The 53,875-nt window shown below is 71.5% G+C and carries 56 protein-coding genes (2 of these 56 running past the window's edge); 33 read left to right on the top strand and 23 right to left on the bottom strand.

Annotation, left to right across the window (positions count from 1 at the left end; translation table 11 throughout):
• A protein-coding gene (locus ACESM1_RS09955; RefSeq protein ID WP_372619666.1) for an asparaginase crosses the window boundary here: on the top strand, positions 1-672 show its 3' portion. The gene continues 444 nt to the left of window position 1, outside the view; only the last 672 of its 1,116 coding nucleotides appear in the window; its start codon lies off the left edge, out of view; it ends in the stop codon at positions 670-672.
• Positions 673-703: 31 nt separating this feature from the next.
• Here the strand turns inward: ACESM1_RS09955 and cydC are convergent, their stop codons facing one another.
• The gene (cydC, locus tag ACESM1_RS09950; RefSeq protein WP_372619664.1) at positions 704-2,359 is read right to left on the bottom strand and encodes a thiol reductant ABC exporter subunit CydC; all 1,656 of its coding nucleotides are present in this window, start codon (positions 2,357-2,359) and stop codon (positions 704-706) included.
• Between the two features lie 20 nt (positions 2,360-2,379).
• Positions 2,380-4,059, bottom strand: coding sequence for a thiol reductant ABC exporter subunit CydD (cydD, locus tag ACESM1_RS09945; protein WP_372619662.1), 1,680 nt, complete (start codon positions 4,057-4,059; stop codon positions 2,380-2,382).
• A 133-nt stretch (positions 4,060-4,192) separates the two neighbouring features.
• On the opposite strand from cydD, the gene ACESM1_RS09940 reads away from it, so the two are divergent.
• The 3 genes from ACESM1_RS09940 to ACESM1_RS09930 are packed head-to-tail and all read left to right on the top strand — an operon-like array spanning position 4,193 to position 6,791.
• Positions 4,193-5,119, top strand: coding sequence for a polysaccharide deacetylase family protein (locus ACESM1_RS09940; protein ID WP_372619661.1), 927 nt, complete (start codon positions 4,193-4,195; stop codon positions 5,117-5,119).
• Positions 5,116-5,679: a lipocalin family protein gene (locus ACESM1_RS09935; protein WP_372619659.1), complete on the top strand. Its 564-nt coding sequence runs from the start codon at positions 5,116-5,118 to the stop codon at positions 5,677-5,679. Before ACESM1_RS09940 ends, ACESM1_RS09935 begins: the two co-directional genes overlap by 4 nt.
• On the top strand, positions 5,676-6,791 hold the full coding sequence (locus ACESM1_RS09930) for a site-2 protease family protein (protein WP_372619657.1): 1,116 nt from the start codon (positions 5,676-5,678) through the stop codon (positions 6,789-6,791). Before ACESM1_RS09935 ends, ACESM1_RS09930 begins: the two co-directional genes overlap by 4 nt.
• Before the next feature lie 176 nt (positions 6,792-6,967).
• Here the strand turns inward: ACESM1_RS09930 and ACESM1_RS09925 are convergent, their stop codons facing one another.
• Genes ACESM1_RS09925 through ACESM1_RS09910 form a run of 4 tightly spaced genes read right to left on the bottom strand, consistent with a single transcriptional unit; the run spans position 6,968 to position 11,459 of the window.
• Positions 6,968-8,455, bottom strand: coding sequence for a helicase HerA domain-containing protein (locus ACESM1_RS09925; protein ID WP_372619655.1), 1,488 nt, complete (start codon positions 8,453-8,455; stop codon positions 6,968-6,970).
• Positions 8,456-8,503: 48 nt separating this feature from the next.
• A complete protein-coding gene (locus ACESM1_RS09920; protein WP_372619654.1) occupies positions 8,504-9,340 on the bottom strand; it encodes a GNAT family N-acetyltransferase in 837 nt (278 codons plus the stop codon).
• On the bottom strand, positions 9,340-10,095 hold the full coding sequence (locus tag ACESM1_RS09915) for an SDR family NAD(P)-dependent oxidoreductase (RefSeq protein WP_372619653.1): 756 nt from the start codon (positions 10,093-10,095) through the stop codon (positions 9,340-9,342). Before ACESM1_RS09915 ends, ACESM1_RS09920 begins: the two co-directional genes overlap by 1 nt.
• Entirely contained in the window at positions 10,092-11,459 is a 1,368-nt protein-coding gene (locus tag ACESM1_RS09910; RefSeq protein WP_372619651.1) for a formimidoylglutamate deiminase, read from the bottom strand. The genes ACESM1_RS09915 and ACESM1_RS09910 overlap by 4 nt, the downstream gene beginning before the upstream one ends.
• A gap of 45 nt (positions 11,460-11,504) precedes the next feature.
• Between ACESM1_RS09910 and hutU the strand changes: the two genes are divergently transcribed.
• Complete coding sequence (gene hutU / locus ACESM1_RS09905; protein ID WP_372619650.1) at positions 11,505-13,184, top strand: urocanate hydratase; 1,680 nt, start codon at positions 11,505-11,507, stop codon at positions 13,182-13,184.
• A 9-nt stretch (positions 13,185-13,193) separates the two neighbouring features.
• On the opposite strand, the gene ACESM1_RS09900 is transcribed toward hutU, so the two are convergent.
• Complete coding sequence (locus ACESM1_RS09900) at positions 13,194-13,868, bottom strand: hypothetical protein (RefSeq protein ID WP_372619649.1); 675 nt, start codon at positions 13,866-13,868, stop codon at positions 13,194-13,196.
• 157 nt (positions 13,869-14,025) lie between these two features.
• Here ACESM1_RS09900 and hutH point away from each other — a divergent pair, with 157 nt between their 5' ends.
• The 3 genes from hutH to ACESM1_RS09885 are packed head-to-tail and all read left to right on the top strand — an operon-like array spanning position 14,026 to position 17,170.
• Complete coding sequence (hutH, locus tag ACESM1_RS09895; RefSeq protein WP_372619815.1) at positions 14,026-15,531, top strand: histidine ammonia-lyase; 1,506 nt, start codon at positions 14,026-14,028, stop codon at positions 15,529-15,531.
• Positions 15,528-16,757 carry an imidazolonepropionase gene (hutI, locus tag ACESM1_RS09890; RefSeq protein WP_411278364.1) on the top strand — a complete coding sequence of 410 codons (1,230 nt, stop codon included), beginning with the start codon at positions 15,528-15,530 and terminating at the stop codon, positions 16,755-16,757. The genes hutH and hutI overlap by 4 nt, the downstream gene beginning before the upstream one ends.
• Positions 16,754-17,170, top strand: coding sequence for a PaaI family thioesterase (locus tag ACESM1_RS09885; protein WP_372619647.1), 417 nt, complete (start codon positions 16,754-16,756; stop codon positions 17,168-17,170). Before hutI ends, ACESM1_RS09885 begins: the two co-directional genes overlap by 4 nt.
• 8 nt (positions 17,171-17,178) lie before the next feature.
• Here ACESM1_RS09885 and ACESM1_RS09880 read toward each other — a convergent pair whose 3' ends face one another.
• Complete coding sequence (locus ACESM1_RS09880) at positions 17,179-17,643, bottom strand: PilZ domain-containing protein (protein ID WP_372619646.1); 465 nt, start codon at positions 17,641-17,643, stop codon at positions 17,179-17,181.
• Between the two features lie 220 nt (positions 17,644-17,863).
• Between ACESM1_RS09880 and ACESM1_RS09875 the strand changes: the two genes are divergently transcribed.
• The gene (locus tag ACESM1_RS09875) at positions 17,864-18,553 is read left to right on the top strand and encodes a CBS domain-containing protein (RefSeq protein WP_372619644.1); all 690 of its coding nucleotides are present in this window, start codon (positions 17,864-17,866) and stop codon (positions 18,551-18,553) included.
• A 368-nt stretch (positions 18,554-18,921) separates the two neighbouring features.
• Positions 18,922-19,104 carry a hypothetical protein gene (locus tag ACESM1_RS09870; protein ID WP_372619643.1) on the top strand — a complete coding sequence of 61 codons (183 nt, stop codon included), beginning with the start codon at positions 18,922-18,924 and terminating at the stop codon, positions 19,102-19,104.
• Here ACESM1_RS09870 and ACESM1_RS09865 read toward each other — a convergent pair whose 3' ends face one another.
• Positions 19,105-20,004: a DMT family transporter gene (locus tag ACESM1_RS09865; protein WP_372619642.1), complete on the bottom strand. Its 900-nt coding sequence runs from the start codon at positions 20,002-20,004 to the stop codon at positions 19,105-19,107. It lies immediately after the preceding gene.
• Positions 20,005-20,055: 51 nt separating this feature from the next.
• Entirely contained in the window at positions 20,056-20,568 is a 513-nt protein-coding gene (locus tag ACESM1_RS09860; protein WP_372619641.1) for a cysteine dioxygenase, read from the bottom strand.
• A gap of 264 nt (positions 20,569-20,832) precedes the next feature.
• Here ACESM1_RS09860 and dctP point away from each other — a divergent pair, with 264 nt between their 5' ends.
• Genes dctP through ACESM1_RS09845 form a run of 3 tightly spaced genes read left to right on the top strand, consistent with a single transcriptional unit; the run spans position 20,833 to position 23,742 of the window.
• Positions 20,833-21,870 (top strand): TRAP transporter substrate-binding protein DctP, encoded by a 1,038-nt coding sequence (gene dctP, locus ACESM1_RS09855; protein WP_372619639.1) that lies wholly within the window; start codon positions 20,833-20,835, stop codon positions 21,868-21,870.
• Between the two features lie 53 nt (positions 21,871-21,923).
• Positions 21,924-22,442 carry a TRAP transporter small permease gene (locus ACESM1_RS09850; RefSeq protein WP_372619638.1) on the top strand — a complete coding sequence of 173 codons (519 nt, stop codon included), beginning with the start codon at positions 21,924-21,926 and terminating at the stop codon, positions 22,440-22,442.
• 4 nt (positions 22,443-22,446) lie between these two features.
• Positions 22,447-23,742: a TRAP transporter large permease gene (locus ACESM1_RS09845; protein WP_372619636.1), complete on the top strand. Its 1,296-nt coding sequence runs from the start codon at positions 22,447-22,449 to the stop codon at positions 23,740-23,742.
• Positions 23,743-23,757: 15 nt separating this feature from the next.
• Here the strand turns inward: ACESM1_RS09845 and ACESM1_RS09840 are convergent, their stop codons facing one another.
• Positions 23,758-24,960 (bottom strand): MFS transporter, encoded by a 1,203-nt coding sequence (locus tag ACESM1_RS09840; RefSeq protein WP_372619635.1) that lies wholly within the window; start codon positions 24,958-24,960, stop codon positions 23,758-23,760.
• Between the two features lie 139 nt (positions 24,961-25,099).
• Here ACESM1_RS09840 and ACESM1_RS09835 point away from each other — a divergent pair, with 139 nt between their 5' ends.
• On the top strand, positions 25,100-25,504 hold the full coding sequence (locus ACESM1_RS09835; protein WP_372619634.1) for an HPF/RaiA family ribosome-associated protein: 405 nt from the start codon (positions 25,100-25,102) through the stop codon (positions 25,502-25,504).
• 268 nt (positions 25,505-25,772) lie between these two features.
• Here the strand turns inward: ACESM1_RS09835 and ACESM1_RS09830 are convergent, their stop codons facing one another.
• On the bottom strand, positions 25,773-27,242 hold the full coding sequence (locus ACESM1_RS09830) for a sulfatase-like hydrolase/transferase (RefSeq protein WP_372619633.1): 1,470 nt from the start codon (positions 27,240-27,242) through the stop codon (positions 25,773-25,775).
• A 105-nt stretch (positions 27,243-27,347) separates the two neighbouring features.
• Between ACESM1_RS09830 and ACESM1_RS09825 the strand changes: the two genes are divergently transcribed.
• The 6 genes from ACESM1_RS09825 to ACESM1_RS09800 all read left to right on the top strand — a co-directional run bounded on the left by ACESM1_RS09825 (position 27,348) and on the right by ACESM1_RS09800 (position 32,212).
• On the top strand, positions 27,348-28,298 hold the full coding sequence (locus ACESM1_RS09825) for an SPFH domain-containing protein (RefSeq protein WP_372619631.1): 951 nt from the start codon (positions 27,348-27,350) through the stop codon (positions 28,296-28,298).
• On the top strand, positions 28,283-28,723 hold the full coding sequence (locus ACESM1_RS09820) for an NfeD family protein (RefSeq protein WP_372619630.1): 441 nt from the start codon (positions 28,283-28,285) through the stop codon (positions 28,721-28,723). The genes ACESM1_RS09825 and ACESM1_RS09820 overlap by 16 nt, the downstream gene beginning before the upstream one ends.
• 33 nt (positions 28,724-28,756) lie before the next feature.
• Positions 28,757-29,161: an NfeD family protein gene (locus ACESM1_RS09815; protein WP_372619628.1), complete on the top strand. Its 405-nt coding sequence runs from the start codon at positions 28,757-28,759 to the stop codon at positions 29,159-29,161.
• Between the two features lie 77 nt (positions 29,162-29,238).
• Positions 29,239-30,228 (top strand): Bug family tripartite tricarboxylate transporter substrate binding protein, encoded by a 990-nt coding sequence (locus ACESM1_RS09810; RefSeq protein ID WP_372619627.1) that lies wholly within the window; start codon positions 29,239-29,241, stop codon positions 30,226-30,228.
• Positions 30,229-30,246: 18 nt separating this feature from the next.
• Entirely contained in the window at positions 30,247-30,711 is a 465-nt protein-coding gene (locus tag ACESM1_RS09805; protein WP_372619625.1) for a tripartite tricarboxylate transporter TctB family protein, read from the top strand.
• Positions 30,712-30,718: 7 nt separating this feature from the next.
• Positions 30,719-32,212, top strand: a complete 1,494-nt coding sequence (locus ACESM1_RS09800; protein ID WP_372619623.1) for a tripartite tricarboxylate transporter permease — start codon at positions 30,719-30,721, stop codon at positions 32,210-32,212.
• Positions 32,213-32,218: 6 nt separating this feature from the next.
• On the opposite strand, the gene ACESM1_RS09795 is transcribed toward ACESM1_RS09800, so the two are convergent.
• On the bottom strand, positions 32,219-33,181 hold the full coding sequence (locus tag ACESM1_RS09795) for a Bug family tripartite tricarboxylate transporter substrate binding protein (RefSeq protein ID WP_372619621.1): 963 nt from the start codon (positions 33,179-33,181) through the stop codon (positions 32,219-32,221).
• Between the two features lie 79 nt (positions 33,182-33,260).
• Between ACESM1_RS09795 and ACESM1_RS09790 the strand changes: the two genes are divergently transcribed.
• Complete coding sequence (locus ACESM1_RS09790; protein ID WP_372619619.1) at positions 33,261-33,704, top strand: MaoC/PaaZ C-terminal domain-containing protein; 444 nt, start codon at positions 33,261-33,263, stop codon at positions 33,702-33,704.
• A gap of 10 nt (positions 33,705-33,714) precedes the next feature.
• Positions 33,715-34,065 (top strand): TfoX/Sxy family protein, encoded by a 351-nt coding sequence (locus ACESM1_RS09785; RefSeq protein WP_372619617.1) that lies wholly within the window; start codon positions 33,715-33,717, stop codon positions 34,063-34,065.
• A 76-nt stretch (positions 34,066-34,141) separates the two neighbouring features.
• On the opposite strand, the gene fusA is transcribed toward ACESM1_RS09785, so the two are convergent.
• Entirely contained in the window at positions 34,142-36,223 is a 2,082-nt protein-coding gene (gene fusA / locus ACESM1_RS09780) for an elongation factor G (RefSeq protein WP_372619616.1), read from the bottom strand.
• Positions 36,224-36,412: 189 nt separating this feature from the next.
• Positions 36,413-36,967, bottom strand: coding sequence for an NAD(P)H:quinone oxidoreductase (gene wrbA / locus ACESM1_RS09775; RefSeq protein WP_372619615.1), 555 nt, complete (start codon positions 36,965-36,967; stop codon positions 36,413-36,415).
• A 117-nt stretch (positions 36,968-37,084) separates the two neighbouring features.
• Here wrbA and ACESM1_RS09770 point away from each other — a divergent pair, with 117 nt between their 5' ends.
• From ACESM1_RS09770 to ACESM1_RS09760, 3 genes are all read left to right on the top strand, one after another.
• Entirely contained in the window at positions 37,085-38,443 is a 1,359-nt protein-coding gene (locus ACESM1_RS09770) for a DUF1800 family protein (protein WP_372619614.1), read from the top strand.
• Positions 38,440-39,660: a DUF1501 domain-containing protein gene (locus ACESM1_RS09765; protein WP_372619612.1), complete on the top strand. Its 1,221-nt coding sequence runs from the start codon at positions 38,440-38,442 to the stop codon at positions 39,658-39,660. Before ACESM1_RS09770 ends, ACESM1_RS09765 begins: the two co-directional genes overlap by 4 nt.
• Positions 39,661-39,724: 64 nt before the next feature.
• Entirely contained in the window at positions 39,725-40,060 is a 336-nt protein-coding gene (locus ACESM1_RS09760; RefSeq protein ID WP_372619611.1) for a hypothetical protein, read from the top strand.
• A gap of 13 nt (positions 40,061-40,073) precedes the next feature.
• Here ACESM1_RS09760 and ACESM1_RS09755 read toward each other — a convergent pair whose 3' ends face one another.
• On the bottom strand, positions 40,074-41,096 hold the full coding sequence (locus ACESM1_RS09755; RefSeq protein WP_372619609.1) for a hypothetical protein: 1,023 nt from the start codon (positions 41,094-41,096) through the stop codon (positions 40,074-40,076).
• Positions 41,097-41,221: 125 nt separating this feature from the next.
• Between ACESM1_RS09755 and queA the strand changes: the two genes are divergently transcribed.
• From queA to ACESM1_RS09725, 6 genes are read left to right on the top strand one after another with little or no spacing between them, the layout of a single operon-like run.
• Positions 41,222-42,331, top strand: coding sequence for a tRNA preQ1(34) S-adenosylmethionine ribosyltransferase-isomerase QueA (gene queA / locus ACESM1_RS09750; protein WP_372619607.1), 1,110 nt, complete (start codon positions 41,222-41,224; stop codon positions 42,329-42,331).
• Positions 42,328-43,458, top strand: a complete 1,131-nt coding sequence (gene tgt, locus ACESM1_RS09745) for a tRNA guanosine(34) transglycosylase Tgt (RefSeq protein ID WP_372619605.1) — start codon at positions 42,328-42,330, stop codon at positions 43,456-43,458. Before queA ends, tgt begins: the two co-directional genes overlap by 4 nt.
• Positions 43,455-43,922 (top strand): preQ(1) synthase, encoded by a 468-nt coding sequence (gene queF, locus ACESM1_RS09740; protein WP_372619603.1) that lies wholly within the window; start codon positions 43,455-43,457, stop codon positions 43,920-43,922. The genes tgt and queF overlap by 4 nt, the downstream gene beginning before the upstream one ends.
• Complete coding sequence (gene queG / locus ACESM1_RS09735) at positions 43,894-44,937, top strand: tRNA epoxyqueuosine(34) reductase QueG (protein WP_372619601.1); 1,044 nt, start codon at positions 43,894-43,896, stop codon at positions 44,935-44,937. The genes queF and queG overlap by 29 nt, the downstream gene beginning before the upstream one ends.
• Positions 44,934-45,632, top strand: a complete 699-nt coding sequence (gene queC, locus ACESM1_RS09730; RefSeq protein WP_372619599.1) for a 7-cyano-7-deazaguanine synthase QueC — start codon at positions 44,934-44,936, stop codon at positions 45,630-45,632. The genes queG and queC overlap by 4 nt, the downstream gene beginning before the upstream one ends.
• Positions 45,629-46,177 carry a VUT family protein gene (locus tag ACESM1_RS09725; protein WP_372619597.1) on the top strand — a complete coding sequence of 183 codons (549 nt, stop codon included), beginning with the start codon at positions 45,629-45,631 and terminating at the stop codon, positions 46,175-46,177. Before queC ends, ACESM1_RS09725 begins: the two co-directional genes overlap by 4 nt.
• A 52-nt stretch (positions 46,178-46,229) precedes the next feature.
• Here ACESM1_RS09725 and ACESM1_RS09720 read toward each other — a convergent pair whose 3' ends face one another.
• From ACESM1_RS09720 to ACESM1_RS09710, 3 genes are all read right to left on the bottom strand, one after another.
• The gene (locus ACESM1_RS09720; protein ID WP_372619596.1) at positions 46,230-47,198 is read right to left on the bottom strand and encodes a Bug family tripartite tricarboxylate transporter substrate binding protein; all 969 of its coding nucleotides are present in this window, start codon (positions 47,196-47,198) and stop codon (positions 46,230-46,232) included.
• Between the two features lie 67 nt (positions 47,199-47,265).
• A complete protein-coding gene (locus ACESM1_RS09715; RefSeq protein WP_372619594.1) occupies positions 47,266-47,847 on the bottom strand; it encodes an NAD(P)H-dependent oxidoreductase in 582 nt (193 codons plus the stop codon).
• On the bottom strand, positions 47,847-48,284 hold the full coding sequence (locus tag ACESM1_RS09710; protein WP_372619592.1) for a cupin domain-containing protein: 438 nt from the start codon (positions 48,282-48,284) through the stop codon (positions 47,847-47,849). The genes ACESM1_RS09715 and ACESM1_RS09710 overlap by 1 nt, the downstream gene beginning before the upstream one ends.
• A gap of 67 nt (positions 48,285-48,351) precedes the next feature.
• Between ACESM1_RS09710 and ACESM1_RS09705 the strand changes: the two genes are divergently transcribed.
• Positions 48,352-48,921, top strand: coding sequence for an NAD(P)H-dependent oxidoreductase (locus ACESM1_RS09705; RefSeq protein ID WP_372619591.1), 570 nt, complete (start codon positions 48,352-48,354; stop codon positions 48,919-48,921).
• Between the two features lies 1 nt (position 48,922).
• Here ACESM1_RS09705 and ACESM1_RS09700 read toward each other — a convergent pair whose 3' ends face one another.
• Genes ACESM1_RS09700 through ACESM1_RS09685 form a run of 4 tightly spaced genes read right to left on the bottom strand, consistent with a single transcriptional unit; the run spans position 48,923 to position 53,009 of the window.
• A complete protein-coding gene (locus ACESM1_RS09700; RefSeq protein WP_372619589.1) occupies positions 48,923-50,278 on the bottom strand; it encodes a cytosine deaminase in 1,356 nt (451 codons plus the stop codon).
• Positions 50,275-51,135 carry an ABC transporter permease gene (locus tag ACESM1_RS09695; protein ID WP_372619587.1) on the bottom strand — a complete coding sequence of 287 codons (861 nt, stop codon included), beginning with the start codon at positions 51,133-51,135 and terminating at the stop codon, positions 50,275-50,277. The genes ACESM1_RS09700 and ACESM1_RS09695 overlap by 4 nt, the downstream gene beginning before the upstream one ends.
• A 13-nt stretch (positions 51,136-51,148) precedes the next feature.
• Complete coding sequence (locus ACESM1_RS09690; RefSeq protein WP_372619586.1) at positions 51,149-51,943, bottom strand: ABC transporter ATP-binding protein; 795 nt, start codon at positions 51,941-51,943, stop codon at positions 51,149-51,151.
• A 34-nt stretch (positions 51,944-51,977) separates the two neighbouring features.
• The gene (locus tag ACESM1_RS09685; RefSeq protein ID WP_372619584.1) at positions 51,978-53,009 is read right to left on the bottom strand and encodes an ABC transporter substrate-binding protein; all 1,032 of its coding nucleotides are present in this window, start codon (positions 53,007-53,009) and stop codon (positions 51,978-51,980) included.
• A 253-nt stretch (positions 53,010-53,262) separates the two neighbouring features.
• On the opposite strand from ACESM1_RS09685, the gene ACESM1_RS09680 reads away from it, so the two are divergent.
• Positions 53,263-53,875: the 5' portion of an ABC transporter ATP-binding protein gene (locus ACESM1_RS09680; RefSeq protein WP_372619583.1), read on the top strand. It continues 470 nt past the right edge of the window; only the first 613 of its 1,083 coding nucleotides appear in the window; its start codon is at positions 53,263-53,265; the stop codon falls past the right edge of the window.

Below are 53,875 nucleotides of genomic sequence, written 5' to 3'. Positions count from 1 at the left end.
AAGCATCTCGGCGCTCGGCTGGACTACGCCAACCCCGACCATCCGGCGCAGAAGCTGTACCGGGACGTGCTCTCGGAGTTCACCGGGCTCGATGCCCACCGGCTGCCCTACGGCGTGGACCATTGCGGCTTGCCCGCGCTGGCGCTGCCGATCTCGGCGATGGCGAAGGCGATGGCCCGGCTCGGCGCCGGCCAGGCCGTCTCGCCGGAGCGCCGCGCCGCGGTGCGGCGCGTGCTGAACGCCATGGCGAGCAACCCCGACCATCTCTCGGCCAAGGATTCGCCGCTCGCCCGGCTGATCCGCTACACCGACGGCAACGTCATCGCGAAGACCGGCGCCGAGGGCTACCTGGTGGCCTGCGTGCGCGACAAGGCGCTCGGCATCGCCATCAAGGTGGCCGATGGCGACAACAGCGGCCGCGCGCGGATGGGCGTGCTGGCCCGTATCCTCGGCCGCATCCACGCCATGCCGACCGAGGAGGCTGAGCTGATGATCGCCGCGGTCGAGCCGGCAATCGCCGACGGCAATGGCCGCGAGGTCGGGCGTGTCGAGATCGTCGTGCAGCGCCCGCAGCCGACGCAGCCCACCCGGGCAAGCCTCGGCTTCTGGCTTTCCGAAGTGCCGGGCGCCAGTGCGCTGGACTACTTCATGCCGGCCGAAACCCGCCGCTGAGTTGCGGGCCGGCCGCAACGGCCGGCCCGTATCACCCCATCGCCGTCAGCGCCTTTCCGGCGACGAGGCGCAGGATGCGTGTCGGCCGCTCCACCCCGATCAGGCGGTGGACGATCAGGATCACGCTGCGCCCGGCGGTCGCATCGCCGAGCGTCTCAAGGAAGGCGCGCTCGGTGTCCGGGTCGAGGCCGGCGGCCGGCTCGTCCAAGATCAGCACCGGCGCCTCGGACAGCAGCGCGCGCGCCAGCGCCAGCCGTCGCACTTGGCCGCCGGAGAAGCGCGCGCCGGCCTCGCCGCAGCGCGTGGCGAGCCCTTCCGGCAGGCTGCGCACCAGCTCGCCGATCCCCGCCGCATCCAGCGCGCGCCACAGCGCCGCCTCCTCCGCCTCCGGGCGGGCGAGACGCAGATTGGCCTCGATGCTGTCGTCGAACAGCCGCGCATCCTGGGTCAGGCAGGCGATGCGCGTGCGCACCTCGTCGGCCGCCAGCGTCGCGATGTCCACGCCGCCGAGCAGCACCCGCCCGGTCTGCGGCGCGGCGAGCTTCAGCAGCAGCGACGCCAGGGTGGACTTGCCCGCACCCGACTGCCCGAGCAGCGCGATCCGCGCGCCTTCGGGCACCTCCAGGTCGAGCCCGTCGAACACCGGCGGCCGCTCCGGGCTCCAGCTGAAATGCACCGCCTCCACGCGGATGGCGTGACCGGCCGGCATCGGGGCGGGCGATTCCGGCTCGGCGACCGGCGGCGTGGCATCCGCGGCTTCGAACAGGCGCCGCGCGCTGGCGCCGGCAGCGGCCAGGGCGGCGCCGGCCCGCGGCATCAGCCCCAGCGCCTCGGCCGCGGCGGTCGCCAGGAACAGCCCGAGCACCGCGCCGGCCACACCCTCCTGCCCGATCGCCAGGCCCCAGCCGATGGCGACGAGCATCGCGGCCTGCGTCAGGATCATGCCCGCCGCGCCGCCCCAGGCACCGCGCCGCGCGAGCAGGCGCTGTGCGGCGGAGAGCGTCGCGCCTTCCTCCGCGACGCGCTGCGCGGCAATGCGCTCGGCGCCGGCGGAGAGCGTGTCCTCGATGCCGGTGAGCGGATCCACCGCCGCCGCGCGAAGGCTGCCCTGCGCCGCGGCGACACGCCGCCCGGCCTCGGCGGCGCCGGGGGCAAGCCACGGGGGCAGCAGCAGCGCCAGGGCGAGCGGCGCCGCGACCAGGAGCGCCAGCGGCGGGGAGACGGCGCCGAGCACCAGCGCGATCGCCAGCACCACCGCGATGGCCGCCACCGCCGGCACCAGCGCACCGAGATAGACGCGGTCCAGCGCATCGATATCGGAGACCAGCCGCCCGAGCAGGTCACCGGTCCGGCGGAAGCCGACGCCCGCCGGCAGCCGTTCCGCCAGGCGGCGGAAGAACCACACCCGCGTGTCGGACAGGGCGCGGAAGGCGGCGGCGTGGCTCACCAGCCGGTCGAGATAGCGCGCGACAGGGCGCAGCAGCGCGACGGGCCAGATCCAGGCGAGCGCCACCGCCGCGCCGGCGAACAGCGCCGCACCGCTGAGGCCGTTCGCCACGCCGCGCCCGGCGACGGCCATCAGCGCCACCCCGACTAGCACCGCCAGGGTCGCCATCGCCGCGCCGGCCACCAGCCAGCCCATCCGGCCGCGCCACAGACCGAGCACGCGGAGCAGGTCGCGGGTCATGCGCGGGCGCTCCCCCATGGTCACTCGCCCGCCATCCGCGCGCCCACGGCACGGCCATGCTCGATCTCCAGCACCCGCCCGAGCACGCGCTGCGCGGCGCGGGAATGCGTGGCGATGATCGCCGTGCGCCCGGTGCAGAGGCGCCGCAGGCTCTCCAGCACCTCCGATTCCGTGCCGGGATCGAGATGCGCGGTCGGCTCGTCCAACAGCACCAGCGGCGCGTCACGCAGGAAGGCGCGCGCCACCGCGACACGCTGCGCCTGGCCGCCGGAAAGGCCGAAGCCGCCCTCGCCCACCAGCGTATCCAGCCCCTGCGACAGCCCGCGCGCGAAAGCCATGACCTGCGCCGCCTCGGCGGCCGCCTCCACCTCGGCATCGGCCGCCTCGGGGCGCGCCATGCGGATGTTCTCGCGCAGCGTGCCGCGGAACAGATGCGCCCGCTGGCCGACATAGGAGGACAGCCGCCTGAGCTCGGCCGGCGCCAGCACCGTGGCATCCTGGCCGTTCAGCGCGATGCGGCCCGAATCAGGGCGGCGGAAGCCCATCAGCAGCCGCAGCACGGAGGATTTTCCCGCCCCGGAGGTGCCGGACAGCACCAGCGTCTCGCCCGGCATGACCCGGAAGGTGAGGCCGTCCAGCGCCGGCGGCCGCGTCGGGTCGTAGGTCAGCCGCACATCCTGGAAGGTGACCACCAGCCGGCGGGGGATCTCCTCAAGCCGGAAACCGGGTGGGCCTTCCGGCTCGGCGAGCAGCGGCGCGAGCTCGGCTGCCGCACCGCGGGCCGAGAGCTTCTCGTGATAGGCCTGGGAGAAGCTGCGCAGCGGCGCGAAGAAGGCCGGCACCAGCAGCAGGGTGAAGATCGCCGCCACCGGATCGGGATGCGCCGCCCCCAGCACCGCGCCGTGGCGGATGGCGAGCAGGGCGATCGCGCCCGCCGCCAGCACCTCGAGCGAGGCGGAGGACAGGAATGCCACCCGCAGCACCTTCATCGTCCGCTCGCGCAGCTCCGCCGCGGCGGTGCCCAGCGCCTGCGCCTCGGCCTCCTGCCGGCGGAACAGCACCAGCGTGGGCAGGCCGCGCATGCGGTCGAGGAAGCGGCCGGAAAGCCGGCCCAGAGCATCGAACTGGCGCCGGCTGGCCTGCGCCGCACCGATGCCGGTCGCCGCCATCGCCACCGGCATCAGCAGCCCGGCCACGGCCAGGATCGCGCCACTGGTCGGGTCGGCCCAGGCCGCCGCGGCGGCGACCAGCGCCGGCCCGGCGATCGCCAGCACCGCGGCGGGCAGCCAGCGCGTGAGGAAGCCCTCCAGCGCCTCGATCCGATCCACCACCAGCGCCGCCCGCTCGCCGACCGGCCGGGGGTCGGAGGGGCCGTCGGCCAGCAGGCGGTCGAACACGGCGGCGCGCAGCCGCGCCTTCGCGGCTTCGCCGGTCGCGACCAGCGCGCGCTCCTGCGCCACGCCGAGCCCGGCCGAGAGCGCCACCAGCGCCGCGGCGGCACCGAGTTCCGTCCAACCGGCCGAGCCGAAGCCGAGCAGGGACGCGATCAGCATGGCAATCAGCAGCGCCTGCGCGATGCCCACCGCCACTTGGCCAAGCCCTAGGGCGACCGGCAGCGCCAGCCGCGCGCGTGCCCGCTTCGCTTCACGCCGGAGGAGTTCCTCCGCGGCGCGGTCCGTGTCGTTCGCAGCCCGTGACATGCCCGGACGACCATAAGACAGCACCGCGGCGCGGTCATCCCATCGCGTCAACATCACCTGACAGGCGTGGCGGGCTTGCCGGTTGCCACCATGGCGCCAAGCTGACGAAACGAGCCGCCCGCCGAGGATCCCGATGCTGCCCACCCACGGACGCTACGACTACACCGCCTGGCGCGGCCGGCAGGCCTATGCCTGGCCCAACGGAACCCGGCTCGCGGTCTATCTCGGCGTGAACCTGGAGCACTTCGCCTTCGGCGAGGGGCTGGGCGCGGAGCTCGCACCCGGTGGCCCCCAGCCGGACGTGCTCAACTTCGCCTGGCGCGACTATGGAAACCGGGTCGGTGCCTGGCGGTTGCTCGACCTGATGGATGAGCTCGCCCTGCCCGCGACCGTGCTGCTGAACAGCGCCATGTACGAGTACGCGCCGGAGCTGGTCGCTGCGCATCGCGCCCGTGGCGATGAGATCGCCGGCCATGGCCGCACCAATTCCGAGCGCCAGTCGGTGCTGCCGGAGCCGGAGGAGCGCAAGCTGATCGCCGAATCGACCGCCGCCATCGCCCGGCACGAGGGCAAGGCGCCGCGCGGCTGGCTCTCGCCCTGGATCGCGGAGAGCCTTGCCACGCCCGACCTGCTGGCCGAGGCCGGCTACGCCTATACGCTGAACTGGTGCGCCGATGATGCGCCGGTCTGGATGCGCACGCGCGGCGGCAAGCTGCTCGCCGTGCCCTACCCGCAGGAGGTCAACGACATCCCCGCCATCGTCGCCCGCAAGGAATCGGCCGAGACCTTCGCCCGGATGGTGGTGGATGATTTCGAGGAAAGGCTGCGCCAGGTGCGCGGCGACGGGCAGCCGCAGGTGATGGGCATTGCGCTGCACCCCTACATCGTCGGCCAGCCGCACCGGCTGCGGGCACTGCGCCGCGCGCTGGCGGTGATCGCGCAGGCGCGCGAGGAGATCTGGATCACCACCGCCGGCGCGGTGTTCGAGCATGTCGCGGCGCTGCCGGCCGGAGTGGTGCCCGGCTGTCCGCGCGCCGCCGCCGGGGGACGCCCGGCATGAAGCGGCTCCTGCTTCTGGCCGCGCTGCTGCTCGGCGCCTGCGCCACCTCGCCACCCGGGCCGCCGTTGCAGACGGTGCCGCGCGTCGACCTCTCGCGCTATGCCGGCACCTGGTACGAGATCGCGCGGTATCCCAACTCCTTCCAGGACGGGCGGGGCCGGCGCTGCGTCGCCACCACCGCGACCTATGCCCTGCGCGAGGATGGCCAGGTGGCGGTGACCAACCGCTGCCTCGACGCCACCGAGGGCAATCGCGAGGTCGTGGCCACCGGCACCGCCTATGCGGTGGAGGGCAGCGGCAATGCGAAGCTGCGCGTCACCTTCTTCTGGCCCTTCTACGGCGACTACTGGGTGATCGGGCTCGATCCCGAGTACCGCTGGGCGGTGGTGGGGGCGCCGGGGCGGGAGTATCTGTGGATCCTGTCCCGCACGCCGCAGATGGCGCCGGACGACCGGGCTGCCGCGCTCCGCATTGCGGCGGCGCAGGGCTTCGACCTCGAGCGCCTGCAGGAGACACCGCAACCGCCACGCCAGGCGAGGCTGCAAGGGAGACGCGGATGAGCTGGTCCATCCCGCTGGGCCGCGTGCTTGGCACCGAAATACGGCTGCACCTCACCTTCTTCCTGCTGCTGGCCTGGATCGGCTTCGCGCACTACGCGCAGGGCGGCACGCCGGCGGCGCTGGAGGGCATCCTCTTCATCTGCCTGATCTTCAGCTGCGTCGTGCTGCACGAATTCGGCCATGTGCTGGCGGCGCGGCGCTACGGCATCTCCACGCCCGACATCACCCTGCTGCCGATCGGCGGCGTCGCGCGGCTGGAGCGCATCCCGGAGAAGCCGTCGGAGGAGCTGGTCGTTGCGCTTGCCGGCCCGGCGGTGAACGTGGCGATCGCGGCGCTGCTGTTCGTCCTGCTCGGCGGCGCACCGCCGGTCGAGGCGATGGCGGCACTGCCGGGCGCCGAGCACGGCATGCTGGCGCGGCTGTTCTGGGTGAACGTCGTGCTGGTGGTGTTCAACCTGATCCCCGCCTTCCCGATGGATGGCGGCCGCGTGCTGCGGGCGCTGCTCGGCTACCGGATGGGCCATCGGCGCGCCACCGACATCGCCGCCACCACCGGGCAGGTGGTGGCCTTCCTGCTGGGTTTCCTCGGGCTGATCGGCGGCGCGCCGCTGCTGGTCTTCGTCGCGCTCTTCGTCTGGCTGGGCGCTGGGGCGGAGGCGCAGGCGGTGAAGCTGCGCGAGCTCTCGCGCGGGATGATGGCCTCCGACGCGATGATCACCCGCTTCGAGACGCTGCCTGTCGCCGCGCGCATCGAGGATGCGGTGGAGATGCTGCTCAGCGGCGCGCAGACGGACTTCCCCGTGGTGGATGGCGGCGGCAGGCTGCGCGGGATCCTCACGCGCTCGGACCTGATCCGCGCGCTGCGCGAATCGGGCGCCGAGAGCGCGGTGATGGAGGCGATGCAGCGCGAGGTGCCGACGGTGCATCACCGCTCGCCGCTGGACGAGGCGCTGCAGGCAATGCAGGCGGCGGCCGGTCCGATCGGCGTGCTGGACGGCGCCGGCCGCCTCGTCGGCCTGCTGACGCAGGAGAATCTCGGCGAGATGCTGATGGTGGAGGCCGCCCGCGGCCGGCGCGCGCCGCCGGCAAACCCCTGGGCGCGGGGGGCCTGATCTCATGCTTGGCGCACGAAGGTTTCACCTTCGCGCGCTCAAACGCCGGCGCCGCTCCGCGGCTTGGCTCGTCATGCCGAAGGCATGCGTTCCGGATGACGCATAAGCGGCGGGCCGCATTCGCGGCCTCGGCCGGCTTAGGGCCGGCCGCAGGTCGAACCCCTGGGCGCCGGGTATCAGGCCGCCTCCGCCGCCGGATCCCCTGGCGCCGTCTCCCGCCCCGATCCGGTGAGCGCGACGATCCGCCGCCCGGCGGCATCGGTCCGGCAGACGATGGCGCCCTGCCCTTCCAGCCATTCCAATAGCCGCCGCGCCCGGCCCTCCGACCGGCTGCCATAGGCGCGCGCGATGGCGGCGTCCGAGGGACAGGGCTCGGCGCCCAGTGCGGCGCGGGCGAGCAGCAGGTAGACGCCCTGCGTATCCTCCGGCAGCGCCGCCGCCTGCTCGGCCACGGCGGGCCAGTCGGCATCGTCCATCGCCGCCTCCGCGACCCCGGCACGGGCCAGGGAGAGCATGCGGCGGAAGGCCGGGATGTCCGGCGGCGTGCCGCCGAGACGTGCAATGCGGCAGCGCACCAGGAAATCCTGGTAGAGCACCGCCGGCTGGCGATAGGCGGCGTCGGGCTCGGCGAGCACGGCGCGCAGCAGTTCCGCCAGCTTGGTGCGGCGGGCGGCGTCCTCTTCCAGCGTCAACGCGGCCTCCGCCGGCGCATGCACCGCGGCCGGGCGGGCGGCGGCGAGCTGTGCGGCGATGTCGGGCGGCGGCGCGGAGGGGCGGCGCGGCGGCGGCAGGTTGCGCGGATCGGGCGCGGCGGCGGCCTTGAGGATCAGCTCTCGCGCCTCGTCGGACGGCGCCTCGGGCGGCGCGACCAGCTTCGGGCCGGCGCCGCGCGAGCCGGTCTCCACCGCGCCGATGCGCAATGCCAGCGGCCGGCGCGAGATGGCCGGGCCGAGGGCCACGAAATGCCCGCGCGCCAGGTCGCGGAACATCTCGGCCTGGCGCCGCTCCATCCCCAACAGGTCGGCGGCGCGCGCCATGTCGATGTCGAGGAAGGTGCGGCCCATCAGGAAGTTGGACGCCTCCGCCGCGACGTTCTTGGCCAGCTTCGCCAGGCGCTGCGTCGCCACCACCCCGGCGAGCCCCCGCTTGCGGCCGCGGCACATCAGGTCGGTCATCGCGGCGAGCGCGCTGCGCCGCGCCTCGTCCGAGACGTCGCTGCCCATCGCCGGCGCGAAGAGCTGCGCCTCGTCCACCACCACCAGCATCGGCGACCAGGCATCCCGCTCCACGCCGAACAGACCGTCGAGGAAGGCGGCGGCGTGGCGGAGCTGGTTGTCCACCTCCAGGTTCTCGAGGTTCAGCACCACCGAGACACGGTGCCGCCGCACCCCATCCGCCGCCCGCCTGAGGCCCGAGATGCCAGAGGCCGCGGCGTCGATCACCAGGTGGCCGTAGCGGTCGCCGAGGGTGACGAAATCGCCTTCCGGATCGATCACCGCCTGCTGCACCCAGGCGGCGGACTGCTCCAGCAGCCGGCGGAGCAGATGCGACTTGCCCGAGCCGGAATTGCCCTGCACCAGCAGGCGCGTCGCCAACAACTCCTCGAGGTCGAGTGTCGCCGGCGCTCCGGCGGTGGTCGTCCCGATCTCGATGCGGACCGTCATCACCCCTCCATCCTGCCCAGGGGAGGTAGCGGGGCCGGGCGCGGCTGGCTACCCGAGTTCGAAGGTCGTGACCCCGAAGATGCGGTCGGTGCGCAGGGCGGGCGCCGGTCCGGTGTACATGCGCGCCGTCTCGAACACCGGCGCCAGGCCGAATCGGGTGGCGAGCGCCACCGCCTCGCGGTGCGGCTCCGGCACGTCGAGGAAGACGGGGCCCGGTTCCACACGGGCGACCAGCGCGGCGAGCAGCGCCTCGGCGTCCCGCGCATCCTCGGCGACCAGCGGACCGACCTTGTGGCCGCTGCGGCAGGGGCGGATCACACCGAAGCCGGCCGCCGTGCCATCCCTCAGCAGCGCCAGCGCGACATGGCCTGGCGCGCCGAGCCAGGCGCGCAGGAAGTCCGGCCGCTCGGCGGGAAACACCGAGCGGTCGAGCGCCGCGAGCGCAGCAAACGGCACGGCCGTGGCCGGCACCACGTCGGGGTGTGCGGCCGGCTGCGACGGCGGCTCGCCGCCGAAGCGGATGTTGTTCCAGGCCAGCACGAAGCCCGATTTACGGTAGTTCGGCTGCTGCGCCACCACCCCATCCAGCCCCACCAGCCGCCCGGCGAGCTGCTTCATGCCGGCGCGCCAGACCGCCATGCCATGCCCCTGCCCACGCACCTCGGGGCGGGCGATGTAGAAGCCGATGAACCCGAAATCCGCGCCGTAGCGCGTGGCGGAGATCACCGCGCGCAGCTCGCCGCCCGCGAAGGCGCCGAGGAACAGGCCGGGATCCTGCGCCAGGAAGCAGTCGAGATCGGCGAGGCCGGGGTTCCAGCCCTCGGCCGCGGCCCAGTTCACCGCGTGCTCCGCTTCCAGCGGCGTCAGGGTGCGGATCGTGGCCATCAATGCATCAGGTCGCCGCCATTGGGCGAGATGGTGGCGCCGACGAAGAAATCACCGCCCGGGGAACTGGCCAGCAGCAGCGCGGCGGCGGCGATCTCCTCCGGCTGGCCGACGCGGCCGATCGGCAGCGTCGCACCGATGCGCTCGGACCAGTCGGCGCCGAGCTGCGCCGTCAGGTCGGTCTCCACCGGGCCGGGTGCGATGGCGTTGACCAGGATGCCCTTCGGCGCGCCCTCGCGGGCCAGCGCGCGCGTCATGCCGACCAGCGCGGCCTTGGCGGTGCAATAGGGCACCACGTTCGGCGCCCCCTTGAAGGCGAGCTGGCTGGCGGTGGTGATGATCCGCCCCCTGCCCCGCGCCGCCATGCCCGGCCAGACCGCCTGGGCGGCGAAGAAGCTGGCACGGACATGCACGGACATCACGCGGTCGAACATCTCCTCCGTGATGGTCTCGAAGGGGCCGCGCAGATTGAGGCCGGCATTGTTCACCAGCACGTCGCAGGGGCCGAGCGCTGCCTCCGCCGCGCCCATGAAGGCACGCAGCGCCGGCAGCTCGGCCACGTCGAGCGCGGCGTGGAAGGCACGGCGGCCGAGCGCCTCGATCCTCGCCGTGACGTCCGCGGCGCCTTCCGCATCGTGCAGGTGGCAGAAGGCGATGTCGGCGCCCTCCTGCGCGAAGAGCAGCGCGATCGCGCGCCCGATGCCGCGGCTGCCGCCGGTGATGATCGCCACCTGCCCGCTGAGTTGCCCGCTCACGCCAATAGCCTCCGCATCGCATTCCCGAATTCATCGCGGATCGCCATGGCGTCCACGTGCCGCCCGGCCTCCACCACAACCTTGCCGCCGCAGACCACGCGGCGCACCGGATTGCCCTGGCCGCTGAACACCCAGGCGTCGAGCAGCGCATCGCCCTCGCGGCCAAGCAGCAGCGGATGGGTGTCGTCGAGCTCAACGAGATCGGCGCGCATCCCCGGCGCGATGGCGCCGATCCTGCGCCCGCTGACCTGCGCACCACCGGCGAGCGCCGCGTCCAGCAAGGTACGCCCGGGATGCGGGTTCTGCTCCGCCGTCGCCACCGCGCGCGCATGGTCGCGCAGGCGCTGCGTGGTTTCCAGCTGGCGCAGCTCGAAGGCGGGCGAGGTGCCGACATGGCTGTCGGTGCCGATGCCGAAGCGGCCGCCTTCGCGCAGGAAGGCCGGCAGCGGAAAGATGCCGTCGCCGAGCGAGGCCTCGGTGGTCGGGCAGAGCCCGGCGACCGCGCCGGACTTCGCCAGGTCGGCGGCCTCGCCTTCGTCCATGTGGGTCGCGTGGATCAGGCACCAGCGCGAATCGAGTGGCAGGTTGTCCAGCAGCCAGCGCACCGGCCGCGCGCCGGTGGCGGCGAGGCATTCCTCCACCTCCTTCGGCTGTTCGGCGGCATGGAGGTGGATGGGGCCGTCGAAGCCGGCGATGGCGCGCAGCATGTCGGGCGTCACGGCGCGCAGCGAATGCGGCGCCAGGCCGACGCTGGCCTGCCGGTCGCCGGCGGCGGCGGCGCGTGCGCCTTCCACGATGCGGCCGAAGCCGTCGAGGTCGTTCAGGAAGCGTCGCTGCCCCGCATGCGGCTCCTTCCCGAAGATCCCGCCATGCCGGTAGAGCGAGGGCAGCATGGCGATGCCGATCCCCGCCCGCCTCGCCGCCGCCAGGTGCCGCTTCGCCATCTCCGCGATGTCGTCATACGGCGTGCCGTCCGGCTGGTGATGGAGGTAGTGGAACTCGGCGACACAGGTGAAGCCGTGTTCCAGCAGCTCGGCGTAGAGTTGCGCGGCCACCGCCTCGGCGTCCTCGGGCGAGAAGCGGCCGACGAAGCGGTACATCGTCTCCCGCCAGGTCCAGAAGCTGTCCTGCCCGGCCGGGCTGCGCCGCTCGGCGCCGCCGGCCATGGCGCGCTGGAAGGCGTGGGAGTGCAGGTTCGGCACGCCGGGGACGACATGGCCGGACAGGCGCCGCGCCGCGCCAGCGGGGGTGCCAGGGGTCACGGCGGCGATGTCGCCGGCCGGATCCACCGCGATCCGCACCGCCTCCGCCCAGCCGCCCGGCAGCAAGGCCCGGGCCGCCCAGAATTCGCGCGCCGATGTCATGCCGTTCCGCTTGCCTCTCGCCTGTCCCTCAGGCTTGAGTCAGGCATGACCGATCCCGCGCGCATCCGCAACGCCCTCCCCAATTCCCCTGGCATCCGCGCCCCCCGCGGCCTGGACCTCACCTGCCGCCACTGGTCCACCGAGGCGGCGATGCGGATGCTGATGAACAACCTGGACGACGAGGTCGCCGAGAAGCCCGGCGAGCTGGTGGTGTACGGCGGCATCGGCCGCGCCGCGCGCGATTGGAAGAGCTACGAGACGATCCTCTCCGTCCTGAAGCGGCTGGACGAGGAGCACACGCTGCTCGTCCAGTCCGGGAAACCCGTCGGCGTGTTCCGCACCCATGCCGATGCGCCGCGCGTGCTGATCGCCAATTCCAACCTGGTGCCGCGCTGGGCGAGCTGGGAGCATTTCAACGAGCTCGATCGCAAGGGGCTGATGATGTACGGCCAGATGACGGCCGGATCCTGGATCTACATCGGCTCGCAGGGCATCGTGCAGGGCACCTACGAGACCTTCGCGGAAGCCGGCCGCCAGCATTTCGGCGGCAGCCTGGCGGGGCACTGGATCCTCACCGCCGGGCTCGGCGGCATGGGCGGCGCGCAGCCGCTGGCGGGCGTCTTCGCCGGCGCCTGCGTGCTCGCCGTGGAATGCCAGCCATCCCGCATCGAGAAGCGGCTGGAGACGAAGTATCTCGACCACCGCGCCGATGACCTCGACACCGCGCTGGCGATGATCCGGAGCGCCTGCGCGGAGCGACGCGCCATCTCCGTCGGCCTGCTCGGCAATGCGGCCGAGGTGTTCCCCGAGCTGGTGAAGCGCGGTGTGGTGCCGGACATCGTCACCGACCAGACCAGCGCGCACGACCCGGCCAATGGCTACCTCCCCGCCGGCTGGACGCTGTCCGAATGGGACGCGAAGCGGGAGAGCGACCCGGCCGCCGTCGCCGCGGCGGCGAAGCACTCGATGGTCGGCCACGTCCAGGCGATGCTGGACTTCAAGGCGCGCGGCGCGGTGGTGATGGATTACGGCAACAACATCCGCCAGATGGCGAAGGAAGAAGGGCTGGCAAATGCCTTCGACTTTCCGGGCTTCGTGCCGGCCTATATCCGCCCGCTGTTCTGCCGCGGCATCGGCCCCTTCCGCTGGGCGGCGCTGAGCGGCAACCCTGACGACATCCGCAGGACCGACGACAAGGTGCGGGAGCTGATCCCCGACGACCCGCATCTGCACCAGTGGCTCGACATGGCGGAGAAGCGCATCGCCTTCCAGGGCCTGCCCGCGCGCATCTGCTGGGTGGGGCTCGGCCAGCGCGACCGGCTCGGCCTCGCCTTCAACGAGATGGTGGCGCGCGGCGAGATCGGGCCCGTCGTGATCGGCCGCGACCATCTGGATTCCGGCAGCGTGGCGTCACCGAACCGGGAGACGGAGGCGATGCGCGACGGCTCCGACGCCGTCTCCGACTGGCCCTTGCTGAACGCGCTGCTGAACACCGCCTCGGGCGCCACGTGGGTTTCGCTGCATCATGGCGGTGGGGTGGGCATGGGGTTCAGCCAGCACAGCGGCATGGTGGTCGTCTGCGACGGCACCGAGGCCGCTGCGCGCCGGCTGGCGCGCGTGCTGTGGAACGACCCCGCCACCGGCGTGATGCGTCACGCCGATGCCGGCTACGACATCGCGATCGATTGCGCGCGGGAGCACCGGCTCGACCTGCCCATGCTGTGATGGGTCGCGCTACCGGATCACGCTGAGGGTATGCGCGGTGAGGTCGTGCTCGAGCACACCCGCAGGCGGGGTGATGCCACGTCCGCCGAGATGTGCGAACAGCCGCTTCACGACCGCGCTGTTGTCGCCCTCGCGCCCCTTCGGCAGTTCTTCCCAGCCGGTGAAGCCGGCGACCTTGCCGATCGTCTGCCAGGTGGCGTGGCGGACCAGCTTGCCGCCCGGCACGTCGCTGGCGCGCTGCTTCATCGCCTTCTCGAGCGTCCGCCCCGCGGACTGGTTCGGCGCCGCCTCGATCGCCATCACGCGGACATGCGACAGCCCGTCCAGCGCCCCCGCCGCCTTGGGGAAGAGGTGGTCGATGTTGAACGCCCGGCCGTCGGGCCGCCCCGGCAGGCCGAGCCAAGTCTTCGCGAAGGCATCGTAGAGATCGCGGTAGCCGGTGTCGGTGGGGTCCACCCAGAGTTCCGGCTCGGTCCCCTGGACCCAGACGAAGGCGCGGGTCAGGGGCTCGGCGCCCAGTGTCCGCAGGCTGCCGCCGAGCCGCATCGTCCCAAGCACCGGCCCGGCCGTGCCGAGCTGGCCGAGGTCGGCAATCCCGATCCAGGCACGCCCGCTCCCCGCGAGGAATTGCAGAACCAGCGTCGAGACCTGCCGCCGCAGCGGCTCCGGCCAACCAGCCGCCATCCGCGCCTCCTTCCTGCTACGGACCGCGAGGGGGGCGGCCCGCCTGCCATCCTGGGCCATCCACGGCGCGCCGCCAACGCCAGCGCCCGGTGGCGGCAGGCGTGACGAAACCGGCACTTGTGCATGGCACAGCGGCAGGGCCAAGCTCCGCACCGTGATGATCACGCCCGGCCATGCCCACCTGTCGGAGCTGCGCGCCGTGATGGCGGGCCAGCCCATCGCACTCGATCCCGCATGGCGCGCGGATGCGCAGCGATCGATGGATGCGCTCGCGAGACGGCTGGCCGACGGCGAGGCGCTCTATGGCGTCAACACTGGCTTCGGAAAGCTCGCCTCCACGCGGATCGCGCCGGAGCAACTCGCGCAGCTGCAGCTCAACCTGATCCGCAGCCACGCCGCCGGCACCGGCGCCTTCCTGCCGGCGCCCGTGGTGCGCCTGATCCTGGCGCTGAAGGCGCTCTCGCTGGCGCGCGGCGCCTCCGGCGTGCGGCCGGCGGTGGTCGAGGCGCTGCTCGCCCTGCTGCAGCACGACGTGCTGCCGGCGATCCCGGCCAAGGGCTCGGTCGGCGCCTCCGGCGACCTCGCTCCGCTCGCGCATCTCTCGCTGGTGCTGATCGGCGAGGGCGAGGCCTTCCAACAGGACCGCGTGCTGGACGGCACGCAGGCACTGGCGCTCGCCAACGTCGCGCCCCTCTCGCTCGGCCCGAAGGAAGGGCTGGCGCTGCTCAACGGCACGCAGGTCAGCACCGCGCTGGCACTCGCCGGGCTGTTCGCGGCCCAGGACCTGCTGAAGACGGCGCTGGTCGCCAGCGCGCTCAGCCTCGATGCCGCGCGCGGGTCCGACACGCCCTTCGATCCGCGCATCCATGCGCTGCGTGGCCAGCCCGGGCAGATCCGCTGCGCCGCGGCGCTGCGCGGGCTGATCGCCGGCAGCCAGATCCGCGACAGCCACCGCGAGGGCGATACCCGTGTGCAGGATCCCTATTCGCTGCGCTGCCAGCCGCAGGTCGCCGGCGCCTGCCTCGACCTGCTCGACAACGCCGCCGAGGTGCTGCTGCGCGAGGCGAATGCCGTCACCGACAATCCGCTGGTGACCGACGAGGGCGAAGTGCTGTCCGGCGGCAATTTCCACGCCGAGCCGGTCGCCTTCGCCGCCGACACCATCGCGCTGGCGATCGCCGAGCTCGGCGCGATCAGCGAGCGGCGGATCGCACTGCTGACCGACCCGGCGCTGAACTCCGGCCTGCCCGCCTTCCTGGTCGCCGACAGCGGCGTCAATTCCGGCTTCATGATCGCACAGGTCACCTCCGCCGCGCTGACCGCGGAGAACCGTGCGCTGGCGGTGCCGCGCAGCACCGACAGCCTGCCGACCAGCGCGAACCAGGAGGACCATGTCAGCATGGCGACCGCCGCCGGGCTCCGGCTGGCGGAGATGGCGACGAACCTGGCGACGATCCTCGGCATCGAGATCCTGGCGGCGTGCCAGGGCATCGAGTTCCACCGCCCGCTGCGGAGCTCCGCCCCGCTGGAGGCGGCCCATGCGGCGCTGCGGGAGCTGGTCGCGCCATGGGACCAGGACCGCGCCATGGCGCCGGACATCGAGGCTGCGAAGCGCCTGGTCGAGCGCGGCACCTTCGCCGCGCTGGTGGAACTGCCGGCGTGAGCTTCGACCGCGTCTGGCTCGACGCCCAGCTGTGCACGATGGTGCCGGGCCGCGGCGATCCGCTCGGCATCATCGAGGATGGCGCGGTCGCCGCGAAGGACGGGCGGATCGCCTGGGTCGGCCGGCGCGGCGGGCTGCCCGGCGCAGCGGCCGTCACCACGCGCTGCGACGGCGCCTGGATCCTGCCCGGCCTGATCGACTGCCACACCCACATCGTGTTCGGCGGCAACCGCGCGCGCGAATTCGAGATGCGGCTGGAAGGCGCAAGCTACGAGGAGATCGCGAAGGCCGGCGGCGGCATCCTCTCCACCGTCGGCGCCACCCGCGCGGCGAGCGAGGACGCGCTGGTGCAGGCCGCCCTCCCCCGGCTGGATGCGCTGCTGGCCGAAGGCGTCACCACCATCGAGGTGAAGTCGGGCTATGGGCTCGATCTCGCCACCGAGGCGCGGATGCTGCGCGCCGCGCGCCGGCTCGGCCGCGAGCGGGCGGTGGGCGTCGTGACCTCCTGCCTCGCGGCCCATGCGGTACCGCCCGAATTCGCCGGCCGCCGCACCGACTTCGCCCGCCACGTGGCCGAGGCGATCATCCCCGCCATCGCCGCCGAGGGCCTCGCCGATGCGGTGGACGCCTTCACCGACAGCGCCATCGCCTTCACGCCGGAGGAAACCGGCTGGGCCTTCGACGCGGCAGCCCGGGCAGGGCTACCGGTCAAGCTGCATGCCGACCAACTGCGCGACGATGGCGGCGCCGCGCTCGCGGCGCGCCACGGCGCGCTTTCTGCCGACCATATCGAATATGCGAATGCCGAAGGCATCGCCGCCATGGCGAGGGCCGGCACCGTCGGCGTGCTGTTGCCCGGCGCCTTCTACTTCATCCGCGAGACCCACCAGCCGGACATCGCCGCGATGCGGGCGGCCGGGCTGCGGCTGGCGCTGGCCACGGACCTCAACCCCGGCTCCTCGCCCGCGCTGTCGCTGCTGCTGATGCTCAACATGGGCTGCACGCTGTTCCGCCTGACCGTCGCCGAGGCGCTGGCCGGCGTCACGCGCCACGCCGCCGCGGCGCTCGGCCTTGCGGATCGCGGCGCGCTGGCGCCCGGCCTGCGCTGCGACTTGGCGCTGTTCGGGATCTCCCGCCCCGCCGAGCTCTGCTACTGGATGGGCCGGAACCCCTGTGTCGCGCGAGTGCGCGCGGGCGAGGATTGCGGGGTGGCCGCCGGCGCATGACGCTGTCCGTCACGGAGATGCAGCACCTGGTGCGCGAGGGCGTGCCGCTGGCTGCCGCCTGGGGGGTGGAGGTGCTGGAAGCCGCGGATGGCGCGGCGGTTCTCCGCCTGCCGCATCGCGAGGATCTGCTGCGCCCTGGCGGCACCGTCTCCGGCCCGGCGCTGATGGGGTTGGCCGATGTGGCGATGTGGGCGGCGCTGCTCTCGCTGACCGGCGGACGGGACGAGAGCCTGACAGCCAATCTCTGCATCACGTTCCTCCGCCCGCCGGCGCCGGGCGCGGTGATCGCGCAAGCGCGGGTGATCAGGAAGGGCCGCAGCCTTTCCTATGGCGAGGTGATGCTGCGCCCGGAAGGCCAGTCCGCGCCCTGCGCCCATGTCACCACCAGCTGGGCGGCGGCGCGGCGCGACTGAGCCGCGCGTCAGGAGGCGGAGAGCGCCGCCTTGCGAAGCACGCTGGCAAGCCGCATCCGGGCGCCTTCGGCCTCCTCCGCGGCGTCGCGGATCTCGGGATCGTCGAAGAAGCGCGCGGCGCGGAGCTGCCGCACCGCCAGGTCGAACTTGCCGCCCTTCAGCGAGTCCTCGACCGCCATCAGCCGCGCGGCGGTGTCGGGGCCGAGGCCGCGCTCCTCGGCGGCGAATTCCAGCCCGGCATCGGTGCCTCGGCTCCAGGCGCGGCTGGCGGTGATCGCCTGGCCATCGCTCAGCCGCAGCACGAGACGCCCGGGAAGGGAGATCGGCGTGGCCGTCTGGATCCGTGCCCCGCCCTCGCTGGTGTCGAGTACCAGGCAATCATGCAGGGTATTGGCAAACAGGACCTGCGCCCTGCGCAGCACGCTGCTCCGCGGAAGCCGCCGACGCTCGCTTCGGGTGGCTTCACTCTGCATGGGACACGCCCTCACCGGTCATAACAATTCCGAACAATACGATAATTAAAAACGACATTCAACGTATGAGTTCGCATTTTTCGACGGTTCCGGCACCCCGTCCGCAGCGGGCCCGTCTGCCAGGTTGCAGCGCGACCGCGGCGCACCGGCAGGCTGGGCGCTTGCATCCACACGGCAAGGTTTCCATTTCACGACGAACCACCGCCGAGGAGGAAGGACGATGCGTGCCCGCGATCTGATGACCCGCGACCCGATCACCCTGCCGCCCGAAACCCCGCTGGCCCTGGTCGCGCGCGCGCTGGCGGAGCGCGGCATCTCGGGCGCCCCGGTGGCGGATGCGAACGGCGCCCTGCTGGGCATGGTCACGGAAGGCGACCTGATCCGCCGCCTCGCCGCTCCCGAGGACGCGCCGCGCTCCTGGCTGCGCGACTTCTTCACCCCGTCCGGCCGCCAGGCTGCCCGGTTCGCACGCACCCACGGACAGCGCGCCGCCGATGTCATGACGACCAGCCTGGTCACCGCGGAGGAGGACACCCCCATCTCGGTGATCGCCAAGGCGATGGAGGAGCGTGGCATCCGCCGCGTGCCGGTGGTCCGGGACGGCAAGCTGGTCGGGATCGTCTCCCGTGCCGACCTTATCCGCGCCGTGATGTCGCCCCCCGATTCACTGGCCGAGGACGCGCCGGACGAACGTATCCGCCGCGCGGTCACCGAGGCGATGCGGACCCAGCCCTGGGTGGACGCCTACTTCATCTTCCCCGAGGTGAAGGATGGCGTCGTGTCCTTCCACGGCTATTGCCGGAACGAGGACGTGAAGCGCGCCCTGCGCGTGCTGGCCGAGCGGATCCCCGGCGTGAAGGGGGTCGAGGTGATGGTCGAGAAGGCACCGCTGCCCGTCGCCGCGCCCTGAGGACGGCGCCCGCTGGTGGGGGGGGGGGGCCGGCAGCCCCGAAGCTCCCAGCGATCCGGGCCGCGAGCGGCGCCGCCGGTGCGCCGGTGCCGTTCGCGGCGATGTCCTGTCCACGGCCCGCCAGCCGTGCCCGCCGTCAACGAATCATCAAGGTTCATGCATGGACGTGTAGTTTCGTCCGAAAATGTATCCTGGAGCCCTGAAATCGCAACATCGGGGCGGGCGCGTCTTGAAATCCGAGCCAGACCCGAACACAGTTTCGTTAACGTCGCTGGTTCGGGCGGTGCTTGCACCAGTCCCGACGGGTGCCGGAGCCAAGATGAAAGGTCACGTACCGCATGGACGGTCGTGCTCCAGATGATCGGCCGATGGGCTTCGCCGAGACGCAGGACGAGTTCCTGCCGCGGGGCAGCACCGAGCGCAGCAGCCCTGCGGCGGATCATGATCTGATCCGGCGTCTGGCCCGCGAGCGCATGCTGGCGCGAGAAGGCGCTGCCGGACCGTCCGGCCCGGCCGGGCGCGGGCGCTGGTTCCTGCCCTTCTCCGGCTGATCAGGCGGCGCTCCGCCGGCCGGTGAACAGCACCGCCACCAGCATCCCGCCCACCGCCAGCAGCACCCCGGCAAGCTTCGCTGCGCCCAGCGGCTCCCCGAGCACCAGCACCGAGAGCAGCAGCGCGGTCACCGGCACCAGCGTGGTGATGCAGGCGGTGCGCGTCGCGCCCATCAACTCCCCCGCCCTTGCATAGAGCGTGGTCGCCAGTGCCGAGGCGACCAGCCCTTGGGCGACCGCCTGCAGCAGCGCCATGCCGAGCGGCAGATGCGGCACCGCCCCGCCGCCGAGCAGCAGCCAGGGCGGCAGCAGCACCAGCGCGGAGAGCCCGCACATCGCCGCATTGCCGGCGAGCGCCGGCACCTGCCAGCGGCGCAGCAGGAGGGTGAAGGCCGCCCAGACCGTGCCGGCACCGAGCAGGATCAGGTCACCGCGCCAGGCACCGGGATGCGTGCCGGCGATGCCGTCCCAGCCGATCAGCAGCACGCCGGCGGCCAGCACGCCGATCGCCATCATCCGCCCGCGCGTCGGCCATTCCCCCAGCAGCGGGATACCGAGCACCGCGCCCATCACCGCCGCCATGATCGGCGCGATGGTGCCCCCATGGCTCGCCGGCGCATGCACCAGGCCCCAGCCGAACAGCAGCGCGTTGCCCGCCCCGCCGGTGGCGACCAGCCCCAGCAGGCGCGGCAGCCCGATCGTCGCCAGCACGCGGCGCGACCGCCAGGCGAAAGGGGCGAGCACCAGCCCGGCGGCGAGGTAGCGCAGCACCGCAAGATCCAGCGGCGAGTAGCCCGCCATGGTCCCGCTGCGCGCCACCACCGCCTGCGCGCCCCAGGCCAGGGCGGCCGCAAGGCCGAAGGCCATGCCGAGCGGGATGTTGCGGCCGGATGGGATCACGCCGGCGGATCTAGCCCGGCCCGCACCTCGCGCGAACCGCGCGGCGCCGGATCAGGCGGCGAAGACCTCGTTCACCTCGGCGCCGAACCGGTCGAAGGCGACTCCGTAGCAATGGATGGAGATCGCCGTCCGGCAGGAGAGGTTGGCCAGCCGGTGGATCAGCCGCGGATCGGCCGGCCCGTTGCCGGTGGCGCCCGGCGCCAGCAGCCGGGTCTCGCACGGCACCGGCGGCTCGCCAGGGGCGTAGTAGGTTTCGGTCAGCACGCCCTGATGCACGCCGAAGGCGCACCAGGTCCGGTGCGCATGCACGGGCGACATCTGGCCGGGGCGCCAGACCAGCGCCACCACCGCATAACCACCCTCGGGATCGCTGTGCAGCAGGTGCCGAACGTACTGGTCGGGGCAGCAGGGACAGTCCCTGCCCTCGAGGAGCTCGGGCCGCGCCACATGGGCCGCGATCGCCTGCGCCACCGCGCGGTCGCGCCTGGCCGGCTCGAGCCGGGATGCGCCCGCGATGCCGGCCAGCAGGGAATCGAGCGCGTTGCGGGGGCGGATGAAGGTCATGGCGGGCCGCTGTGATCGTCGCCATTCGGTAACCCAAGACCTTGCTCCCCATCAAGTCAAAAAGAGAGGATCCTTCCCTTCCCTCGCGCGTCTGTAGATCGTTTACGCTGAGTGGGCGGGCTTCGGGAGCAGGCTGGCCCAACCCTCGCGGCCCCGCCCTTGCGCGGGCCGGCCCCCTTGCCCAAGCGGCGCGCGGGCGTCCATCCTGCGCCGCAATCGGCGCCGACCCGGGAAGCGGGCGGCGGGATGGGAGGACAATCCGCAATGACCCCGCGCATAACACGCCGCACCGCGCTGCTCGCCGCCGCAGGCAGCCTCGCGCTGCCGGGCATCCCCCGCGCCCAGACCTATCGCCAGGAGTACAAGCTGTCGGTGGTGGGCAACCGGCCGATCCCGCTCTCGGAAGGCGCCTTCCAGTGGGCGGACCTCGTCACCCGTCGGTCCAACGGGCGGATCAACGTGAAGGTCTATCCGGGCAGCCAGCTCGTCGGCGGCGACCAGACGCGCGAGCTGGTGGCGATCCGCCAGGGCGTGATCGACATGGCGGTGTTCTCCACCATCAACATCTCGCCGCAGATCCGCGAGATGAACCTCTTCTCCCTGCCCTTCCTGCTGCAGGACCATCGCGGCTTCGACGCCATCATCAACGGCCCCGTCGGCGCCGAGCTGTTCCGCGCCCTGGCGACGCGGGAGGTCGAGCCGCTGGCCTGGGGCGAGAACGGCTTCCGCGAGATCTCCAACTCCCGCCGCGCGATCCGCACGCCGGAGGATCTGCGCGGGATGAAGATCCGCTTCGCCGCCGGGGCGATCTTCTCCGAGATCTTCACGGCACTCGGCGCGAACCCGGTGCAGATGTCCTTCGCCGACCTCCAGCCCGCGCTCTCGACCGGCGCGGTGGACGGGCAGGAGAACCCGATCAACCTCTTCCTCGCCTTCCGCATGGACACGCTGGCGCAGAAGCACCTGACGATCTGGAACTACGTGGCGGACGCCGGCATCTTCGTGGTCGGCAAGCGGGTGCTGGAGAGCTTCTCGCCGGCCGACCGCACGCTGATCACCGATTGCGCCAAGGAAGCCGCGCAGGCGCAGATCGCCGCCAGCCGAAAGGGCATCGGCATCGACGGCGACCGCTCCTCGATCGAGGAGATGGAGCGCCGGGGCGTGACGGTGACGGCGCTCTCGGATGCCGAGAAGCAGGCCTTCGCGCGCGCCACCCGCCCCGTCTTCGACAAATGGGCGCAGACCGTCGGCGCCGACCTGACGCGCCGCGCGGAAGCCGCGATCCGCGGCGCCCGCGCCTGAGCCAAGGCGCAGCGGGCGGCGCCCTGCCGCCCGCCGCCTGACGGGACCACGCCATGACCGACAATGCCGAGGTTCAGGCCCCCGGCCTCAAGCTCGGGGAAGCGCCGCCGCGCATTCCCGTGACGATCGAGGGCGCGGTGGGCGCGCTCATCATGGGCACGCTGGCGCTGATCACCTTCGCCAATGTGGTGGTGCGCTACTTCACCTCCGTCTCCTTCGCCTTCACCGAGGAATACTCGGTGGCGCTGATGGTGGTGATGACCTTCGTGGGCGCCGCCGCGGCGTTCGGCGCCGACCGGCACATCCGCATGACCTTCTTCACGGAGAAGCTGCCGCCGCGCACCGCGCGATGGGTCGAGATCTTCGTGCTGCTGGCAAGCCTGTCCGTGTTCGGCGCGATCGGCTGGCTCGGCACCTGGTACACCTGGGACGAATACCGCTTCGAGGTGATGACGCCCGGCCTCGGCGTGCCCTCCTGGTACTACACCGTCTGGATGCCGCTGCTTTCGGTGGTGATCTGCCTGCGCATCCTGGGGCGGATGTGGCGGGTTGCGCGGCTGGGGCTGGTCTAGGGCGATGGCGCTCGAAGGCTCGCTGATCCTTCTCGGCGTCTTCTTCGTCCTGCTGTTCGCGGGCGTTCCGGTCGGTGTCTCGCTCGGCGTCGCGGGCTTCCTGGTGATCGCCGTCGAGGGGCTCGGCGTGATGGCGCTGCCGACCAATGTCTGGACCGGCATCGCCAAATACCCGCTCCTCGCGCTGCCGATGTTCGTGCTCGCCGGCCTGGTGTTCGAGCGCGCGGGGGTGGCGATAAGGCTCGTCAACTTCGCCGCCGCGCTGGTCGGCCGGCGCGCCGGCGCGCTGGCCATCGTCGCCGTGCTGGTCTGCATGGTGCTCGGCGGCATCAGCGGATCGGGCGCGGCCGACGCCGCCGCGGTCGCCGCGGTGATGCTGCCGGCCATGCTGCGCCAGGGTTATCCGCGCCCGTACTGCGCCAGCCTGATCGCCGCGGCGGGCTCCACCGCGGTGCTGATCCCGCCCTCCATCCCCTTCATCGTCTATGCGGTGCTGGTGCCCGGCGTCTCGGTGCCGGCGCTGTTCGTCGGCGGGCTGGTGCCCGGGCTGCTGGCGGGCGTCGCGCTGATGGTGCCGGCGGTGATGCTGGCACGCATCCGCGGCTTCGGCCTGCCGGAGCCTGACGACGATCGCCCGCCGCTCTGGCAATCCTTCAGGGAGGCGATCTGGGGCCTGCTGGCGCCGGTGGTGATCCTCGGCGGGCTGCGCTCCGGCGCCTTCACGCCGACCGAGGCGGCGGTGGTCGCGGTGTTCTATGGCCTGTTCGTCGGCATCTTCATATATCGCGTGCTGACCCCGCGGCAGATCTACGAGGTGCTGCGCGACGGCGCAGAGATCTCGGCCGTGGTGCTGATCATCGTGGCGCTCGCCAGCATCTTCGCCCATGCCGGCAGCACCGTCGGCGCCTTCGATGCGCTGGCCAATGCGCTGGTCGGCATCACCGGCAACGAGGTGGTGATGCTGCTGATGATCACGCTGATCGTGCTGGTCGCCGGCATGCTGATCGACGCCATCTCCATCTTCCTGGTGTTCCTGCCGATCCTGATCCCGATCGCGACGGCGTTCGGCTGGGACCTGACCTGGTTCGGCATCGTGCTGACGATGAATGTCGCGATCGGCGCCTTCACGCCGCCGATGGCGGTGAACCTGATGGTGACCTGCAAGGTGGCCGGCTGCTCGATCGAATCGACGGTGCCCTGGGTGATGTGGTTCGTGCTGGCGATGGGCACCGCGCTGATGCTGGTGACCTTCGTGCCGGAGCTCGCACTGTTCCTGCCGCGGCTGCTCGGGGACCTGTAGGGAACGCTCTCCGGGTCAGCCCGCCCGACCGCCGGGCCGTTCGCGTGTCATCACGCCCAGCAGCGCGACCAGGGCGAGCGCCGTCAGGCCGGCCAGCGCGGAGATGCTCACTGCCAGCGGGGCGCCGAACATCTCCGCCAGCACGCCGATCAATATCTGGCCGAGCGGCCCGAGGCCGATGCACATCGTCACCAGCCCCATCTGCCGCGACCGCTGGCCGGCGGGCACGTTGGTCAGCACGATGGTGGTCTGCATGTTGCTGAACAGCGCAAGCCCGAGCCCGCCGCCGAGCAGCAGCAGGCAGGCCAGCGCATAGCTTGGCATCAGCGGCATCACCGCGAGGGTGACGAGGAACAGCGCCGATCCGCCGATCATGAGGACGCGCAGGCTGGAGCGCGGCGCAAGGCTCGCCAGCAGGATCCCGCCCAGCAGGCCGCCGAACGGCTCCGCCGCGGCCAGCAGCCCGACCAGCGCTTCCTGCACGCCGAACACCGAGCGCGCCAGCGGCGCGACGAGCGCGACGTAGGAGAAGGCGAAGAAGTTCATCGTCGCCGTCACCCCCAGCACGGTCAGCACCGCCGGCTGCCGCAAGGCGAAGGCGAGGCTGTCGGCCAGATCGCCCGGAACCCGCGCGAGGTTCACGCGCCGCGTCTCCTGGACGTGGTGGATGCCGGACGCCAACAGCGCGCCCATCAGGTAGCAGCCCGAGGAGATGGCGAAGGCGCCGGCGAGGCCAAGCCAGGCGAAGGAGATGCTGCCCACCAGCGGCCCGACCATGCGCGCGGATGAGTTCGTCAGGCTGTCGAGCGCCACCGCCTTGGACACCAGGCCAGGGCCGGCACATTCGCCGATCATCCGTCGGCGCGTGGCCATCTCGGTGGCCCAGACGCTGCCGCTGACGAAGGCCGCCAGCCCCAGGTGCCAGGGCTGCACCCAGCCCAGCAGGTAGAGCAGGCAGATGCTCGCGCCGGCCGCGCAACTCAGGACCATGCCGACGAAGAGGATGTGCTTGCGGTTCATCGCTTCGCACACCACGCCGGCGATCGCGCCGAAGCAGAGCAGAGGCAGGCTGCGCGCCGCGGTGACGAAGGCCACCGTGATGCCGGACCCCGTCACCTCGAAGGTGAACAGCGCCGCGGCGAGCACCTCCACCCAGCGCATCGAGTTCATGATGCCGCCGAGCAGCCACAGGCGCCTGAAGTCGCCCGAGGCCAGCAAGTCCCGCGCTCGGCCCTGTGGCGCGGGCGATTCCGGAGGCGCTTCCATCCCGCCGGCCATTGTGCACCGCCGGGGCGCGGCGGCCAACCGCGCCGATCATGCGGCCCCTGGCGGCGGGAGGGGGGTGGATCGCCGCCGCATGCCCACCAACTCTCAGGTCAGCGCTGCGTTGACGGTGCATCGAGGAAAGGAAGCGATGCAGATACAGATCAACACCAACCATACCGCCGGCGACGACGAGTTCACCGGGCGCGTAGAGGCCGCCGTCTCCGCCGGTCTCGACCGCTTCGCCGAACATCTCACCCGGGTGGAGGTGCATCTCGCCGACGTGAACGCCGCCAAGGGTGGTGCGGCCGACAAGCGCTGCATGATCGAGGCGCGGCCGAACGGCCAGCAGCCGGTGGCGGTGACGCACCAGGCGGAGACCATCCCGCTGGCGATTGACGGCGCCATCGAGAAGGCGCGCAAGGTTCTGGACAAGGCGCTGGCCGGGCGGACCGACCATAAGGGCCGCGCCTCGGTGCGCGACAACGACCTGAGCTAGGAGCCTGTCCGAGTATTCCTCGCCCACACCGCAGTCAGCAATTTTGATACACGAAGGCTATCATCGGTATCCGCTTTCACTTTCACAGGCGCTATAGGAGCAAGGTTGTGTCGCCCTTTGTCGCGAATCTGCTTTCTCGGACAGGCTCCTAGCCCGCGATCGCCCTGGGTGCACACCGCAGCTGGGCACGCCAGGGCGTGAAACGCCAGGCCCTTGAACGCCTGGACCAGGGTAGCCCCGAGCACACTCAGGGCTGCTTCGGTCCAGGTCAGCTCCAGGAGGGGCGCACGCCGGGCGGCGGCGAGAAGGGCAGGTCGCCGCGCGCCAGCACCGCCTCTCGCCCGCCATTGGCGGCAAGGATCGCGGCCTGCCGCGCCTTGACGCCCGCATCCAGCACCGCCGGATCCTCCCCCAGCTCGTCGCCCAGCGCAGCCTCGAGCCGCGCGAGCGTGGCGGCATGCGCCGGGTCGCCGGCGAGGTCCGCGAGTTCCTCCGGATCGGCTTCCAGGTCGAAGAGCTGCGCCGGATAGGTGACGTAGCGCACGTATTTCCAGCGTCCCTCGCGCAGCATGTAGGCCGCCTCGCGCGACCCGCTGGCGTGGTACTCGCTGACCACGCGCCGGCCGGGTGAGCCACCCCGCGCAATGTCGAACAGCGACCCCGAGCCCTCCGGCGGCGCCTCCGCGCAGCCGACGGCATCCAGCACGGTGGCGAAGACGTCGGTCAGCGACACCGGCGTGGCGCAGGTGGAGCCGCCCGGCACGCCCGCCCCGGCCAGGATCATCGGAACGCCGACGCTCTCCTCGTACATCACGGACTTCCCCCACAGGCCGCGCGCGCCGACATTGTCGCCATGGTCGGAGGCGTAGAGCACGCGCGTCTCCGTCCCCAGCCCGCAATCCTCGAGGCAGGCGAGGATCTTGCCGACCTGCTCGTCCATGAAGGAGACGAGCCCGTAGTAGCCCGCCATCATGCGCTGCGCCGTCGCCGCATCCTTCACATGGGAATCGTACGGGATGGTCGCCGCGTAGTCGCGGATGAAGGGATGCTGCGGCCGCTCCTCCTTCGCGTAGAGCTTCGGCATGCCCACCACCTCCGGCGGATACCGGAAGAAGTGCTCGGGCGGTGCGATCAGGGGGAAATGCGGCGTGACCAGCGAGACGAAGAGGCACCAGGGCTTCTCCGCCGCCTGCTTCGCGCGCGCCCGCAACCAGACCTGCGCGTCAGCGCAGATGTCGCGGTCATAGCGGGTGTAGTCGCTCTCGCCCGGGCCGGCGGCGGCGGACATCTTGGCCGCGCCTTTGCGCGGCGGCGCGGTCTCGTCGCGGACCAGCGCGAGCAGGTCGCCCTTGCCGTCCACCACATGCATCGCCAGGCGCTCTTCCGAGAAGCCGTGGTCGTCCCCGGGGAGGCCGCGGAAATGCAGCTTGCCGATCGAGACCACCTCATGACCGGCCTCCCGCAGGGCGTGGTGCCAGGAGCGCACGCCGCCATCATAGGGATCGGCGTTGTCGTGGTAGCGGCCCATCGCGTGCAGCGTCTGGCCCGTCGCCAGCGCGGCGCGTGCCGGCACGCAGATCGGCGAAGGGGTGATGGCGGCGGTGAAGCGCGTTCCTCGCGCGGCCAGCGCATCCAGGTTCGGCGTATGGGCGAAGGGGTGCCCGGCGCAGCCGAGCGCCTTCGGGTTGTGCTCGTCGGACAGGATGACCAGCAGGTTCTTCTTCGCCCCGATCGCCACGCCGCGCCCCTCCACCGGTTTCCCCGATGCTGGCCGCGATCGGGCGCGCGGAAAAGAGGGGGACGCGCTACCCTGGGGTGAAATCAAGGGGACCCGAGTCGCGCCATGTCCGACATCTCGCTGGCAACGATCGTCTTCATCGCACTGCTGCTGCTTGCGGTGTTCACCGTCGCGCAGGGCGTCCGCACCGTGCCGCAGGGCGAGGTGTGGTCGGTGGAGCGCTTCGGCGCCTTCACCCGCCTGCTGCAGCCGGGCCTGAACCTGATCGTCCCCTATGTGGACCGCATCGGCCGCCGGCTGAACGTGCAGGAGGTGGTGCTCGACATCCCCGAACAGGCGGTGATCACGCGCGACAACGCGACCGTCGCCACCGACGGCATCGTCTATTATCGCGTCATGGACCCGGCCAAGGCCGCCTATGCCGTGCAGGACATGAGCCTGGCGCTCACCAGCCTGGCGATGACCAACATCCGCTCCGTGGTCGGCGAGCTCGACCTCGACGCCACGCTGTCCGGCCGCGACCGCATCAACACCACGCTGCTGACCGTGCTGGACGGCGCGACCGAGCCCTGGGGCGTGAAGGTCAGCCGCGTCGAGATCCGCAAGATCGAGCCGCCGGAGAACCTGATCCGGGCGATGAACCTGCAGATGACCGCCGAGCGCGAGCGCCGCGCGGCGGTGGCGCGCGCCGAGGGCGAGAAGCAGGCGCTGGTGCTGCAGGCCGAAGGCCGGCGCGATGCCGCGATGCGCGACGCGGAGGCGCGCGAACGGCTGGCGCAGGCGGAGGCGAACGCGACGCGCATGGTCGCCGAGGCCGCCGCCGGGTCGGGCGGCGATGCGCTGCGTTACTTCATTGCCGAGAAATACGTGAAAGCGTTCGAGGCCCTGGCGGCCAACCCCTCCTCGCGTCTTGTGGTGGTGCCGATGGAGAGCTCGGCACTGGCCGGCGGCGTCACCCAGGCGCTGGAGCTGCTGCGCTTTCCCACCGGCGGCGGCGCGCCGGGCACCTCGCCGCCACCGGCGACGACAGGCGGGAACCCATGGAACCGGGGTTGATCTGGATCCTGCTCGGCTTGGCGTTGCTCGGCGCGGAACTGGTGCTGCCGGGCGTCTACTTCGTGTGGGCCGGCACCGCCGCCGTCGGCACCGGGCTGCTGCTGCTGATCGCCGCGCCGGGTTTCGGCGTGGCGGTGGCGGTGTTCCTGGCGCTGCTCGCTTCCGGCGTCGGCACCTCGCTCTGGCTGCGCCCGCGCGGCGGCCCCTCCCACCGCGTGAATGCGCCGGAAGCCGGGCTGGCCGGGCGGCATGGGATCGTGTTGTCGGCGGATGCCCGCGGCCTGCGCGTGAGAATCGGCGACAGCGACTGGCCCGCCCGCACTCCGCGCGGAGTCGCCACGCCCGCTGCGGGCAGCCAAGTGCGCGTGGAGGGTGTGGACGGGACGCTGCTCATTGTGCGGCCTAGCCTGGATGGCGATGCTTGACGTGCCAAGCCTCGCCGGATGACGGCTGGAGCGATGGGTTTGCTGGCCGCCTTGCTTCGAAGGTTTCGCTGGTTGCTGCTCGCCGTCGGGACATGCGCCTTTGCCTTTGGCGTCGGCTATGTGACGGAAGACGCCGCGCTGGGCATGCTCATGTTGCTCTCTGGCCTGCCGCTCGCGTTGGCGGTGGGCGCCTACTGGCGGCTTATGCAAGGCCTGGGGCCGCGACAACCTTACGCCGGGCCGTACGCTCACTTGATCGGTCAGAGTGGCGTGGTCATCGATCATGTGGCCGCCGGTGTCTGGGTGCGGCTGGCCGAGGAAGAGTGGCCGGCCCGCCTGCCGCCGTTCGCTCCGCGCCCTCCCGTGGGCGCGTCTGTGCAAGTGGAGACTGTGGCGGACGACATCCTGATCGTGCGGCCTATCGCACCACCGGCTTGATGCCGGCACCGCTTGCGGCCTAGCTTCTCCGCCAAGCGCCGCGCGCCAAGCGCCGCGCAGAGGGAGACAGAGACGCCATGGCCATCCTCACACGCCGCCACCTTCTTGCCGGGTCCGGGCTCGCCGCGGGCGGGCTGCTCGCCGTGCCCGCCATCGCGCAGGGCCGCTACCCGAATCGGCCGATTCAGATGGTGGTGCCCTGGGGTGCGGGCGGCGGCACCGACGCCACGGCGCGGATCGTCGCCACCCTGCTCGAGAAGGATCTCGGCCAGCCGGTGAACGTGGTGAACCGCACGGGCGGCTCCGGCGTGGTGGGCCACAGCGCGATCGCGACCGCGCAGCCGGACGGCTACACGATCGGGATGATCACGGTCGAGATCACCATGATGCACTGGCAGGGGCTGACCCAGCTCAACCCCACCAGCTACACGCCGCTGGCGCTGATGAACTCCGACCCGCCGGGCGTGCAGGTGAAGAACGACTCCCCCTACGCCGACATCAAGGCGCTGGCGGACGCGATCAAGGCGCAGCCCGCCGGCACCTTCAAGGCCTCCGGCACCGGCCAGGGCGGCATCTGGCACCTGGCGCTGGTCGGCTGGCTGCAGGCGATGGGGCTGAAGGGCGACCATGTGCGCTGGGTGCCCTCCAACGGCGCGGCGCCGGCGATGCAGGAACTGGCCGCGGGCGGCGTGGACATCGTCACCTGCTCGGTGCCCGAGGCGCGCGCGATGCTCGATGCCGGCCGTGCCAAGTCGCTGGCGATCATGGCGCCCGAGCGCAATCCGCAATTCCCGAACGTGCCGACGCTGAACGAGACGCTCGGCATCAACTACTCCGTCGGCGCTTGGCGTGGCATCGCCGGGCCGAAGAACCTGCCCGACTCCGTCACCTCGGTGCTGGTGCCGGCGATCAAGCGCACCTTCGACAACAACGAGTTCAAGCAGTTCATGAACCAGCGCGGCTTCGGCATGATCTACGCCGACCCGCAGGGCTTCGCGCAGTTCATGGCGGCGGGCGACCGCGCTATGGGCGAGGCGATGCGCGGCGCCGGCCTGGCGCGCGGCTGATCGGGAGCGGCGCCGGGCATGCGCCTGAACGACGCGCTGCTCGGCGCCGTCCTGCTGGGATTCGCGGGCTGGGTGTGGTGGCTCACCACCTTCTTCCCCGCCTTCCCCGGGCAGGATTACGGGCCGAACCTGTTCCCGCGCATCCTTGCCGCGGGGATCGGGTTCTGTGCGTTCCTGCTCGTGCTGCGTGGCCTTCGCGAGCGCGCGCCCGCCCTGACGCTCGCGCCCTGGACGCGGGATCCGGCGCGGCTGCTCTCCGTGGTGCTGATGCTGGGCGCGGTGGTGTTCTACATCCTCGCCGCCGACTCGCTGGGCTTCATCCCCACCGCCTTCCTGCTGCTGACGGCGCTGTTCCTCTGGTTCCGCACCCGCGTGCTGGTGGCGCTGCCGGTCGCGGCCGGGGTGACCTTCCTGGTGCATTGGTTCTTCGCCGGCCTGATGCGCGTGCCGCTGCCGCGCGGACTGATGGATCCGTTCCTGTGAGCACGCCGTGGACGCGATAGCGCAGGCCTTCGGGCTGGTCTTCGACCCCTTCGTGCTCGGCGTCATCGCCGCCTCGGCGATCTTCGGGCTGTTCGTCGGCGCGATGCCGGGGCTCACCGCAACCATGGCGACCGCGCTGCTGGTGCCGGTGACCTTCTTCATGGACCCTGTCCCGGCGCTCGGCGCCATCGTCACCGCCACCGCCATGGCAATCTTCGCCGGCGACATCCCGGCGGCGATGCTGCGCATGCCGGGCACGCCGGCCTCGGCGGCCTATGCCGACGAGGCCTATGCGATGACGCGGAAGGGCGAGCTCGGCCTCTGCATGGGGGTGAACCTCGTCTACTCGGTCGCCGGCGGGCTGGTCGGCGTGTTGGTGCTGGTCGCCGCGGCGCCGGCGCTGGCGGAGGTGGCGATCAACTTCTCCTCCTTCGAGTATTTCTGGCTCGCCTGCCTCGGCCTGACCTGCGCGGTGTTCCTGACCAACGCGGATCCGGTGAAGGGCTTCCTTTCGCTGTTCTTCGGCCTGCTGCTGGCCACCGTGGGGATCGACCCCTCCGCCGGCTTCCCGCGCTTCACCTTCGACGAGGTGGAGCTGATGCAGGGCGTCAGCTTCATCCCGACGCTGATCGGCATCTTCGCCGTCAGCGAGCTGCTGCGCGGCGCCGTCTCGGTGCGCGATGCCGGCCAGGCGGTGGTCGAGCAGGTCGGCCACGTCTTCCGCGGCCTCGGCGCCACCTTCCGCGTCTACTGGACGAATTTCCTTCGTGGCAGCGCGATCGGCACGGTGATCGGCGCGCTGCCGGGCGCGGGCGCCGACATCGCCGCCTGGATCAGCTACGCCGTCTCCCGGCGCTTCTCCAGGACGCCCGAGAAATACGGCACCGGCCATGTCGAGGGCATCGTGGATGCCACCTCGGCCAACAACTCCGCCGTCGCCGCCGCCTGGATCCCGGCGCTGGTGTTCGGCATCCCCGGCGATTCGATCACCGCCATCGTGGTCGGCGTGCTCTACATGAAGGGGATGAACCCCGGCCCGACGGTGTTCGCCGAGAACCCGCAATTCATCTACGCGGTGTTCCTGATCTTCATCCTGGCGAACCTGATCATGCTTCCGCTCGGCTGGGCGGCGATCAAGAGCGCGCGGCAGATGCTGCGCACGCCGCGCAACGTCCTGCTGCCTGTCATCCTGCTGTTCTGCATCGTCGGCAGCTTCGCCATCACCAACAGCCTCTACGGCGTGATCCTGATGCTGGCGATGGGCGTCTTCGGCTGGGTGCTGGAGGAGCATGGCATCCCGGTCGCGCCGCTGATTCTCGGCCTGGTGCTCGGCGAGATGCTGGAGCAGACCTTCGTGCAGTCCATGATCAAGGCGGACGGCGCGTACCTCACCTTCTTCGACCGGCCGATCGCAGGCTTGCTCGGCGTCGCGACGCTGCTCATCTGGACCACGATGCTCGGGCGAGCGGCGCTGCGCGCAGGGCGGGGCGCCGTCGCCTGAGGCGGATCAGTCCACCTTCGCGCCGCTGATCCGCACAGCCTCGGTCCATTTCTGGTCCTCGCTGCGCAGGAAGGTCGCGAACTGCTCCGGTCCCATGCCGACCGCGATGGAGCCATCGGCGGTGGTGCGCGCGCGGAAGGCCGGGTCGGCAAGTGCGGCCTGCACCGCCGCGTTGATCCGCGTCACTGCCACATCCGGCATGCCGGCGATGCCCATCACCGCGAACCAGGAGGTCAGGTCGAAGCCCGGCACCGTCTCCCCCACTGCCGGCACGTCGGGCAGCGCGTGGTTGCGCTGCGCCGAGGTGACGCCGAGGCCGCGCAGCCGCCCGCTCTTGATCAGCTCGGTCACCGTGGCGAGCGTGGGGAAGCCGAAATTCACGTTCCCCGCCATCACGTTGTTGACGATGTCCGGCGCGCCGCGGAAGGGCACATGCACGGCCTCCACCTGCGTCGCCGCCTTGAACAGCTCCGCCGCGAGATGCGCGCCTGAGCCGTTGCCGCCGCTCGCATAGGGCTGGCCGGGCCTGGCCTTCAGATCGGCGATCAGTGCCGCCGTGGTGGCCGGGCCGCTCATCGGCACCACCAGGCAATGCGGCATGGCGAAGGCCACGGTGATCGGGACGAAGTCGCGATACACATCGTAGCCGAGGCGTCGGCTGGTCAGCGCCTGGTTGGTCAGCAGCGCATTCGTCCCGAGCAGGATCGTGTAGCCATCGGGCGCCGCCCGAGCGGCGTGCTCGTTGCCGATGTTGCCGCCGGCGCCGCCCCGATTCTCGATCACCACGGACTGCCCGATCGAGGCCGAGATCCGCTCGGCCAGGTTCCGGGCTATGACGTCCGGCGCGGAGCCCGGGATGTAGGGCACCACGAAGCGCACCGGCCGGTTCGGCCAGGCCGGCGCCTGCGCCAGGACTTGTGGAGCCACCAGCAGGCCGGCACCCAGCGTCAGGACGTCGCGACGTTTCATGGCTCGTTCCCCCGTTGCGGCGAGCCTATGCGCGCAACGGTCCTGGCCGCAAGCCGCCTCGCGGCCTAACCTGCCGCCCATGACTCCGATCCGATCGCCCGACGACCTCGCCCCCGGGATGAGCTTCGACCTGGGCCGATTCGTGCTGCCGCGGGAGGAGGTGCTCGACTTTGCGCGGAAATACGATCCGCAGCCCTTCCACCTGGACGAGGAGGCCGCCAAGCGCTCGATCTTCGGCCGGCTGGTCGCCAGCGGCCTGCACACCTTCTCCGCCGCGGTCGGCCATCTCATGCGCAGCGGGCTGTTGTCGCAAGTGAACCTCGGCGCCGGCGGCGCCGATCTGAAGTGGCCGGCGCCGCTCGAACCCGATACGCCGGTGACGATGCGCGTCACCGTCGAGGAGGTGCGGCCGAGCCGCTCGAAGCCGGAGATGGCGATCGTCAGGCTGCGCTACGTCGTCGCGGTCGAGGCCGACGGCACGGTGGTGCTGGACGTGCTGGCACCGCACTTCATGACGCGATAGGGCGCGGCCGATGCCGCATGACCCGCACCTGGCCGAGCTGATGCGCGATGCGCTGCGCCGGCGCGCCGGCATCGTCGAGAAGCGGATGTTCGGCGGCATCTGCTGGATGCTGCACGGGAACATGCTGTGCGGCGTCTGGCGCGACGGCTTCCTGTTCCGCGTGGGTCCGGAACGCCAGGGGGAGGCGCTGGCGCGGCCCGGCGCCGAACCGATGGACATCACCGGCCGGCCGATGCGCGGCTTCGTCCGGGTCGGCGCGGATGAGGCGATCGATGCCGGGCTGGAGGCGTGGATCGCCCTCGCCGCGCGCTTTGTCGGCGGCCTGCCGCCCAAGGCGCCGCGCGCGCTGGCGCGGCGGTAGGGCTCGCGAGGCGGCGGAATCGAGACGGCGCGGGGGCTTCCCCCCGCGCCGTTCGGCAGGCCCGAGGCTCTCGGCCTTAGGCGGACTTCTTCATGATCTCGTCGGCGACGTTGCGCGGCACCGGATCATAGTGGTGGAACTGCATCGAGAAGCTCGCGCGGCCCTTGGTCATGCCGCGGAGGTTCGAGATGTAGCCGAACATCTCCTTCAGCGGCACATGCGCCCGGACGATCACGCTGGTGCCGGCCATGTCCTGGCTCTGGATCACGCCGCGGCGGCGGTTCAGGTCGCCGACCACGTCGCCGACATGGTCGGACGGCGTGGTGACCTCCACGTCCATGATCGGCTCCAGGATCACCGGGCCGGCCTTCTTCATGCCCTCGCGGAAGCAGGCCTTGGCGGCGATCTCGAAGGCCAGCGCGGAGCTGTCCACGTCGTGGTACTTGCCGTCCACCAGGCTGTACTTGAAGTCCACCGTCGGGAAGCCGGCGAGCACGCCGGTGTCGGCCTGCACCTTGATGCCCTTCTCGACCGCCGGGATGTACTCGCGCGGCACCGAGCCGCCGACCACGGCGTTGACGAACTCGATGCCCTCGTTCCGCTCCTTCGGCTCGAAGGTGATCTTCACCTCTGCGTACTGGCCCGAGCCGCCCGACTGCTTCTTGTGGGTGTAGGTCTCGGTATGCGCCTTGGTGATGGTCTCGCGGTAGGCGACCTGCGGGGCACCGATATTGGCGTCCACGCCGTATTCGCGCTTCAGCCGGTCGATGATGATCTCGAGGTGCAGCTCGCCCATGCCGGAGAGGATCGTCTGGCCGCTCTCCTGGTCGGTGCGCAACCGCAGCGAGGGATCCTCGCCGGCCAGCTTCTGCAGGCCGAGCGTCATCTTCTCGACGCCTTCCTTGGTCTTCGGCTCGACGCTGATGTCGATCACCGGCACCGGGAAGGCCATGCGCTCCAGGATCACCGGGTCGTCGCTGGCGGCCAGCGTATCGCCCGTGCCGGTGTCCTTCAGGCCGACGAAGGCCGCGATGTCGCCGGCGGAGACCTCCTTGATCTCCTCGCGCTTGTCGGCGTGCATCTGGAACATGCGGCCGATGCGCTCACGGCTGTCCTTGGTCGTGTTCATGACCATGTCGCCCTGCCGCAGCGTGCCGCGGTAGACGCGCACGAAGGTCAGGTTGCCGTATTTGTCGTTGATGATCTTGAAGGCGAGGCCGGCGAAGGGCGCGTTCTCATCGGCCGGGATCACCTGGCGCTCGGCCGTCTCGTCCTCGCCCTCGGCCGGCGCGACCTTGATGCCGGGGATGTCGATCGGGCTCGGCAGGTAGTCGAGCACGGCATCGAGCAGCGGCTGCACGCCCTTGTTCTTGAATGCCGTGCCGCAGAGCACCGGGCGGAACTCGCCGCTGATCGTGCCCTTCTTGATGCAGCGCTTCAGCGTCTCGATCGAGACGTCGCCCTTGTCGAAGTATTCCTCCATCGCCGCCTCGTCCACGCCGACGACGGTGTCGAGCAGCTTGGCGCGGTATTCGGCCGCCTTCTCCTTCAGGTCGTCGGGGATCGGCGCATCCTCGTACAGCGCGCCGAGCTCGTCGCCCTTCCAGATGATCGCCTTCATCTCGATCAGGTCCACCACACCCTTGAAGGTGTCCTCGATGCCGATCGGCAGCTGCAGCGTCACCCAGTTGATGCCGAGCTTCTCGGTCAGCGTCGCGGCCGCGCGGTAGAAGTCGGCGCCGGTGCGGTCGAGCTTGTTGATGAAGATGATGCGCGGGACGTTGTAGCGGTCCGCCAGGCGCCAGTTCGTCTCGGACTGCGGCTGCACGCCGGCGACGCCCTCGATGATGAAGATCGCGCCGTCGAGCACGCGCAGCGAGCGGTTCACCTCGATGTTGAAATCGATGTGGCCGGGCGTGTCGATGATGTTGATCCGGTGGTCCTTCCACACGGCGGTCACGGCGGCGGAGGTGATGGTGATCCCCCGCTCACGCTCCTGGTCCATGTAGTCGGTCGTGGTGTTGCCGTCATGCACCTCGCCGATGCGGTGCGACTTGCCGGTGTAATACAGGATACGCTCGGTCGTGGTCGTCTTGCCGGCGTCGATGTGCGCCGTGATACCGATGTTGCGAATGCGATCGAGCGGTGTGCGCGCCACGACGGGCCTCCATGGACGAAAGCGGGCGTCCCCAGGGGCCGTTCCGCCCCAGGTGCCCGCCCGATAGTTCCGAATCAGCGTTTGTGCGCTGCGCAGATGCCCTCTCCGGGGCGGATTTGCAAGCACGCCGGCGAAGGAACCCCCCAATGCGGCCGCATGGCCACACTGTTCCCGGCGCGGGGCGGCGGCCTATCCCACCAGCCGCCGCGCGATCCGGGCGACGTGCCCGCCCTGGTAGCGCGCGCCCGCCACGGTGGTTGCCCCGCAGGGGCTCATCCCGGCGATCTCCTCCGGGCGCACCTCGCCGGGTGCCGGATAGGGCAGGCCGGCAACCAGCATGCCGTGGTGCAGCAGCAGCGTGTGCAGCGCCAGCAGCGTCACCTCCAGCCCGCCATGCTTGGTCGCCGCCGAGGTGAAGGCGCCGCCCACCTTGCCCACCAGTGCGCCGCGGCTCCAGATCGCGCCGGTCTGGTCCCAGAAATGCGCCATCTGGGTCGCCATCCGCCCGTAGCGGGTCGGCGTGCCGACGACGATCGCGTCGTACTCCGGAAGTTCGGCCGGGTCGGCCACCGGCGCCGCGTTCGCCTTGACGCCCATCGCCAGCATCTGCTCGGCCGAGAGCAGTTCCGGCACGCGCTTGACCGCGACCTCGGCCCCTTCGGCCCGGGCGCCGTCGGCCATCGCCTCGGCCATGCGCTCGAGGTTGCCGTAGGTCGAATGGTAGAGCACCAGGATGCGCGCCATGGATCCCTCCGCAAGCGCGCCCCGAGTAGCCCGCCGGCCGCCGCACGTCACCCTTCGTTACCCTCCGATGCGCAGCCAGGGGCGAAGGCAGGGCAGCGCCATGCTACCTTCCGGTGCATGACCGCCCGACGCCACATCGCCCCGATCCGCTTCGGGCTCGGCCTACGTCTCGGTGAGGCACCGCCCGCCGATCCGGAGGCCTGGCTCGCCGCCCAGCTCGTCGGCCCCGGTACGCCGCCACTCGGCGGCGCCACCACCGCCGACGCCATCCGCGCGCGCGCCGAGAGCATCACCATGCGCCGCCAGCGCGACCGCACGCAGGCCGCACAGCAGGGCGGCGCCATGGCCGCCGCGCCGCAGCCGGGAATGGCCGCCGGGCCGCCGGGCCGCAGCCCTCTGGCCGAGCTGCTGCGCAGCGAGATGCGGCTCTGGGCCGAGCGCCGCCTGGACACGCCCGAGCCGTTCCGCGACCGGCTGGTGGATTTCTGGATGAACCACTTCACCGTCAGCCGCCGCTCCGGCGTGGTCGGCGCGCTGCCCGGCCCGCTGGAGCGCGAGGCGATCCGCCCGCATGTCACCGGCCGCTTCGCCGACATGCTGGTCGCCGTCACCCGCCACCCGGCGATGCTGGTCTATCTCGACAACCACGTCTCGATCGGGCCGAACAGCGAGCTCGGCCGCCGTGCCCGCCGCGGCCTGAACGAGAACCTGGCGCGCGAGGTGCTGGAGCTGCACACCCTCTCGCCGGCCGGCGGCTACACCCAGGGCGACGTGCAGCAGCTGGCGCGCATCCTCACCGGCTGGATGGTGGCGATGGAACGCGAGCCCTTCGGCTTCATCTGGCGCCCGGCGGCGCATGAGCCCGGCCCGAAATCCCTGCTCGGCCGCCGCTTCGGCGACGGTCCCGACAGCCAGGAGGCGGCGCTGCGCTTCCTGGCCAACCACCCGGCCACCCATCGCCACCTGGCGGTGAAGCTCGCCCGCCACTTCGTCGCCGACGACCCGCCACCCGCCGCCGTCCGCGCCCTGGAGGAGGTGCTGCGCAGGACCGAGGGCGACCTCGGCGCGGCGGCCCAGGCCCTGATCACCCTGCCCGCGGCGTGGGAGCCGCCGCTCGGCAAGTTCCGCGCGCCGCAGGATTTCGTGCTGGCCGCGACGCGCGCTTCCGGGCTGGAGCGGCCCGATTTCGTGGTGCCGGCGCTCGCCGCCCTGGGCCAGACGATCTGGAGCGCGCCACAGCCGAATGGCTGGCCCGACAAGGCCGGCGACTGGGCCGGGCCGGAGGCGCTGATGCGCCGCGTGGACTGGGCCTACACCTTCTGCGGCCGGCTCGGCCGCGCCGACCCGGCCGCCGTCACCGAGGCCGCGCTAGGCCCCTTCGCCCGCGCCGAGACCGTCAGCGCCATGCGCGGCGCCGGCTCGGTGCGCGACGCGCTCACCCTCCTGTTCGCCAGCCCGGAGTTCATGCGCCGATGACCGACCGGATGCCCTGCACCGCCGAGGCGCCGCACGCCTCCTTCCGGGTGTCGCGCCGCGGGCTGCTGCTCGGGCTGGGTGCGACCATGGCGCTCGGCGGCACCCGTGCCGCCTTCGGCCAGGCACCGGGCGAGCGCCGCTTCGTGGTGGTGCTGCTGCGCGGCGCGTTGGACGGCCTCTACGCCGTGCAGCCCTATACCGACCCGAAGCTCACCGAGCTGCGCGCGCCGCTGCGCCTGCCGGAGCCGGGCCAGCCGGAGGGCCTGCTCGACCTCGGCGGCCGCTTCGGCCTGCATCCGGCGCTGTCCGGGCTGCACGGGATGTATGCCGCCAACCAGGCGCTGGTGGTGCACGCGGTTGCCGGCCCCTATCGCAGCCGCTCGCATTTCGAGGCGCAGGACCTGCTGGAGGCCGGCGCGGAGCAGCGCCTGACCAGCGGCTGGCTCAACCGGGCCCTGCAGGCGATGCCGAGCACCGGCGAGGTACGCCCCGGCCTGGCGGTGGGCAGCGGCGTGCCGCTGCTGCTGCGCGGCTCGGCGCCGGTGGGCTCCTACTCGCCGCCCGGGATGGACCGCCCCTCGGACGACCTGATGCACCGGATCGCGGCCCTGCAGCAGGCCGACCCGCAGCTCGGCCCGGCCTTCCGCGAGGGCATGCGCGCGCGCGGCTTCGCCGAGACCGCGCTCGGGGCGGGCGACACCGACCCGCAGCGGGCGAGCTTCCCGCGCCTGGCCGCCGCGGCCGGGCGGCTGCTGGCGGAGCGTGGCGGGCCGCGCGTGGCGGCGCTTGAGCTCGGCGGCTGGGACACCCATGCCATGCAGGCCAATCGCGTGGTCGGCCCGATGCGGGCGCTGGATGCCGGCCTGGTCGAGTTGCGCGACGCTCTCGGGTCGGACTGGGCACGGACCGCGGTGCTGGTGATCACCGAGTTCGGCCGCACAGCGCGCGCCAATGGCAATCGCGGCACCGACCACGGCACCGGCGGCATCGCCTTCCTGCTCGGCGGCGCGGTCGCCGGCGGCCGGGTGGTGACGGACTGGCCGGGCTTGGGCCCGGACGGCCTGCTGGAGAATCGCGACCTCCGCCCCACCGCCGATCTGCGCGCCGTGGCCAAGGCACTGCTGCGCGACCACCTGCGCCTTGATCCGCGCGCGGTGGCACAGGCCTTCCCGGGCAGCGACGGCGTGGGGGCGATGCGCGGGCTGCTGCAGACGTAGCGGCCCGCAACCCCCTTCGCCCCGCCGGCGTTCCGCCTTCGGATGGAACAAGGGGGAGGCGCCGGTGCCCGAACGTTTCGAGGTCTACCGCTACCGGATCGAGCGCGCCGGTGAGGCGCGAGAGACGCGCTACACCTTCGCGCCGATGAAGGGCGTCGGCTATGCCGGCAATGACGAGCCTACCGACGCACACCCGATGGGCAACGAGCCCGCCGATGTTGGCCAGACCGTGCCCGCCGGCCATGTCGAGGCGCCGGAGGGCAGCCGCATCGTCTCCATGGAGCCGCCGATCCTCGACATCCCCGGCCGCGGCCGGCTGGACCTCGACGCGGTGATCGGCAGCACCGAGGGAGAGGCGCCGGAACTCGGCCCGCTGGTCCGCTGGCGGCCGCGCGGCTGAGGCGCGACGACGCTCAGCAGCGCGGCTGCGCCACGCGGTCCTCCGGCCCGATGAGGGAGAAGGCGAAGGGCTCGGGCGCGCCCGGGTCCACCACAACCCGCACCGCCCGCGTGTCCTGGGCGCCCGGCACCATGATCCGGGTGACGTTCGGCGCCGCTTCGTACGGCTTGTCCTGCAGCCAGAAATGGCTGTCGCCATGGATCAGCAGTACCGGCCGGCCGAAGGCTGCGGCGGCGCGTCCGATCGCGTCGCGCGTCTCGCGGATGCCGCTGTCGTAGCCGCGGCCGCAGCGCTGCACGTAGAAGAGGTCGGCCTGGGTGGCGAGCACCACGGCCCGCGCGCCGGCGCGGCGGGCCTCGGCGAAGGTTCCCTCCAGCCATTCCAGGTTGGCGGCGTTGCGCGCCTCGTACTCGGCCATCGCGCCCTCGGGCGGGACGATTTCCGGGCGCTCACCGGGTTCGGTCGGGCGGTTGTTGTTGCTCCCGACGACGTGCAGCGTCGCAAACACTACGTCATTGTGCGTCCAGCTGGCATTCTCCACGAAGGCGCGGTGCGCGGTGTGCATGTCCGCCTGCCGGTGCAGCGGCAGCGGCCGGCGGCCAAGGCTCAGCGCGTCGCGGAAGAACCGGGCGCGGATCAGCGCCAGCCGCTCCAGCGGGTCGTAGCGGCCGCCGCGGTCCTGCCAGCAATCGGTCCATTCGTTGTCGCCCGGCGTGTAGATCAGCGGCGCGGCGGAGAGGCTCATCCAGGCGAAGGGGCCGAGCACCTTGTCGTCGCTGCACACATCGCTGCCGCCCTTCGTGTCGCCGACGAAGATGGAGAAGGCGGGCCGGGCCTGGTTGATCTGCCCCATCAGCGCGGCGACGCGGCCGGCCTCGCCGAGGCAATCCTGCGGGCGGGTCGGCTGGCAGTACGGCATGTCGCCGAAGGCCACGAAGCTGAAGGGCTGCGGCGCGGCCGGCGCCTGCGCGGCGGCGGGCAGGAACCCGGCCGATACGGCCAGGGCCAGGGCGGCGAGAAGGATGGGCAGGCGCATGAGGGACTCGACCTTCGGCTGCGGAGTGGGGCGGGAGCCTAGCGGCACGCGCGCCGCCTGAGCATGACCGATCCGTGGCGCTTGAAGCTGGACAAGCCCCGGCCGGCGCGCCACATGCCGCGGCCATGCCGGAGGCCCCTCCCCCCATCCCCGCATCCATCGGCCCACCGGGCGCCGCACCGCTCCGGACGGAGGATTTCGACTATGCGCTGCCGGAGCGGCTGATCGCGCAGGCTCCCGCGCGGCCACGTGATGCCGCGCGGCTGCTGGTGGTGCGGCAGGCGGGGCTGGCGGATCACGGTGTGCTGGACCTGCCAGACCTGCTCGATCCCGGCGATGTGCTGGTGGTGAACGACACCAGGGTGATCCCGGCACGGCTGCATGCGCGCCGGGGCGAGGCGCGGGTCGAGATCATGCTGAACCGCGCCGAGGGAGGCGGGCTCTGGCATGCACTGGTGCGCAATGCGCGCCGGCTGCGGCCGGGCGATACCATCGCCATCGAGGGCGCCGAGGGCTGCACGGCGCGCGTGGTGGAACTGGACGGCGGCGCGGCGCTGCTCGATTTCGGGCCCGACCAGGCCCCGCTCGCCGCCGCGCTCGACCGGGTCGGCGAGATCCCGCTGCCTCCCTACATCCATCGCGAGGGCGGCCCGGAGCCCGAGGATGCGGCGGACTACCAGACCATCTTCGCGCGGCGCCCCGGCGCGGTTGCGGCGCCCACGGCGAGCCTGCACTTCACCGACCGGCTGCTTGCCGCGCTGGAGGCACGCGGGGTGCGGCGCGCGACGGTCACGCTGCATGTCGGCGCCGGCACCTTCCTCCCCGTCCGCGAGGGTGATCCGCGCCGCCACCGGATCCACCAGGAGTGGGGCGAGCTGGACGAAGCCGCCGCCGCCGCCATCAACACCGCCCGTGCGACGGGGCGGCGCGTCGTCGCGGTGGGCACCACGGCGCTGCGCGTGACCGAGACGGCGGCGCGCGCCGACGGCACCGTCACGCCCTTCCGCGGCCTGACCGACCTCTACATCCTGCCCGGCCATCGCTTCCGCGCGGTGGATGCGCTGCTGACCAACTTCCACCTGCCGAAGAGCACGCTGCTGATGCTGGTCTCGGCCTTCGCCGGCACGCGGCGGATGCGCGCAGCCTATGCCCACGCCATCGCGCAGGATTATCACTTCTTCTCCTATGGCGATGGCAGCCTGCTGTTCCGCTGCGCCGACGACCTGCCGGCATGACGCTGCACTGGACGCCGAGCGCCACCGACGGCGCCGCCCGCGCCGGCACGCTGCACACCGCGCATGGCGAGGTGCCGACGCCGGTCTTCATGCCAGTCGGCACCGCCGGCACGGTGAAGGCGATGACGGCCGATGCCGTGCGCTCCACCGGCGCACGCATGGTGCTCGGCAACACCTACCACCTGATGCTGCGTCCGGGCGCGGAGCGGGTGGCGCGGCTCGGCGGGCTCCATCGCCTGATGGACTGGCACGGGCCGATCCTGACGGATTCCGGCGGCTTCCAGGTCATGTCGCTGACCGGCCTGCGCAAGATGGATGCCGATGGCGTCACATTCCGCAGCCATGTGGACGGCAGCTACCACCGCCTGACGCCGGAGCGCAGCGTCGAGATCCAGCATCTGCTCGGCGCCGACGTCACCATGTGCTTCGACGAGTGCACGCCCTTCCCCGCCACGCATGAGCAGGCCGCGCTCAGCATGCGGCTTTCCATGCGCTGGGCCGCGCGCTCGCGGCAGGCCTTCACCGCCCGCGAAGGCCACGGCCTGTTCGGCATCGTGCAGGGCAGCGTCTTCGACGACCTGCGCGCCGAGAGCGTTTCCGCGCTGGCCGCCATCGGGTTCGAGGGCTACGCCATCGGTGGGCTCGCCGTCGGCGAGGGCCAGGGTGAGATGCTGCGCGTGCTGGATTTCACTGTGCCGCTGCTGCCGCAGGTCGCTCCGCGCTACCTCATGGGTGTCGGCACGCCGTCGGACCTGATCGGCGCGGTGCGGCGCGGCGTGGACATGTTCGACTGCGTGATCCCGACACGCTCGGGCCGCACCGGCCGCGCCTATACCAGCCGCGGCGTGCTGAACCTGCGCAACGCCCGCCACGCGGAGGATCCTTCCCCGCTCGATCCCGATTGCGACTGCCCGGCCTGCACGCGCCATTCGCGTGCCTATATCCACCACCTGACCAAGGCGGAGGAGATGCTCGGCCCGATGCTGCTGACCTGGCACAACATCCGCTACTACCAGTCGCTTATGGCCCGCCTGCGCGCCGCCATCCTCGCCGGCCGCTTCGAGCAGGAAGCCGCCGCGATCGAGGCCGGTTGGGCCGAAGGCGAGGCCGAAAGGAAGGCTGCATGACGATCAAGACGGATGTCAGCGGCCTCACCATGCTGGGGCAGCATGTGCGCCAGCCACAATCGCCCGAGGAAGCGGTGCTGGAGCGCGTGCCGAACCCGCATCCCGGCACGCGGTATTGCGTGCGCTTCGCCGCGCCCGAGTTCACCTCGCTCTGCCCGCTCACCGGCCAGCCCGATTTCGCCCATCTGGTCATCGACTACATCCCCGGCGACTGGCTGGTGGAGAGCAAGTCGCTCAAGCTGTTCCTCACCAGCTTCCGCAACCACGGCGCCTTCCACGAGGCCTGCACCATCGGCATCGCCAAGCGCCTGATGGAGTTGCTGTCGCCCGAATGGCTGCGGATCGGCGGCTACTGGTATCCCCGCGGCGGCATCCCGATCGACGTCTTCTACCAGACCGGCATGCCGCCGGAGGGCGTGTGGATTCCCCCCCAGGATGTCGCCCCCTATCGCGGCCGCGGCTGAGATCCGCGCGGAGGCGCTGCGCCTCGGCTTCGACGCTGTCGGCTTCGCCCGCGCGCACCTGGCCGATGAGGCACGCGAGCGCCTCGCCCGCTTTCTGGCCGAGGGCATGCACGGCTCCATGGCCTGGATGGAGGCCCGCGCGGAGCAACGCGCGCATCCGCGCGCGCTATGGCCGGAGGCGGTGAGCGTGGTCTCGCTCGGCCTGTCCTACGCGCCGCAGGACGACCCGTTGGCGACGCTCGCGCAGCGCGACCGCGCGACGATCAGCGTCTATGCCCGCAACCGCGACTACCACGACCTGGTGAAGGGACGCCTGAAGCAGCTTGGCCAATGGATGGCGCATCGCTTCAAGGGCAGCAGGCTCAAGGTCTTCGTGGACACCGCGCCGGTGATGGAGAAGCCACTGGCGCAGCAGGCCGGGCTCGGCTGGCAGGGCAAGCACACCAACCTCGTCTCGCGCGCGCACGGCTCCTGGCTCTTCCTGGGCGAGGTCTTCACCACCCTCGACCTGGAACCGGATGCGGCCGAGCACGACCATTGCGGCAGCTGCGACCGCTGCCTGGCTGTCTGCCCGACCGACGCCTTCCCCGCGCCCTACCGCCTGGATGCCCGGCGCTGCATCTCCTACCTGACGATCGAGCATCACGGCCCGATCCCGCACGAGCTGCGGCCGCAGATGGGCAACCGCATCTATGGCTGCGACGACTGCCTCGCCGTCTGTCCCTGGAACAAGTTCGCCCGGACACACAGCGAGCCTGCCTTCGCGCCGCGCGAGGCGCTCACCGCGCCGAGGCTCGCGGAGCTCGCGGCGCTGGACGATGCCGGCTTCCGCGCATTGTTCAGCGGCTCCCCGATCAAGCGGATCGGCCGCAACCGCTTCGTCCGCAACGTGCTCGTCGCCATCGGCAATTCCGCCGACCCGTCGCTGCGCCCTGTCGCGCAGGGGCTGTGCGAGGATGCCGATCCCGTGGTGGCCGAATGCGCGCGCTGGGCCACCGATAGGCTGCCCGCGTGAACGAAACCCGCGCGCTGGTGCTCTTCTCCGGCGGCCAGGATTCCGCGACCTGCCTCGCCTGGGCGCTGGACCGCTTCGATCGTGTCGAGACCATCGGCTTCGACTACGGGCAGCGCCATCGCGTGGAACTCGACATCCGCGGCGATTTCCGCACCTGGCTCGCCGCCACGCCCTGGGCCGCACGGCTCGGCGCGGACCACCTGCTGAAGCTCGATGCGCTCGGCGCGATCAGCGAGACCTCCCTCACCCGCGACGTCGCGATCGAGATGGACGCCGGCGGCCTGCCCAACACCTTCGTCCCCGGCCGCAACCTGATCTTCCTCACCTTCGCCGCCGCCCTCGCCTTCCGCCGCGGCTTGCGCCACATCGTCACCGGCGTCTGCGAGACCGACTATTCCGGCTATCCCGATTGCCGCGACGACACCATCAAGGCGCTGCAGGTGGCGCTGAACCTTGGGATGGAGGCGCGCTTCGTGCTGCACACGCCGCTGATGTGGCGCGACAAGGGCGCGACCTGGCAACTGGCCGAACGGCTTGGCGGCGCCGCGCTGGTCGAGGCGATCCGGCTGCACACCCATTCCTGCTATCTCGGCGACCGCACGCCGCGCGATTGGGGTGCCGGCTGCGGCACCTGCCCGGCCTGCGAACTTCGCGCCCGCGGCTGGCAAGCCTACACCGCGGCGCCGCGCGGATGAGCAGCGCCCGGCGCGAGGGCTTCCTGTTCCTCCTCGGCTTCGCCCTCTGCATCCCGGCCGCCAACTGGATGATCGGCCACGTCGGCACGGTTTGCGCGCCGGGCAGCCCCTGCCTGATCCCGGTGGCGCCAGGCGTCATGGCGCCCTCCGGCGTGGTGACGATCGGTGCGGCGCTGGTGCTGCGGGACCTGGTGCAGCGCCGGCTTGGGGTGCGCTGGGCCTTCGGCGCCGTGCTGTCCGGCGCGGCGCTCTCCACGCTGGTCGCCCCACCCGCGCTGGTGGTCGCTTCGGGCGCGGCCTTCCTGTTCTCCGAGCTGGCCGACCTTGCGGTCTATACGCCGTTGCAACGGCGCGGCCTGGTGCTCGCGGTGCTGGCGAGCAGCCTGGTCGGGCTGGTGGTGGACAGCATCTTCTTCCTCTGGCTCGCCTTCGGCAGCCTCGATTTCCTTGCCGGGCAGGTCATCGGCAAGGCCTGGATGGTGCTGGCGGCGCTGCCGGTGGTGCACTGGATCCGCCGACGCGACGAACGCCTCGGCCGCATGTGAGCGCCGCGGCGGCGATGCGGCGCGCCCCCGCCGGCAGCGCGCCGCCGGCTGCTCAGTCCGGCTGGATGCCGTTCGCCCGCACCAGGTCTCCCCAGGTCTGCACCTGTTGCGCGAAGAAGGTCTTGAACTCCTCCGGCGAGGACAGAACGAGGCGCGCCTGCTGCGTGTCGGTCATGATCGTCCGTGAGCGCTCCTCGCTCAGCGTCTCGCGCAACGCGGTGTTCATGCGCGCCACCTGCGCGGCCGGCGTACCGGCGGGTGCGAAGACGCCCCACCAGGCCTCCGCCTCCAGTCCCGGAAAGCCGATCTCGCCGATGGTCGGCGTCTCGGCCAGCCGCGAAAGGCGCTGCGGGCCGAACTGCAGCAGCGGCCGCAGCGTGCCGCCGGAAATGTGCGGCAGCAGCAGCGCGGAACTGCCGATCATCATGTCCACCACGCCAGCGACGGCATCGTTGACCGCAAGGCCGCCACTGCGATAGGGCACATGCGTCATCCGCAGGCCGGCGCGATCGGCGAAGCGGATCATGGTGAGGTGGCCGATGGTGCCGTTGCCGGTGGAGCCGTAGTTCAGCACGTCGGGCCGTGCCTTCGCCGCGGCGATCACCTCGGCCATCGAGCGGTACGGCTTGTCCGCCTTGGTCGCGAGCGAATAGGGCGACCCGCCGATCAGCATGACGGGATCGAGGTCCTTCATCACGTCGAAGGGCGCGCTCTTCAGCAGGGCGGGAATGGTCGCGTGGCTGTCGAAGGTGAGCAGCCAGGTCAGTCCATCGGGCCGCGCCTTCGCCACCGCGTCGGCGCCGATCGACCCGGCCGCGCCGGAGCGGTTCTCCACCACGACCGTTGCGCCCAGCCGTTGCGAGAGGCCCGGCGTCACCAGCCGAGCCACCGCGTCGGTCGAGCCACCGGGCGCGAAGGGCACCACGATCCGAATGGTATTGCCCTGCGCAGCGGCAAGCCGCGGTGCGGCAAGGCTGACGGCGAGCACGCCAAGCGCGGCGCGGCGGGCGATAAGGGTCATGCGTTCGTTCCTCCCAGCAGAGGGCCGCAGTCTCCCCGGATCGCGCGCGGCCGGCAAGACCGCGGGGTCAGAAGCGTGCCATCCGCCCGCGCACCCTGGCCAGGAATGCCGCGCGGCGCGCCGCGTCGGCGCGGTTCATGTCGTAGAGAGCGTGATACTCCACGCGCGCAGCGCCACCGGTTATCACGCGGAAATACCGCGTCACTGCCTTGCGCGGCGGGTCGCCCATGAACAGCGCCGTCCAGCGCGGCCGGCCATAGGTGCTGATGCCGGCCACCTTGCGGATGTGCTGCAGGTTCGGCCGCGCCACGCCATCCTCGATCACGAAGGAGACGCCCGGCAGCAGCACGCGGTCCATCCAGCCCTTGAGGATCGCCGGCAGGCCGAAGCACCAGGTTGGGAAGGACAGCACCAGCGCCTCCGCACGCTCGAGCCGTTCGACATGCGCCTCCACCGGCGCGCGGTTCGCGGGAACGTCATGGTAGCCGCGCCGCTCTTCCGCGCTCAGCACCGGATTGAAGCCCTCGGCGTAGAGGTCGCAGAGATCCACCTCGTGCCCGGCCTCGCGCAGCCCCTCCCGCGCGGCGTCGCGGATCGCGGCGTGGAAGCTCTCCGGCAACGGATGGGCATAGAGGTAGAGCACGCGCATCAGCCGCGGCCGCGCCCGGTCAGCACGGCAATGTCCTCCGGCGGAAGCTGCACCGGCGTGCCGTTGCGGATGAGTTCGGCAAAGCCCTCGTTCGGCGTCATCAGCGTCAGGCAGTAGAGCTTCGCGGGCCCGTCATTCACCACCACATGCTCGACGCCCGGGCGCAGCACGAAGCAATCGCCCGGTGCGATGGGCATCTCCCGCCCGTCCGCATGGGCCGTGCCGGTGCCAGCCAGGACGAAGAAGCATTCCTCCGCCGCCTGGTGCGTGTTGGGGGGCGTGCGGCCGCCGGGTTCGAAGATCTCCACCACCAGGGTGAAGCTGACGCCGTCCGCCAACGGATCGAACAGGCAGGCGAAGTAGTTGCTGTCGCCGGGCGAGATGCGGAAGCCGCGCAACTCGCCCGCACGCCTGGCGATCACCGGGGCGGTCATCATCGGATCCACTCCTTCCTCGTTGCGGAGACGGCATGCGCGTTGCTAATTCCGCGCCATGCATGTGCTGATGATCTACGCCCACCCGCGGGAGGACAGCTTGGCCGCCGCGCTGCGGGATGCCGCGAAGGCCGCGCTGGAATCGGCCGGCCACAGCGTGGAGCTGCGCGACCTCTACGCCGAGGGCTTCAATCCCGTGCTGAGCGCGGAGGAGCGCGCGCGCTACCACGACGTGCCGGCGAACATGGCCGGCGTCGAGGAGCACGTCGCCGCGCTGCGCCGCGCGGAGGCGCTGCTGCTGGTTCACCCGACCTGGTGGTACGGCATGCCGGCGATCCTGAAGGGCTGGTTCGACCGCGTGTGGTCGCCGGGGGTCGCCTTCCATCTCGGCGCGGGCGCCATCGAGCCGGCGCTGACGAACGTCCGGAAGATCGGCGTGATCACCACCTATGGCTCGCCGGCTTGGCTGCTGTGGTATATCGGGCGCATCGACCGCAAGCTGATCGGCCGTGGCATCCGCCGGCTCTGCGCCCGCGACTGCAAGGTGGAGTGGCTGACGCTGACGCGCATGGACCAGCGCACGCGGGCGGAATGCGAGGCCTTCGTCAGCCGTGTCCGTGCGCGGCTGGCGCGCTGGTGAGCTAGTCGCCGACACCCACCACCGCATCCAGTTCCCGCCAATGCGGCGCCGTCGCCTCCAGCGGGCGGCCATCCCGCAGCACGATGCGGTCCGACTGCGGGCGGGCGAGCAACTCCGTCATGAAGCGCGCCGAGAACAGCAGCAGGTCCGCCGGCTGCCCGGCCGCGATCAGGCCGCGCCCCTTCATCCCCATCGCCTCCGCCGGGTCCGCGGAGGCAGCGCGGTACCAGTCACCGAAGGGATGGTCGAGATGCATGATCCGCGTCGCCTCGCGGAACACCTCGACCATGTCGAGGTCACCATAGGCGTAGAATGGATCGCGGGTGTTGTCGGAGGCGACCGAGACGCGGATGCCGGCCGCCCGCATCTCATGCACCATCGTCACGCCGCGCCAGCGCGGCGTGCGACCGGGCACGCGGTCCTGCAGGTACATGTTGCACATCGGCAGCACGACGATGTCGATGCCGGCCTCGGCGACAGCGGCGATGGTCTCGTGCGCGAACTCCTCCGGCTGGATCGAGAGCGAGCAGCAATGGCCGCACTGGATGCGGCCCTTGAAGTTGCGCCGCAGCGCCGTCAACGCGATCTCGCGCAGCGCCCGCGCGCCGCTCTCGCCGCTCTCGTCCACATGCAGGTCGAGGTCGAGGCCGCGCGCCTCCGCCAGCGAGAAGAAGTGGTCCAGCTCCTCCCGGAAGCCGGCGGGCAGGTCCTCGTGGAGTTCGCCGGAATGGCGCGTGACCATGCCGAGCACGCCGCCCGCCCCGGCCACCATGTCGGCGATCGCCTCGCCATCCGGCCCGGCGAAGCGGTCGAGCGGGCAAATCGAAGCCATCTGCAGTGCGACCCTGCCCGCCCACCGTTCACGCAGCCGCGTCATCACCTGCCAACTGCCGCGGGCGACGGGCAGGTAGGTGTCGACATGCGTGCGGATCGCGACGGTGCCGTGCGCATGGGCGCAGCGGATCGCGAAGTCGGCGCGTGCTTCCACATCCGCTTCCGACCAGGCGGCGGCGCGGTCGTTCATCACCGCGTTGATGGCGCCGCCGAAGGTGCCATCCGGGTTGCGCGTGCGAGGCCAGATATGACCCTTGTCGAGATGCGTATGCGCATCGAGCGGCGCCGGCCAGACCTGACCGCCCTGCATGTCCACGCCGTCCGTGGCGCTGCCCGCCGGCGAAGCTGCATCCCGCGCGCCTGCCGGCGCGACACCGGCGACGCACCCATCCTCGATCCGCAGGTCGAGCCGCACCAGGCCCTCCGCATCCCGCTCCGCCGCGAAGCCGGGCACGAGCACGCCGGGCGCGCGGGCGTTGCGAAGCCAGAAGCGGCTGCCGGCGCGCTGCAGCGCATCCCTCATCGGCGTTCCTTCATCGCGCTCTCATGCCAGTGGCGCAGTGCGAGGTGGGAGACGAGCGTCATCGCCAGGAAGATCGCGATCCCGGTCAGCGAGACCAGCACAAGCGCGGCGAACATTCGCGGGATCTGCAGATTGTAGCCCGCCTCCAGGATGCGGTAGGCGAGGCCCGAGGCGCGCCCGCCGGTGCCCGCGACGAACTCCGCGACGATCGCGCCGATCAGCGCCAGCCCGCCGGAGATGCGCAGCCCGCCGAGGAAATAGGGCATCGCCGTCGGCAGCCGCAGCCGCCGTAGTACCTGCCAGCGGCTGGCGCGATAGAGCCGGAACAGGTCCTGCAGGTTGTGGTCGGCGCTGTTCAGACCGAGCGTGGTGTTGGACAGGATCGGGAAGAAGGCAACGATCCAGGCGCAGATCAGCAGCGCGATGCGGATGTCGTCCACCCAGATGATGATCAGCGGCGCAATGGCGACGACCGGCGTCACCTGCAGGATCACCGCATAGGGGAACAGCGACAGCTCGACCACCCGCGACTGCGCGAACAGCACCGAGAGTGCGAGCCCGAGCGCGGCGGCCACGAACAGCGCCGCGAAGGTGATCTGCAGCGTGATCCAGAGCGAGACGGACAGCGTATGCCAGTCGCGCACCAGGGTGCGACCGATCTCCAGCGGCCCGGGCAGGATGTAGCTCGGAACCTCCCGCACGCGCACGGCCCATTCCCAGGCACCGAGCGCGATCACGCCGATGGCCAGCGGCATCAGGATGCGGAGCCAGCCTTCCGCCGTCAGGCCGAGGATGGTTCGCTCCCGCGCTTCCAGCGGCGCGTCGGCGACCTCGTTGCGGGAGACGGAAACGCTCATTCGCCCATGGCCCCTACTCGCCCATCGCCCTGTGCAGCGCCTCGGACACCTGGCGGCAATGCGCGGCGTATTCGGCGGAGGTGCGGAACACCTCGCCGCGCGGATAGGCTGCGTTGACCTCGATATCCTCGACCACCCGGCCTGGCCGCGCGGCCATCACCACGATCCGGCGCGAGAGATAGACGCTCTCGAACACCGAATGGGTGACGAAGATCGCGGTGAAGCGCTCGTCCTGCCAGAGCGTCAGCAGATCGTTGTTCAGCCGGTGGCGGGTGATCTCGTCGAGCGCCGCGAAGGGCTCGTCCATCAGCAGCAGCCGCGGTTTCGTCACCAGCGCCCGCGCGATGGAGACGCGCATCTTCATCCCCCCCGACAGCGCGCGCGGGTAGGACTTCTCGAAGCCGGCCAGCCCGACCGAGGCCAGCGCCGCCGCGGCGCGGTCCGCCGCCTCGCCGCGGCTCATCCCGGCCAGGCGAAGTGGCAGCATCACGTTCTTCAGTGCGTTCGACCAGGGCATCAGCGTCGGCTCCTGGAAGACGAAGCCGACATCGCCCGTGGCGCGCAGCGCGGAAGCGGCGCCGCGGGTATCGCCGGCCATCTCGATCCGGCCTGTGGTCGGCGCGATCAGCCCGGCGACCATGCGCAGCACGGTGGACTTGCCACAGCCGGACGGGCCGAGCAGGGAGACGAAATCCCCCTGCCCGATCGCCATCTCCACGCCCTGCACCGCAAGCGTGCCGTTGGCGTAGCGCTTCCCCACGCCCTGCAGCGTGACGACGGAAGGACCCGCCGCCACCACGCCCGTCATCCCGCCATCCATCGCGCCCGCCGCCACGCCGGAGTCAGGAAAGCCCGACGCGCTTGTTGACGAAATCCAGCAGGTAGGCCCGGCGGAAATCCATCCCGGCGGGATACAGCCCGGCATCGCGCATCGTCTCGTAGAAGGATTGCCAGCGCGCATCCGTCATCGCGCCGACGCCGAGCGTCAGCGCATCGCCGGATTTCACGATGCCCTGCTCGTTCATCACCCGGATCGCATAGGCGATCTTGGCGTCCGTCATCTCGGGATTGTCGCGCTTGATCTGTGCATTCGCCGCCTCGATCCCCTGGCCGGTCATGTACTGCGTCCAGGATTCCATGGTGGCGTTGACGAAGCGCTGCACCACGTCGCGCTTCTCGGTCACCATGCGGCGGGAGATGTCGATCGTGGTGTTGTAGTTGTTGTAGCCGGCATCGGCGATCAGGAAGACCTTGGGCTTCGCGCCGGCCTCCAGTGCGGCGTAGGGCTCGGAGGAGAGGAAGCCCTGCTGGATGGCGTTACGGTCGGCCATGAAGGGGCCGATGTTGAAGGTGTAGGGGCGGATCTGCTCGTCGGCGAAGCCGAAGCGCCGCCGCAGGAAGGGCCAGAAGGTGACGCGGCCGGAGGCGCCGATCAGGATCGGCTTGCCCTTCATGTCCTCGAAGGAATTGATGCCGTTGCCTTCATGCGTCATCAGGATCTGTGGATCCTTCTGCATGATCGCGCCGATGGTCACGAATGGCAGGTTCTCGCGCACGTAGTTCAGCGCCTGGAAGCCGTTGGACATGATCATGTCCACGCGGCCGGCAAGCAGCAGCTGGGCGGGGTTCTGCTGCGGCCCGCCCATGCGGACCTCGACGTCCAGCCCGTGCCGTTCGTAGATCTTCGCCGCAACGCCGTGATAATATCCGCCATGTTCGGCCTGGGCGCGCCAGTTGGTCTGGAAGGAGACCTTGTCGAGGCTCTGTGCCAGGGGCACGCGGGCGCCTGGCACCGCCGCGAGCACGAAGGCAGCGCCGCCGGTCAGCAGCGCGCGGCGTTCGATCCTGTAGCGGGTGCGATGCGTGGTACCCATGAAGCTGGTTCCTCCGTCACGTCTCTGGGGTCGGCGCCGCCCGGCCGGCAACGCGGTGCCATCCGGCATCACAGCGTCGCGGAGCAAGGCGCATGCCAGGAATCCACCCGCTGGCCGACGCCATAACCCGACCGGGGAGTGCTGCGAAAGCGGGCAGTCGCGAGAATCTTGGGCAGTCGCCGGCACGCGGACGCGCATCAGTTGCGAAACACGCGGTAGCCGGATGGCCTCGTGTTTGCTCTAAAGTCCCGCCGTGAACGACGCCCAGCACCTCCGCCTCGACCGCCTCGTCAAGCTCTACGGCGCCCAGGCGGCGGTGGATGGCGTCTCGCTCGAGGTCGCGCGCGGCGAGTGCATCGCCCTCCTCGGTCCCTCGGGCTGCGGCAAGACCACCACGCTCCGGCTGGTGGCGGGCTTCATCGCCCCCGATTCGGGCCGCATCCTGATCGGCGGCCGGGCGGTGGAGCGCGACCCGCCGCACCGCCGCCAGATCGGCATGGTGTTCCAGAACTACGCGCTGTTCCCGCACCTGACCGCCGCCGGCAACGTCGCCTTCGGGCTCGAGATGCGCAACCTGCCGCGCGCCGAGCGCGAGGCGCGGGTCGCCGAGGCGCTCTCGATGGTCGGCCTCGGCGCGCTGGCGGATCGCTATCCCGCCCGGATGTCGGGCGGCCAGCAGCAGCGCGTGGCGCTGGCGCGGGCACTGGTGATCCGGCCGGAACTGCTGCTGCTGGACGAACCGCTCTCCAACCTCGACGCCGGGCTTCGAGTGGAAATGCGCGAGGAGATCGCCCGGCTGCGCGCACGGAGCGGGATCACCACGCTTTTCGTCACCCACGACCAGGAGGAGGCGCTGGCGCTCGCCG

Source organism: Falsiroseomonas sp. (assembly GCF_041690465.1).
Classification (GTDB): domain Bacteria; phylum Pseudomonadota; class Alphaproteobacteria; order Acetobacterales; family Acetobacteraceae; genus Falsiroseomonas.
Note: the sequence above shows the minus strand (reverse complement) of the source record. Positions and strands in the feature narration are given on the sequence as shown.

Bases quoted from the DNA above. Each gene is read 5' to 3' on its own strand.
- ACESM1_RS09710 (WP_372619592.1), bottom strand. From the start codon at position 48,284: ATGATGACCGCCCCGGTGATCGCCAGGCGTGCGGGCGAGTTGCGCGGC.
- ACESM1_RS09900 (WP_372619649.1), bottom strand. From the start codon at position 13,868: ATGGCGGCTGGTTGGCCGGAGCCGCTGCGGCGGCAGGTCTCGACGCTG.
- ACESM1_RS09935 (WP_372619659.1), top strand. From the start codon at position 5,116: ATGAAGCGGCTCCTGCTTCTGGCCGCGCTGCTGCTCGGCGCCTGCGCC.
- ACESM1_RS09860 (WP_372619641.1), bottom strand. From the start codon at position 20,568: ATGACCTTCATCCGCCCCCGCAACGCGCTCGATTCCCTGCTGGCCGGC.
- ACESM1_RS09685 (WP_372619584.1), bottom strand. From the start codon at position 53,009: ATGGGTACCACGCATCGCACCCGCTACAGGATCGAACGCCGCGCGCTG.
- ACESM1_RS09755 (WP_372619609.1), bottom strand. From the start codon at position 41,096: ATGCGCCTGCCCATCCTTCTCGCCGCCCTGGCCCTGGCCGTATCGGCC.
- tgt (WP_372619605.1), top strand. From the start codon at position 42,328: ATGACGCTGCACTGGACGCCGAGCGCCACCGACGGCGCCGCCCGCGCC.
- ACESM1_RS09845 (WP_372619636.1), top strand. From the start codon at position 22,447: ATGGCGCTCGAAGGCTCGCTGATCCTTCTCGGCGTCTTCTTCGTCCTG.
- ACESM1_RS09785 (WP_372619617.1), top strand. From the start codon at position 33,715: ATGCCGCATGACCCGCACCTGGCCGAGCTGATGCGCGATGCGCTGCGC.
- ACESM1_RS09920 (WP_372619654.1), bottom strand. From the start codon at position 9,340: ATGGCCACGATCCGCACCCTGACGCCGCTGGAAGCGGAGCACGCGGTG.
- ACESM1_RS09835 (WP_372619634.1), top strand. From the start codon at position 25,100: ATGCCCACCAACTCTCAGGTCAGCGCTGCGTTGACGGTGCATCGAGGA.
- ACESM1_RS09690 (WP_372619586.1), bottom strand. From the start codon at position 51,943: ATGACGGGCGTGGTGGCGGCGGGTCCTTCCGTCGTCACGCTGCAGGGC.
- queF (WP_372619603.1), top strand. From the start codon at position 43,455: ATGACGATCAAGACGGATGTCAGCGGCCTCACCATGCTGGGGCAGCAT.
- queA (WP_372619607.1), top strand. From the start codon at position 41,222: ATGCCGGAGGCCCCTCCCCCCATCCCCGCATCCATCGGCCCACCGGGC.
- ACESM1_RS09930 (WP_372619657.1), top strand. From the start codon at position 5,676: ATGAGCTGGTCCATCCCGCTGGGCCGCGTGCTTGGCACCGAAATACGG.
- ACESM1_RS09910 (WP_372619651.1), bottom strand. From the start codon at position 11,459: ATGACATCGGCGCGCGAATTCTGGGCGGCCCGGGCCTTGCTGCCGGGC.
- dctP (WP_372619639.1), top strand. From the start codon at position 20,833: ATGACCCCGCGCATAACACGCCGCACCGCGCTGCTCGCCGCCGCAGGC.
- ACESM1_RS09805 (WP_372619625.1), top strand. From the start codon at position 30,247: ATGCGCCTGAACGACGCGCTGCTCGGCGCCGTCCTGCTGGGATTCGCG.
- ACESM1_RS09875 (WP_372619644.1), top strand. From the start codon at position 17,864: ATGCGTGCCCGCGATCTGATGACCCGCGACCCGATCACCCTGCCGCCC.
- ACESM1_RS09820 (WP_372619630.1), top strand. From the start codon at position 28,283: ATGGAACCGGGGTTGATCTGGATCCTGCTCGGCTTGGCGTTGCTCGGC.
- ACESM1_RS09925 (WP_372619655.1), bottom strand. From the start codon at position 8,455: ATGACGGTCCGCATCGAGATCGGGACGACCACCGCCGGAGCGCCGGCG.
- ACESM1_RS09790 (WP_372619619.1), top strand. From the start codon at position 33,261: ATGACTCCGATCCGATCGCCCGACGACCTCGCCCCCGGGATGAGCTTC.
- ACESM1_RS09885 (WP_372619647.1), top strand. From the start codon at position 16,754: ATGACGCTGTCCGTCACGGAGATGCAGCACCTGGTGCGCGAGGGCGTG.
- ACESM1_RS09850 (WP_372619638.1), top strand. From the start codon at position 21,924: ATGACCGACAATGCCGAGGTTCAGGCCCCCGGCCTCAAGCTCGGGGAA.
- ACESM1_RS09815 (WP_372619628.1), top strand. From the start codon at position 28,757: ATGGGTTTGCTGGCCGCCTTGCTTCGAAGGTTTCGCTGGTTGCTGCTC.
- ACESM1_RS09720 (WP_372619596.1), bottom strand. From the start codon at position 47,198: ATGACCCTTATCGCCCGCCGCGCCGCGCTTGGCGTGCTCGCCGTCAGC.
- ACESM1_RS09700 (WP_372619589.1), bottom strand. From the start codon at position 50,278: ATGAGGGATGCGCTGCAGCGCGCCGGCAGCCGCTTCTGGCTTCGCAAC.
- ACESM1_RS09870 (WP_372619643.1), top strand. From the start codon at position 18,922: ATGGGCTTCGCCGAGACGCAGGACGAGTTCCTGCCGCGGGGCAGCACC.
- cydC (WP_372619664.1), bottom strand. From the start codon at position 2,359: ATGACCCGCGACCTGCTCCGCGTGCTCGGTCTGTGGCGCGGCCGGATG.
- ACESM1_RS09770 (WP_372619614.1), top strand. From the start codon at position 37,085: ATGACCGCCCGACGCCACATCGCCCCGATCCGCTTCGGGCTCGGCCTA.
- cydD (WP_372619662.1), bottom strand. From the start codon at position 4,059: ATGTCACGGGCTGCGAACGACACGGACCGCGCCGCGGAGGAACTCCTC.
- ACESM1_RS09825 (WP_372619631.1), top strand. From the start codon at position 27,348: ATGTCCGACATCTCGCTGGCAACGATCGTCTTCATCGCACTGCTGCTG.
- ACESM1_RS09725 (WP_372619597.1), top strand. From the start codon at position 45,629: ATGAGCAGCGCCCGGCGCGAGGGCTTCCTGTTCCTCCTCGGCTTCGCC.
- ACESM1_RS09715 (WP_372619594.1), bottom strand. From the start codon at position 47,847: ATGCGCGTGCTCTACCTCTATGCCCATCCGTTGCCGGAGAGCTTCCAC.
- ACESM1_RS09940 (WP_372619661.1), top strand. From the start codon at position 4,193: ATGCTGCCCACCCACGGACGCTACGACTACACCGCCTGGCGCGGCCGG.
- hutU (WP_372619650.1), top strand. From the start codon at position 11,505: ATGACCGATCCCGCGCGCATCCGCAACGCCCTCCCCAATTCCCCTGGC.
- ACESM1_RS09695 (WP_372619587.1), bottom strand. From the start codon at position 51,135: ATGAGCGTTTCCGTCTCCCGCAACGAGGTCGCCGACGCGCCGCTGGAA.
- wrbA (WP_372619615.1), bottom strand. From the start codon at position 36,967: ATGGCGCGCATCCTGGTGCTCTACCATTCGACCTACGGCAACCTCGAG.
- hutH (WP_372619815.1), top strand. From the start codon at position 14,026: ATGATCACGCCCGGCCATGCCCACCTGTCGGAGCTGCGCGCCGTGATG.
- queG (WP_372619601.1), top strand. From the start codon at position 43,894: ATGTCGCCCCCTATCGCGGCCGCGGCTGAGATCCGCGCGGAGGCGCTG.
- ACESM1_RS09795 (WP_372619621.1), bottom strand. From the start codon at position 33,181: ATGAAACGTCGCGACGTCCTGACGCTGGGTGCCGGCCTGCTGGTGGCT.
- ACESM1_RS09705 (WP_372619591.1), top strand. From the start codon at position 48,352: ATGATCTACGCCCACCCGCGGGAGGACAGCTTGGCCGCCGCGCTGCGG.
- ACESM1_RS09810 (WP_372619627.1), top strand. From the start codon at position 29,239: ATGGCCATCCTCACACGCCGCCACCTTCTTGCCGGGTCCGGGCTCGCC.
- ACESM1_RS09880 (WP_372619646.1), bottom strand. From the start codon at position 17,643: ATGCAGAGTGAAGCCACCCGAAGCGAGCGTCGGCGGCTTCCGCGGAGC.
- ACESM1_RS09765 (WP_372619612.1), top strand. From the start codon at position 38,440: ATGACCGACCGGATGCCCTGCACCGCCGAGGCGCCGCACGCCTCCTTC.